The 54,706-nt window shown below is 66.2% G+C and carries 60 protein-coding genes, 4 tRNA genes and 1 pseudogene (2 of these 65 running past the window's edge); 25 read left to right on the top strand and 40 right to left on the bottom strand.

Annotated elements, in window-relative coordinates; genetic code table 11:
• The 3 genes from KF796_10640 to KF796_10630 all read right to left on the bottom strand — a co-directional run.
• Positions 1-40, bottom strand: the 5' end (the start) of a protein-coding gene (locus tag KF796_10640) for a hypothetical protein (GenBank protein MBX3587091.1). The gene continues 308 nt to the left of window position 1, outside the view; only the first 40 of its 348 coding nucleotides appear in the window; its start codon is at positions 38-40; its stop codon lies off the left edge, out of view.
• Positions 41-120: 80 nt separating this feature from the next.
• On the bottom strand, positions 121-2,670 hold the full coding sequence (locus tag KF796_10635) for a DUF1631 family protein (GenBank protein MBX3587090.1): 2,550 nt from the start codon (positions 2,668-2,670) through the stop codon (positions 121-123).
• A 182-nt stretch (positions 2,671-2,852) separates the two neighbouring features.
• Complete coding sequence (locus KF796_10630; GenBank protein MBX3587089.1) at positions 2,853-3,410, bottom strand: polymer-forming cytoskeletal protein; 558 nt, start codon at positions 3,408-3,410, stop codon at positions 2,853-2,855.
• 176 nt (positions 3,411-3,586) lie between these two features.
• Here KF796_10630 and KF796_10625 point away from each other — a divergent pair, with 176 nt between their 5' ends.
• A complete protein-coding gene (locus KF796_10625) occupies positions 3,587-3,865 on the top strand; it encodes a hypothetical protein (protein MBX3587088.1) in 279 nt (92 codons plus the stop codon).
• Between the two features lie 28 nt (positions 3,866-3,893).
• Here the strand turns inward: KF796_10625 and KF796_10620 are convergent, their stop codons facing one another.
• Positions 3,894-5,147, bottom strand: coding sequence for an MFS transporter (locus KF796_10620; GenBank protein ID MBX3587087.1), 1,254 nt, complete (start codon positions 5,145-5,147; stop codon positions 3,894-3,896).
• 112 nt (positions 5,148-5,259) lie between these two features.
• Between KF796_10620 and KF796_10615 the strand changes: the two genes are divergently transcribed.
• The 3 genes from KF796_10615 to KF796_10605 all read left to right on the top strand — a co-directional run bounded on the left by KF796_10615 (position 5,260) and on the right by KF796_10605 (position 7,853).
• Entirely contained in the window at positions 5,260-6,072 is an 813-nt protein-coding gene (locus KF796_10615) for a helix-turn-helix transcriptional regulator (GenBank protein ID MBX3587086.1), read from the top strand.
• 147 nt (positions 6,073-6,219) lie between these two features.
• Entirely contained in the window at positions 6,220-7,326 is a 1,107-nt protein-coding gene (locus KF796_10610) for a hypothetical protein (GenBank protein ID MBX3587085.1), read from the top strand.
• A gap of 110 nt (positions 7,327-7,436) precedes the next feature.
• Positions 7,437-7,853 carry a lactoylglutathione lyase gene (locus KF796_10605; protein ID MBX3587084.1) on the top strand — a complete coding sequence of 139 codons (417 nt, stop codon included), beginning with the start codon at positions 7,437-7,439 and terminating at the stop codon, positions 7,851-7,853.
• A 151-nt stretch (positions 7,854-8,004) separates the two neighbouring features.
• Here KF796_10605 and KF796_10600 read toward each other — a convergent pair whose 3' ends face one another.
• The 10 genes and pseudogenes from KF796_10600 to KF796_10555 all read right to left on the bottom strand — a co-directional run bounded on the left by KF796_10600 (position 8,005) and on the right by KF796_10555 (position 12,955).
• Positions 8,005-8,268, bottom strand: coding sequence for a hypothetical protein (locus KF796_10600; GenBank protein ID MBX3587083.1), 264 nt, complete (start codon positions 8,266-8,268; stop codon positions 8,005-8,007).
• Positions 8,269-8,318: 50 nt separating this feature from the next.
• On the bottom strand, positions 8,319-8,597 hold the full coding sequence (locus tag KF796_10595) for a hypothetical protein (protein MBX3587082.1): 279 nt from the start codon (positions 8,595-8,597) through the stop codon (positions 8,319-8,321).
• Between the two features lie 40 nt (positions 8,598-8,637).
• The gene (locus KF796_10590) at positions 8,638-9,285 is read right to left on the bottom strand and encodes a dihydrofolate reductase family protein (GenBank protein MBX3587081.1); all 648 of its coding nucleotides are present in this window, start codon (positions 9,283-9,285) and stop codon (positions 8,638-8,640) included.
• A 291-nt stretch (positions 9,286-9,576) separates the two neighbouring features.
• A pseudogene (locus tag KF796_10585) lies at positions 9,577-9,660 on the bottom strand (pilin).
• Between the two features lie 376 nt (positions 9,661-10,036).
• Positions 10,037-10,324: a hypothetical protein gene (locus KF796_10580; protein MBX3587080.1), complete on the bottom strand. Its 288-nt coding sequence runs from the start codon at positions 10,322-10,324 to the stop codon at positions 10,037-10,039.
• 54 nt (positions 10,325-10,378) lie between these two features.
• On the bottom strand, positions 10,379-10,786 hold the full coding sequence (locus KF796_10575; protein MBX3587079.1) for a hypothetical protein: 408 nt from the start codon (positions 10,784-10,786) through the stop codon (positions 10,379-10,381).
• A 135-nt stretch (positions 10,787-10,921) separates the two neighbouring features.
• Positions 10,922-11,740 carry a sulfite exporter TauE/SafE family protein gene (locus KF796_10570; GenBank protein MBX3587078.1) on the bottom strand — a complete coding sequence of 273 codons (819 nt, stop codon included), beginning with the start codon at positions 11,738-11,740 and terminating at the stop codon, positions 10,922-10,924.
• Positions 11,741-11,742: 2 nt separating this feature from the next.
• Positions 11,743-12,177: a hypothetical protein gene (locus KF796_10565; protein MBX3587077.1), complete on the bottom strand. Its 435-nt coding sequence runs from the start codon at positions 12,175-12,177 to the stop codon at positions 11,743-11,745.
• An 11-nt stretch (positions 12,178-12,188) separates the two neighbouring features.
• Positions 12,189-12,620, bottom strand: coding sequence for a YeeE/YedE family protein (locus tag KF796_10560; protein ID MBX3587076.1), 432 nt, complete (start codon positions 12,618-12,620; stop codon positions 12,189-12,191).
• Positions 12,617-12,955 carry a helix-turn-helix transcriptional regulator gene (locus tag KF796_10555; GenBank protein MBX3587075.1) on the bottom strand — a complete coding sequence of 113 codons (339 nt, stop codon included), beginning with the start codon at positions 12,953-12,955 and terminating at the stop codon, positions 12,617-12,619. The genes KF796_10560 and KF796_10555 overlap by 4 nt, the downstream gene beginning before the upstream one ends.
• A 103-nt stretch (positions 12,956-13,058) precedes the next feature.
• Here KF796_10555 and KF796_10550 point away from each other — a divergent pair, with 103 nt between their 5' ends.
• Positions 13,059-13,919: an MBL fold metallo-hydrolase gene (locus KF796_10550; GenBank protein MBX3587074.1), complete on the top strand. Its 861-nt coding sequence runs from the start codon at positions 13,059-13,061 to the stop codon at positions 13,917-13,919.
• A gap of 33 nt (positions 13,920-13,952) precedes the next feature.
• Here KF796_10550 and KF796_10545 read toward each other — a convergent pair whose 3' ends face one another.
• The 6 genes from KF796_10545 to hutC are packed head-to-tail and all read right to left on the bottom strand — an operon-like array spanning position 13,953 to position 19,320.
• The gene (locus KF796_10545; GenBank protein ID MBX3587073.1) at positions 13,953-14,642 is read right to left on the bottom strand and encodes an amino acid racemase; all 690 of its coding nucleotides are present in this window, start codon (positions 14,640-14,642) and stop codon (positions 13,953-13,955) included.
• Between the two features lie 39 nt (positions 14,643-14,681).
• Positions 14,682-16,061: a formimidoylglutamate deiminase gene (locus tag KF796_10540; GenBank protein ID MBX3587072.1), complete on the bottom strand. Its 1,380-nt coding sequence runs from the start codon at positions 16,059-16,061 to the stop codon at positions 14,682-14,684.
• Positions 16,051-16,851: an N-formylglutamate deformylase gene (hutG, locus tag KF796_10535; protein ID MBX3587071.1), complete on the bottom strand. Its 801-nt coding sequence runs from the start codon at positions 16,849-16,851 to the stop codon at positions 16,051-16,053. Before hutG ends, KF796_10540 begins: the two co-directional genes overlap by 11 nt.
• Entirely contained in the window at positions 16,848-18,062 is a 1,215-nt protein-coding gene (gene hutI / locus KF796_10530; protein MBX3587070.1) for an imidazolonepropionase, read from the bottom strand. The genes hutG and hutI overlap by 4 nt, the downstream gene beginning before the upstream one ends.
• Entirely contained in the window at positions 18,059-18,613 is a 555-nt protein-coding gene (locus tag KF796_10525; GenBank protein MBX3587069.1) for a HutD family protein, read from the bottom strand. Before KF796_10525 ends, hutI begins: the two co-directional genes overlap by 4 nt.
• Entirely contained in the window at positions 18,610-19,320 is a 711-nt protein-coding gene (gene hutC, locus KF796_10520; GenBank protein MBX3587068.1) for a histidine utilization repressor, read from the bottom strand. The genes KF796_10525 and hutC overlap by 4 nt, the downstream gene beginning before the upstream one ends.
• A 120-nt stretch (positions 19,321-19,440) precedes the next feature.
• Here hutC and KF796_10515 point away from each other — a divergent pair, with 120 nt between their 5' ends.
• The 6 genes from KF796_10515 (at position 19,441) to KF796_10490 (ending at position 25,779) form a co-directional block, all read left to right on the top strand.
• Positions 19,441-21,159, top strand: a complete 1,719-nt coding sequence (locus tag KF796_10515) for a urocanate hydratase (protein ID MBX3587067.1) — start codon at positions 19,441-19,443, stop codon at positions 21,157-21,159.
• 112 nt (positions 21,160-21,271) lie between these two features.
• Complete coding sequence (hutH, locus tag KF796_10510; GenBank protein ID MBX3587066.1) at positions 21,272-22,819, top strand: histidine ammonia-lyase; 1,548 nt, start codon at positions 21,272-21,274, stop codon at positions 22,817-22,819.
• A gap of 42 nt (positions 22,820-22,861) precedes the next feature.
• On the top strand, positions 22,862-23,806 hold the full coding sequence (locus KF796_10505; protein MBX3587065.1) for an ABC transporter substrate-binding protein: 945 nt from the start codon (positions 22,862-22,864) through the stop codon (positions 23,804-23,806).
• A gap of 6 nt (positions 23,807-23,812) precedes the next feature.
• Positions 23,813-24,586 carry an ABC transporter permease gene (locus KF796_10500; GenBank protein ID MBX3587064.1) on the top strand — a complete coding sequence of 258 codons (774 nt, stop codon included), beginning with the start codon at positions 23,813-23,815 and terminating at the stop codon, positions 24,584-24,586.
• Entirely contained in the window at positions 24,571-25,383 is an 813-nt protein-coding gene (locus KF796_10495) for an ABC transporter ATP-binding protein (protein MBX3587063.1), read from the top strand. The genes KF796_10500 and KF796_10495 overlap by 16 nt, the downstream gene beginning before the upstream one ends.
• Before the next feature lie 177 nt (positions 25,384-25,560).
• Positions 25,561-25,779: a hypothetical protein gene (locus KF796_10490; GenBank protein ID MBX3587062.1), complete on the top strand. Its 219-nt coding sequence runs from the start codon at positions 25,561-25,563 to the stop codon at positions 25,777-25,779.
• A 119-nt stretch (positions 25,780-25,898) separates the two neighbouring features.
• Here the strand turns inward: KF796_10490 and KF796_10485 are convergent, their stop codons facing one another.
• Both KF796_10485 and KF796_10480 read right to left on the bottom strand, forming a co-directional pair.
• The gene (locus KF796_10485; protein ID MBX3587061.1) at positions 25,899-26,195 is read right to left on the bottom strand and encodes a type II toxin-antitoxin system RelE/ParE family toxin; all 297 of its coding nucleotides are present in this window, start codon (positions 26,193-26,195) and stop codon (positions 25,899-25,901) included.
• On the bottom strand, positions 26,192-26,416 hold the full coding sequence (locus KF796_10480) for an addiction module protein (GenBank protein ID MBX3587060.1): 225 nt from the start codon (positions 26,414-26,416) through the stop codon (positions 26,192-26,194). The genes KF796_10485 and KF796_10480 overlap by 4 nt, the downstream gene beginning before the upstream one ends.
• A 144-nt stretch (positions 26,417-26,560) precedes the next feature.
• Here KF796_10480 and KF796_10475 point away from each other — a divergent pair, with 144 nt between their 5' ends.
• The 6 genes from KF796_10475 to KF796_10450 all read left to right on the top strand — a co-directional run bounded on the left by KF796_10475 (position 26,561) and on the right by KF796_10450 (position 32,637).
• Positions 26,561-26,974 (top strand): DUF1801 domain-containing protein, encoded by a 414-nt coding sequence (locus tag KF796_10475; GenBank protein ID MBX3587059.1) that lies wholly within the window; start codon positions 26,561-26,563, stop codon positions 26,972-26,974.
• Positions 26,975-27,121: 147 nt separating this feature from the next.
• Positions 27,122-28,135: a hypothetical protein gene (locus KF796_10470; GenBank protein MBX3587058.1), complete on the top strand. Its 1,014-nt coding sequence runs from the start codon at positions 27,122-27,124 to the stop codon at positions 28,133-28,135.
• Positions 28,136-28,634: 499 nt separating this feature from the next.
• On the top strand, positions 28,635-30,896 hold the full coding sequence (locus KF796_10465) for an integrin (protein ID MBX3587057.1): 2,262 nt from the start codon (positions 28,635-28,637) through the stop codon (positions 30,894-30,896).
• A gap of 117 nt (positions 30,897-31,013) precedes the next feature.
• Positions 31,014-31,520 carry a tryptophan-rich sensory protein gene (locus tag KF796_10460; GenBank protein MBX3587056.1) on the top strand — a complete coding sequence of 169 codons (507 nt, stop codon included), beginning with the start codon at positions 31,014-31,016 and terminating at the stop codon, positions 31,518-31,520.
• Positions 31,521-31,548: 28 nt separating this feature from the next.
• Positions 31,549-32,007 carry a hypothetical protein gene (locus tag KF796_10455; protein ID MBX3587055.1) on the top strand — a complete coding sequence of 153 codons (459 nt, stop codon included), beginning with the start codon at positions 31,549-31,551 and terminating at the stop codon, positions 32,005-32,007.
• A gap of 255 nt (positions 32,008-32,262) precedes the next feature.
• Positions 32,263-32,637, top strand: coding sequence for a cupin domain-containing protein (locus tag KF796_10450; protein MBX3587054.1), 375 nt, complete (start codon positions 32,263-32,265; stop codon positions 32,635-32,637).
• A gap of 130 nt (positions 32,638-32,767) precedes the next feature.
• On the opposite strand, the gene KF796_10445 is transcribed toward KF796_10450, so the two are convergent.
• The 9 genes from KF796_10445 to KF796_10405 form a co-directional block, all read right to left on the bottom strand.
• Positions 32,768-33,988, bottom strand: coding sequence for an RtcB family protein (locus tag KF796_10445; GenBank protein MBX3587053.1), 1,221 nt, complete (start codon positions 33,986-33,988; stop codon positions 32,768-32,770).
• 32 nt (positions 33,989-34,020) lie between these two features.
• Positions 34,021-35,031, bottom strand: coding sequence for a hypothetical protein (locus tag KF796_10440; GenBank protein ID MBX3587052.1), 1,011 nt, complete (start codon positions 35,029-35,031; stop codon positions 34,021-34,023).
• Between the two features lie 51 nt (positions 35,032-35,082).
• On the bottom strand, positions 35,083-36,222 hold the full coding sequence (locus KF796_10435; protein MBX3587051.1) for a slipin family protein: 1,140 nt from the start codon (positions 36,220-36,222) through the stop codon (positions 35,083-35,085).
• Positions 36,223-36,500: 278 nt separating this feature from the next.
• Positions 36,501-36,573: transfer RNA gene (locus tag KF796_10430), tRNA-Met, on the bottom strand.
• A gap of 211 nt (positions 36,574-36,784) precedes the next feature.
• A complete protein-coding gene (locus tag KF796_10425; GenBank protein ID MBX3587050.1) occupies positions 36,785-37,348 on the bottom strand; it encodes an HNH endonuclease in 564 nt (187 codons plus the stop codon).
• Between the two features lie 55 nt (positions 37,349-37,403).
• Positions 37,404-37,577, bottom strand: coding sequence for a hypothetical protein (locus KF796_10420; protein ID MBX3587049.1), 174 nt, complete (start codon positions 37,575-37,577; stop codon positions 37,404-37,406).
• Between the two features lie 45 nt (positions 37,578-37,622).
• Positions 37,623-37,698, bottom strand: a tRNA-Asp gene (locus KF796_10415).
• Positions 37,699-37,789: 91 nt separating this feature from the next.
• Positions 37,790-37,867, bottom strand: a tRNA-Glu gene (locus tag KF796_10410).
• A 7-nt stretch (positions 37,868-37,874) separates the two neighbouring features.
• A tRNA-Arg gene (locus KF796_10405) sits at positions 37,875-37,952 on the bottom strand.
• Positions 37,953-38,587: 635 nt separating this feature from the next.
• On the opposite strand from KF796_10405, the gene KF796_10400 reads away from it, so the two are divergent.
• Positions 38,588-38,968 carry a hypothetical protein gene (locus KF796_10400; GenBank protein ID MBX3587048.1) on the top strand — a complete coding sequence of 127 codons (381 nt, stop codon included), beginning with the start codon at positions 38,588-38,590 and terminating at the stop codon, positions 38,966-38,968.
• 59 nt (positions 38,969-39,027) lie between these two features.
• On the opposite strand, the gene KF796_10395 is transcribed toward KF796_10400, so the two are convergent.
• The 3 genes from KF796_10395 to KF796_10385 all read right to left on the bottom strand — a co-directional run bounded on the left by KF796_10395 (position 39,028) and on the right by KF796_10385 (position 43,189).
• Positions 39,028-40,926, bottom strand: coding sequence for a potassium transporter Kup (locus KF796_10395; GenBank protein MBX3587047.1), 1,899 nt, complete (start codon positions 40,924-40,926; stop codon positions 39,028-39,030).
• Between the two features lie 80 nt (positions 40,927-41,006).
• Positions 41,007-41,693 carry a response regulator gene (locus tag KF796_10390; GenBank protein ID MBX3587046.1) on the bottom strand — a complete coding sequence of 229 codons (687 nt, stop codon included), beginning with the start codon at positions 41,691-41,693 and terminating at the stop codon, positions 41,007-41,009.
• On the bottom strand, positions 41,690-43,189 hold the full coding sequence (locus tag KF796_10385; GenBank protein MBX3587045.1) for a DUF4118 domain-containing protein: 1,500 nt from the start codon (positions 43,187-43,189) through the stop codon (positions 41,690-41,692). Before KF796_10385 ends, KF796_10390 begins: the two co-directional genes overlap by 4 nt.
• 187 nt (positions 43,190-43,376) lie before the next feature.
• On the opposite strand from KF796_10385, the gene KF796_10380 reads away from it, so the two are divergent.
• The 7 genes from KF796_10380 to KF796_10350 all read left to right on the top strand — a co-directional run bounded on the left by KF796_10380 (position 43,377) and on the right by KF796_10350 (position 48,421).
• Entirely contained in the window at positions 43,377-43,571 is a 195-nt protein-coding gene (locus KF796_10380; GenBank protein ID MBX3587044.1) for a hypothetical protein, read from the top strand.
• A 58-nt stretch (positions 43,572-43,629) separates the two neighbouring features.
• Entirely contained in the window at positions 43,630-44,106 is a 477-nt protein-coding gene (locus KF796_10375; GenBank protein ID MBX3587043.1) for a CreA family protein, read from the top strand.
• A gap of 4 nt (positions 44,107-44,110) precedes the next feature.
• The gene (locus KF796_10370) at positions 44,111-45,643 is read left to right on the top strand and encodes an MFS transporter (protein MBX3587042.1); all 1,533 of its coding nucleotides are present in this window, start codon (positions 44,111-44,113) and stop codon (positions 45,641-45,643) included.
• Between the two features lie 102 nt (positions 45,644-45,745).
• Positions 45,746-46,105 (top strand): DUF1428 domain-containing protein, encoded by a 360-nt coding sequence (locus tag KF796_10365; protein MBX3587041.1) that lies wholly within the window; start codon positions 45,746-45,748, stop codon positions 46,103-46,105.
• 18 nt (positions 46,106-46,123) lie between these two features.
• Positions 46,124-47,560, top strand: a complete 1,437-nt coding sequence (locus KF796_10360) for a DHA2 family efflux MFS transporter permease subunit (protein MBX3587040.1) — start codon at positions 46,124-46,126, stop codon at positions 47,558-47,560.
• A gap of 59 nt (positions 47,561-47,619) precedes the next feature.
• The gene (locus KF796_10355; GenBank protein MBX3587039.1) at positions 47,620-48,150 is read left to right on the top strand and encodes an SRPBCC family protein; all 531 of its coding nucleotides are present in this window, start codon (positions 47,620-47,622) and stop codon (positions 48,148-48,150) included.
• A gap of 7 nt (positions 48,151-48,157) precedes the next feature.
• Positions 48,158-48,421, top strand: a complete 264-nt coding sequence (locus KF796_10350) for a hypothetical protein (protein MBX3587038.1) — start codon at positions 48,158-48,160, stop codon at positions 48,419-48,421.
• A 41-nt stretch (positions 48,422-48,462) separates the two neighbouring features.
• On the opposite strand, the gene KF796_10345 is transcribed toward KF796_10350, so the two are convergent.
• From KF796_10345 to clpB, 6 genes are all read right to left on the bottom strand, one after another.
• Positions 48,463-48,936, bottom strand: a complete 474-nt coding sequence (locus KF796_10345; GenBank protein ID MBX3587037.1) for a PaaI family thioesterase — start codon at positions 48,934-48,936, stop codon at positions 48,463-48,465.
• Between the two features lie 64 nt (positions 48,937-49,000).
• On the bottom strand, positions 49,001-50,368 hold the full coding sequence (locus KF796_10340) for a cytochrome c (protein MBX3587036.1): 1,368 nt from the start codon (positions 50,366-50,368) through the stop codon (positions 49,001-49,003).
• A gap of 11 nt (positions 50,369-50,379) precedes the next feature.
• On the bottom strand, positions 50,380-52,152 hold the full coding sequence (locus KF796_10335; protein ID MBX3587035.1) for a GMC family oxidoreductase: 1,773 nt from the start codon (positions 52,150-52,152) through the stop codon (positions 50,380-50,382).
• Between the two features lie 11 nt (positions 52,153-52,163).
• Entirely contained in the window at positions 52,164-52,886 is a 723-nt protein-coding gene (locus tag KF796_10330; GenBank protein MBX3587034.1) for a gluconate 2-dehydrogenase subunit 3 family protein, read from the bottom strand.
• 132 nt (positions 52,887-53,018) lie between these two features.
• Positions 53,019-53,336, bottom strand: coding sequence for a hypothetical protein (locus tag KF796_10325; GenBank protein MBX3587033.1), 318 nt, complete (start codon positions 53,334-53,336; stop codon positions 53,019-53,021).
• Between the two features lie 31 nt (positions 53,337-53,367).
• A protein-coding gene (gene clpB / locus KF796_10320; GenBank protein MBX3587032.1) for an ATP-dependent chaperone ClpB crosses the window boundary here: on the bottom strand, positions 53,368-54,706 show its 3' portion. It continues 1,307 nt past the right edge of the window; 1,339 of the gene's 2,646 nt are visible here — the last part of the coding sequence; its start codon lies beyond the right edge, outside the window; the stop codon is at positions 53,368-53,370.

Raw genomic sequence — 54,706 nt, 5'->3', positions numbered from 1 at the left:
CGATCAAAGCGGCGGCCAGTGCGGTGTGCAAGGGGTTCATGAGCGTTCTCCTGTGCGCAGGACCACCCCGCGCCAAGGCCCGATGATCCCGCACGATTGAGGAGAAACTATGGACCGCCGTCAGGCAGCCAGCGGCTCGGCCACCGGCCTGGGCACCGTGCGCGCGCTCTCGGCAATGGCGGCCATGGCCTTGTCCACCACGGCCCCGGTTTTGACCGGACGCAACAGGCGGTCGCGAATGAGCTTTTCGCAGCTGCGCTTGGTCATGGAGTGCGGCCGCCCGCCCCGGCTCACAAACATGAACAGCGTGCCCTTGGTGCTGGCCCAGATGAGCTGGGCGCGCAGCCACTGCCGCTTGGAGTACAGGTCGACCCACGAGCCCTCGTGCAGGCTGTCGAGGATGTAGGAAGGGTCCTGGCTGTCGCCGGCCTCATCGGCAGCCATCACCATGTCGTGCGCGGCGGGCTCATCGCCCTCCTGCGCATCGGCCGGGTCCGCGCCCGCCGGGCGGGTGGACGCGGTGAGCTCGGCGTAATCGGTGGGCAGGGTTTCTTCAAAGCCCGCGGCGTCCAGCTCGTGGCGGCCCAGCCAGGGCTGCGCGGCCTTGCGCGGCCTGCGCTGCTCCTCGGTGGCGGCCAGGGTTTCGTCGATGTCCATGGACATGGACGTCACGCCGCCCAGCAGCGCCATCGACGAGGTCAGCGGCGCGGAGGCCGACTCGGCCGCCTCGCGGCGCGAGCGCGCCCGCCGCAGCTTGAGCACGGGGTTGTGCAGCCGCATCAGCGCGTCAAAGAACGGCTTGGTCTCTTCGCGCTCCTTGCCCAGCAGGTCAAGCCCCGCGTGCAGCGTGGACACCAGGCCGGGCACCATCTCGATCAGCTTGACCGGGCGCTTGAGCGTCACGTCCTTCTTGACGCTCCACAGCAGGTCGGACACCGCGGTGCGAAAGCCCCCCGGGTCCAGCTGGTTGCGCTTGTCGACGAGCTTGGCGTGGGCGATGACCAGGGCCCAGTCGCTGTAGAGAAAGTCCAGGATCATGCCCGGCACGTTGTCCAGGTCCGAGCGCTGGCTCAGGTCCCAGGCGATCTGGTCGGCAATGGCCTGGCGCTCTTCGGCAAAGCGGATCGATTGCAGGCCGTTGTCGTGCGACTCCAGTTCCTGCTGGTCATGCGTGTCCCAGGTCTTCTGCAGCTTGACCAGCGCACTGCCAAAGGCCTGGGGGTCGTCGGTGCCGGCGGCGCTGAGGTCCCTGAAGGCTTTTTGCACCGGCTCGAAGAACTCGCCAAACTCGCTCGAATACTCGTCGTTGTAGCGGAAGCTGCGCTGGGCCACGGCCTCGATCAGGCGGCGGGCGGGATGGTCGTCCTCGGCAAAAAAGCGCGGGTGGTCCAGCGACAGCTGCAGCAGCGCCGGCTCGAGCGCCACCACGGCCTCGCGCACCGGCGCCAGCAGCAGCGGGTCGTGCGCCACCTGGTTGACCAGGGTGCGCACCACGTCCAGCCCCACCACCTGGTTGACCTGCTGCGCCTTTTTCTTGAGCTGCATGAGCGCACGGTCGCGCTCGTGGGCCGCGGCAAAACTGCCCCAGCCATCGCCGTTGAGGTGGCTGCCAACATCCACTGGCCGCACCGGCCGGTCCACCGCGGGCATGCTGCGGTACTGCGCATGAAGCTGCTGCTGGGCGGCCACGTCAACCCGCGCCGTGGCTGCCACGCGGTCAATGGCGGCCAGCTCCTCGTCCACCGCCTGGTAATAGCCCGGTGCCAGCGGCGCGTCAAAACGCGGCCCGCCGCCCCCCAGAAACTGGTGAAACACCTGGTGGCCGATGGCCGACTGGGCCCGGCCAAGCTGCGGCATCGCGGGCAGGTCACCCAGGCCGCCGGAGCCGCTCGCACCGCCCGGGCCGCCACCATAGCCCTGGCCGGTGCCAGAACCACCCCCCGAACCTGAACCGCCGCCGCCGCTCCCGCCGCCCCCCATGCCCGCTGCCGCCGGCATGGCACGCGCCGGTACCTGCACATTGGCCATCAAACGCAGCCGGTAGCCGGCCTCGCGCACATGGGCGCGTTGCAGCAGGTCCACCATGGCGGGGTAGAGCAGCTTGAGTTCGGCGCCCAGGGGTTTGGCCAGATAACGCAGCCAGATGGATCGGATCTCGGCCTCGGGCTCCGAAGGCGCCAGCAGTTCGCGCAGCGCCTGAGCAAAAATCTCGGGCCGCAGCGGGTTGAGTTCGGGGCGGATCACGTCCTGGCCCACCACCGAGCTCATGAGCACATCAAGCGCCGCGAGCTCATGCTCCACGGCGGGCAGCAGGTCCTGCAGCAGCCGCGCCGATTCGAGCGACTCCACCACCTTGCCATCGTCCACCAGGGACAGCTCGCCCAGCCCTGACGCCCGGGCCAGACCGGGGGCGGCGTCGCCCCCCTGGGCGCCAGCAGCGATCAGGCGCTTCTTGAGAACCCCGGGGAAGGCGCGCATCCACGCCGCCTTGTGCTGGAGCAGGCCGCGCCAGGCCAGCCCCAGGCGGTCACGCTGGGCGACCTCGCGGCTCTTGTTTTCCGCCGCCTGCAGTTCGGGCAGGGCCGCCTCGATCACGCGGTCAAGAACATCGGGCGCGCGTGCGGTCACGTCGTCGATGCATTGCCGCAACAGAGGTGAGGTTTCCGCCATGTTTTGACTGCAGGTCAATGTCAGTTGAAAAACTGATTATGCAAGCCAATACGGCCACTGATAAGCCGGGCCGCGCAATTGCGTCGTGCCCGCAACACAAACCAGCACGCCTCACACAATGTCACACCGGCGCGGCCTTTTTCTCATGCGGCTTCCACGGGAAAAGGCCCTGGCCAGCCCCCTCAGGCGGCGATGATCGAACTCGTCGAGATGGGTTTCAGGGGCACGGCCGGCCGGGCCGCAGGCTGCGTACCAAAGCTGATCTCGCCCGAAAGCTGGCCACCCTCTTCGATCACCACCTTGCCGTAGCGGATCTTGCCCGTGACCTTGCCCGTGGAATAGATCATGAGCTTCTGGCGCACCGTGAGGCTGCCGTCGAACTCGCCGCGGATTTCGGCGATGTCGATTTCAGCGGAGCCCTTGAATGCCCCGCGCTCCGAAATCTGGATCACGCGTGAATCCATGGTGGCTTCGACCGAACCCTCCACCACCAGCGTGTCGCAGTCGGTGATTTCCACGCCGCGCAGCTTGATGTTGGGGCCCACCGTGAGTTTGCTTTCACCCTCTTTTCCCGCGGCCGTGCCAGCCTGCACGCCGGTGGCGCCGGACGCCGCGTGCGATGCCGTTGCCCCACCCTGCAGGCTGCTGGCGCCACTGGCGGCGCCGGCATTCGGGCTGACGTGGCGGGGGTTGAAAGGATCGGTCTCGCGCTTGTTGAAAAAAGGGCTCTGCATTGCCATCTATGAATCTCCTGTGTAAGGTGCATTGATGGTACGGGCCCCCCTGCTTACATGGGGCGATGGGCACGCAAGTTCGGTAACCAAATAAGTTGAGTCGCCCGCAGCGTGTTACCTTGCACCCACCCGCGGGCGCTGCCTATGATTGATACTCGAGCGAGACACCCCCACATCCCAACATGGAACGCATCACCGGCCCGGTCAAGGGTTACTTCATCGCCGCCTACACCGTGGAGAGCGGAACCGAGTTTGTCGGCTTCGCCAAGATCTGCATTGCCAAGCCCGACTCGGTGCACAACATCAACGCACAGCACAAGGTGCGCAGCTACCACCTGTATTCCACCGAGAGCCAGGCACTTGAGAGCGCCGAGTTCCGGGCCCGCGAGACCATCGCCGGCCTGCCGGACAACTGGCACCCGTTCAACCTCGACAGCATGATGGACTCGCTGAAGAAGTAGCGCTGCAGTGGCGCTGCGGCCCGGCGCGTCAGGCCGGCACCAGCGCGGTGCGCCGCACCTTGCGCACGTTGAAGGCACTGGCAATCAGCACCCCCTGCACCACGGCCAGCCCGACCAGCACGGCGCTGTAGCGATGCTGGTCCATCAGGGCGCCGAACATCAGCGGCGCCGCAGCCTGGCCAATGTCCAGCCCCGCGTACACCACGCCGTAGACCCGTCCCGTGGCGTTGTCAGGCGTGGACTTCTTGACCAGCAGGTCGCGCGAGGGCCCCGCGATGCCCGAGGCAAACCCCATCACGCCAAACAGCACCGGCACCATGAGCGCGGGCAGGTCGGCCAGGCCCAGGGTCAGGGCAAACATGGCCGCCACGCCAAACGCCATGCCCACGATGCGCTCGCAGCGCGACGGGTCGGCGGCCAGAAAGCCCCCCAGCACCATGCCGCCTGCGCTGCACACCATGTAGACCGTGAGGCACATGGCCGCCAGCGCCAGCGGCACGCCGTGCAACTGGCGCGCGGCCTCGGGCGCAAAGGCCTGCACCACGCTGATCACGATGGCGTAGAAAAAGAAGAACGCAAAACACATCCACACCGCCGGGATGCGCAGGAAATCAAAGCTGCCCTCGCCCGCAGGCTGGCCGGCGGCCCGGCTGGCAGTGGCTGGCGCGGCGGCGGGCAGGCTGAGCTTGTCGCGGTGAAACCAGAGCACGGCCAGCACCCCATAGGCCAGCATGCCCGCGCCCACCAGCGCCACCCGCCAGGAGAACGCCAGCGCCAGCGGCACCAGCATGGCCGGCGCCAGCGCCCAGCCCAGGCTGCCCGTGATCCCGTGGAAGCTGTAGGCATGGCCCAGCCGCGGCGCGCTGACCTTGCGGTTGAGCAAGGTGTAGTCCACCGGGTGGAACACCCCGTTGCCAATGCCCGCCACGATAGAGAAGAACGCCATCATCCAGTAACCGGTGCTGGCCGCGTAGCCAAACGCGGCCCCGCCCAGCAGCGCCAGGCCCGCGAACAGGATGGGCCGCGGGCCATAGCGGTCCACCAGAAAGCCCGAGGCCGCCTGCACCGCGCACGACACCACAAAAAACACCGTCATCAGGAAGCCCAGCTCGGTGTAGCTCGCATGCAGGGCGTCCTTGAGCCAGGGGAACAGGGGCGCCAGCAGCAGCTGGCTGTAGTGGCTGATCATGTGGGCCAGGCCCACAAGGCCGATCACGCCCGCGTCCTGGCGCAGGCTGATGGCGCCGCCAGGCGGCACATTCAGGGTGGTGGAAGGGTTCATGGCGGCTATCGTAGACTCGGGGTGCGATTTCCGGAACACGACGGAACGCCATGTTTCATCGAATTCCAGCCATCCCGCCATGACCCGCGCCAGCCATGCCCCGCCCCGCCTGATGCCGGTGGGCGACACCGACCCCTTCCGGCCCGACCCGAGGCGCCCGGTGCGGGTGCGCGCGCGCACCATGACCGCCGACACCCACTTCGAGCCGCACCATCACGCCTGGGCCCAGCTGGCCTACAGCGCCAGCGGCATGCTGCAAGTGATTGCCTCCAGCACGCCGGGATCGGGCGACGAGGTGACCTACATCGTGCCGCCATCACGCGCCGTGTGGATCGCCCCGGGGGCCCGCCACGCCATCCATGTGCTCGAGTCGGCCGAATTCCGCACGCTCTACATGGACCCGGTGGTCACGCCCGCCGGCTGGGACGCCTGCCGCATGATCGGCGTGACCCCGCTGCTGCGCGAGCTGATCCAGGCCCTGGACGCGCCCGCGGGCAGCCCCCTCACGCCGGCCCGCGAGCAGGCCCTGACCCAGCTGGTGATGGAGGAAATCGGCCACGCCGATGCGCTGCCGCTGGGCGTGCCCATGCCGCACCCGCAGTCGGGCGACAAGCGCCTGCGCGCGCTGTGCGACGCCATCGTGCACGCGCCGGCCGAGCGCGCCACCCTGGCCGAATGGGCCAGCGACTTTGGCGCTAGCGAGCGCACCGTGGCCCGGTTGTTCCGCGAGGAGCTGGGCACCAGCTACCAGCAGTGGCGCCAGCAGGTGATCCTGGCGCACGCCCTGCCCATGCTCGCGCGCGGCGCACCGGTGAGCCAGGTGGCCGCCGCCAGCGGCTACGCCAGTGACAGCGCCTTCAGCGCCATGTTCAAGAGCGCCATGGGGCAGTCGCCCAGCCATTTTCAGAACAAGATCGGGCTGTAGTCCAGGACTGGCGGGCATTGGGCGCTATACAAAATATAGCGTCCAGCGTGCTTTTCCGGCCCCCACCTGTCAAGGTTGACAGGATTGACCCCGGCGCAGACGGCTTTTACCCTGCGGCGCACCCAGTGACACCGCCAGGCCGCCGCCATGATGACCCTTGCCACCCTCCAGAATTACTGCACCACGCAACTGGCGCTGATCCGCAACCACACGAGGCCCGTGAACATCGCCATCAATACTGTCTGCGCGACCCTCGCCGATCCGGGGTACGTCACACCCACACAACCAGAACTGGTGAACTTCCTGACCACCTGGAAAGCCATCCTTCAGGAAATCAATCCGCCGCGGCCGGGCCTGATCGATGCCATCGAATTGCTGGAGTTCCGCAACGAGTTTCCGTGGAACTCGTTTTTCACCAACGTCAACCCGCTGCAGTTTGCACTGCAGCTTGCGATCCGCGTTGCGCGCCCCCAGGACATCAACCAGGCCGAGGTGGATTTTTGCGGGCAGGCCAGCCTGCTGTTCCTGTACGCGCAGAGGAGCCCGGAACACTATGTGTCGTTCTGCATTGACCTCGTCACCACCGGCGTGGGCCACCTGCGGGATTCGCTGATCGAACCGATCCCGCAGATCAAGGCAGCGCCCATTCCGGACGGCATGAAGGAGGTGGACTACGTGGCGCTGGCCAGCATCCGCAACGCGCTGGACGTGTCCCACGTGCCCGGCGTCCTGTCGGCCGCCGTTCAGGGCACCCAACCCACCCTGCTGGCGGGCACGCTGCGCAAGATGGGCTTCACCAACGTTGTCGACCGCATCAGCTTCCGCAACATACAAAGCCACATGCGCCCGCGGTCCTACGAGCATGACGATGCCATCAGCCTGTCGCGCCTGGTCCAGAAGATCGACACCCATGGTTCGATCAAGCCTTCGACCAAGACCGCCTTCGAGGCCGAGGACGCGCATGGCTACCTGGTCAAGTTGAAAACCCTGCAGGAAGCCTGCAACAAGCTGGGCCAGCACCATTTTGTGATCATCGCCATCGACCCGGGCATCCTCAACGCGCTCAACGGCGGCCGGATGAGGACCAGCCTCTCCGAAGACCAGTACCTGCACTACGTTGCAGTGCAGATCCTCGTCATCCATGGCCGCCAGGTGCAGATGCGGGTATTCAGCTGGGGCCGCTACTACCAGGGCACCCTGCACATCCACGACTTCCTGTCCCGCTTTGCCGGCTACATCTCCGCCCAACCCTGAGGCGGTGCCGGTCCGGCCATTTGTCGATTCCGGCGTGGGTCGATCGTCGTAGGGGTGAGGCTCTGCCCGTGCGGAGGCTCCAGCCCCCAGACACACACCAAGGAAACCCCATGACAAAGATGATCTTCATCAGCCTGCCGGTCACCGACCTCAAGGCCTCCATCGCCTTCTACACGGCGCTGGGCTTCAGCCAGAACCCGCAATTCAGCGACGACGCCTCCGCCTGCATGGTGTGGAGCGAGGCCATCCAGGTGATGCTGGTCAGCCACGCCAAGTGGCGCACGTTCACGCAGCGGCCGTTCCCGCCGGCCGGGAGCAGCGCGATGATGCTCTCGCTCGCGCTGGAAAGCCGCGGCGCCGTGGACGCGATGAACCTTGCCGCGGCGGCCCATGGAGGTCAGGCGGATGCGAACCCGGCCGAGGACCTGGGCTTCATGTACACCCGCGACCTTGCCGACCCCGACGGCCACCTGTGGGCCGCGCTCTGGATGGACCCGGCGTCCATGCCGAGCGAAGCTCAGACCTGAAGCGAGCCTCGGAAGCCTCTTGCGGCGTAGGACGACTGCGCCGAGCCGCGACGGGAGCAAGCGTTCCAAGTGCCTGCAGCTTCCGGTATTGGCCCCCGTCAACGGGTCGAGGCCCTGCTCCGCTTGTGACTGGCCGAAGATCTTGCTCGGATCATCTGGCCCAAGCGAGGAGAAAAAGGACAAGCGCAGCGTAGAAAAGGATTCCGGCAAATAGCATGCCGCTGGCGGTCACGATTCGACGGCCTTCCCGCACGAACGAAAGTGCGCCCGCCGGCCCGTGGATGCGCCCCTCGTTTTCGGTGATGCGCTCCCCGCGCCAGCGGCCAAGTGTGGCAAACCACACCGCGACCCTCCCCGTTTGAATGAGCACGACTTCCACGACGAGCCACGCAGCGAGCGCAAGAAAATCGTCCATGGGTCAACACTCGCATCCAGCCGACTCGGCAAGCCGCCGCAGGGAACCAGCTACCAGGTTTGTAAAAGCAACCATATTGCACCGATGACTGACGCCAGGCCCGCAACAATGAACAACCATGCAATCAACGTCGCGAGGGAAGAGTCCTGCACGATCAGGCGTCTGCGAGCATAGTGCTCACCGCGTTCCGACATCTGTGGCGCACCATCGCCATACACCGCCTCCGCAATTTCCCGCTTGGTCAAGTATTGCGGCGCCCCCAGGTGCAACAAGGCATCAATGCCTGCCCACACAAGAGCGCCTCCGAGAAAAATGGTCAGCCAAAGCATCTTGAAACTTGAGGTTGGGGTGTGTCAGACAGCGCTCAGGTCATTGCCGGGCGATGACCAGATGGGTCGCCAGTGAAGTGCTTAGGTGCCGCGTGCAGGCATACCCCAAAGCAGGAAGGTTGACTCCTTCAAAAAGTCTTTCCCCAGAGCCGAGCAGGACCGGCGCAATGGCGATGTGCATCTCGTCGATCAGGCGTTGGCGAAGGTACTGTTGAATGACATCGACCCCGCCACCCACGCGAACATCCTTGCCCCCAGCCGCTTCGCGCGCCTGCGCCAGCGCGGCGGCAATCCCTTCGGTCACAAAGTGGAAGGTGGTGCCGCCTTCCATGACCAGCGGCGCGCGTGCGTGGTGGGTCAGCACAAACACCGGGACGTGATAGACCGGGTTTTCGCCCCACCAGCCGCGCCAGGTCTCGTCGGGCCAGGGGCCGCGAACCGGTCCGAACATGTTCCGGCCCAGAATCCAGGCCCCAATGTTCTGAAAGCCCCGGGCGGCAAAGTCGTCATCCACGCCCGTTTCTCCGCCGTCCTTGCCGAACAAGGTCTTCTGGAACGTCCGGGTGGGAATGGCCCAGCCATGAAGCAACGTGCCGCCCACGCCCAGAGGGTTGTTGATGTCCTGGTCCGGGCCAGCGCCGAAACCGTCGAGGGAGATGGTGAAACTTTCTACGCGAAGTCTGGACATGGTGACGGTTGAGGGTGAGGATGGCGAGGTCTGGTCTCACTTATCTGCTCGGCAGAACACTGGAACGATCTTGTTGGGGTAGCCGCGACACTCCCACTTTACCGCGCCGTCAACAAGTTGCGGAGCAAGAACGATCACTACAGGCGGGTCCTCGCCGATTGCGACGATCTCGCCGTTTTCTGTGACATAACCAGCCACCGTGCGCCCTGAAGGCTTGAACTGAAGGTCCTTTCCTGCGCCCGAGAGCGTGCCTTGTCTGCGCGCCTTTTCATCTATTTCACGTCGCAGTATCGATGCCGCCAGCACGACTTCACTCGCCTTTGCTCGCGGCGTGTAGCACTGATAGGCAGGAACAGCAATCGCCAATGGAATGCCCGCAAAAATGAACCACAGGAAAAGCGAGATCGCGTCCTTGCCGCAGCTGACTATCAGGACACCCAGTTGTCGCAGACCTTGCACCGGAGCAGCGGCAAGGTGATTCGACCAGAGCACGATGCAACTTGTCAGCAGCAACCAACAGACTTCGGCATACAGCGGCCCTTCTCTGCAGGGCTGCGCGAACACGATGAACAGGGCGGATCCAACGATGATCAGAGGCAATGACCAGTGAGCCGCGCGTAGAGGCCTCAGGAAGGAGATCACCCGGTTCATTAAGACCTACCGTTGGCCGTGAATGGGCAGCAGCGGCACACTCAGTCTGAACAAGTGGCAGTCGCGCCAGCCGCCGTTATGGGTCCATCCGACGAACCAGTTAATAAGGCATGACAAGGTTGCTTGCTCCAATTGAGAACGCCGTTCCGACGATCACGGCGCTGCCGAAAAGAAGTACCAATGCCACCGGTACTCGCGCGGCCGCCGCCAAAGTAACCACCACCGACGCCAACACAATTCCCCCTGCCCCCAAATAGTTGCCAGAACCAACAAAGTGCATGGCCCAGTTGAACGCAACGAAGGCAAGGCAGACTGCGCCAACAAGCACGGAAAGCAATAGCGAGATTGCGTCCCACGAACTTATTGCGTTGGCGATGCGACTGATCATGTAGCGCTATAGCGTCGAAGTTTTGAGGCGGCGCGATCGTCCCAGAACGCCCTGTCAAGTCTGAACTTCATCCTCAGTCCACCATCTGAGCTCAGAGACTTGGTCATTAGCAAGCAATATGCGGTTCATGGTCACCGCAAGGCTTTCGACTTTCTGGGTAGTGTCGATTTTCGAAAACCACTTACGCACAAATGGCTTCGACGGCTCTATGAAGCACAGAAATGCATTCGGCTTTTCGTCGTAGCTACCGCATCCCACCCAAAGCGGGAATTCAGGGTTTACCAATTCAACCATCCATCCCCAATCTTCGGCTCTGATCGAAGCAACGACAAAGCCATGGCTCGGCAGCTGTGCTGCAAGGTACTCAGCAAGCCGCTTGCCAAAGCGACCGGGGTTGACTTTCTCATCTTCTCCTGGATACGCAGGGAACTTTGTGGAGACAAATTCGACGTGCGTGCGCATAAGACCTGGTGCGATATAAAAGTCAGATCCGCCGTATTACTTGCATGCACTCTGGCGTTCGGGCTGTGGGCGTGCAGTTCATACAGAGATTTATATCCCAATTCCCCACTTCAGCTCACTCCGCAGCGCCCATCCTCAAACCCACCCCACCGCCCGCGCCAGCAAACTCACCGCAATCGCACCCGACAGCACTGCAAAGCCCTGCTGCAGCCGCGGCCCCGACAGGCGGCTGGCAAAGCTGCGGCCCAGCACCAGGCCGCCGAGCGCGCCGGCGGCAAAGGGCCAGCCCACGTCCCAGCGCACCAGCCCGGCCACGCTGGCGTTGAACACGCCGCCGGCCGACACCAAGGCCAGCACGCCCACGGAGGTGGCCACCACGGCTTTCATGGGCAGGTCGGTCACCGCCAGCAGGGTGGGCACCAGCACAAAGCCGCCGCCCACGCCCAGCAGCCCCGACAGAAAGCCCGCCGCCCCGCCCGCCAGCCCCAGCGAGCGTGCGCAGGACGCATTCCAATGCAGCTTGCCCGTCGCGGCATCCAGCCTGCACGGCGGCTCGCTGGCCGCCACGCGCGGCTCACCCCGCAAGTCACGCCCGGCCTGGCGGAACATGCGCCACGCCACCCCCACCAACACGGCACCAAACAGCGCCGTCAAAGGCCGGTTGGGAATGCGCTGCGCCAGCCAGAGGCCCAGCGGGCTCACCACCAGCCCGGCAGCGGCCATGAGCGCAGCGGCCTTGTAGCGCAGCACGCCGGCCCGCCAGCCCAGCACCGCGCCCACCGTGGCCGCCAGGGCCACGGCCAGCAGCCCCACCGGCCCGGCCTGCGCCATGCTCAGGTGCAGGCCGAACACCAGCAAGGGCACGGCAATGATGGCGCCGCCCGCGCCCGTGAGCGCCAGCACCAGCCCCACCAGCGCGCCCAGGCCCGGCGCCACCAGTTCAGCGCCAGTCATGCTCAGGCCTGCCCCGCGGCAGGATTAGCCGGCCGGGCCGACAGTTCATGCAAGCCCATGCCCGCCAGCATGGCCAGCACGAACACCACAGCCTGCCAGTGTCCAGCACCCGCCGCCACCAGCGCCGGGCCCGGGCAGAACCCCGCGAGGCCCCAGCCCGCGCCAAACACCAGGCTGCCGATCACCAGCCGGCGGTCGATGTCGCGCCCTGTGGGCAGGCGCATGGCGTCACCCAGGAACGCGGCGGTGCGCTTGCGGGCCAACGCAAACGCAAAGAACCCCACCCCGATGGCCCCGCCCATCACCAGGGCCAGCGACGGGTCCCAGGCACCCGCCAGGTCCAGAAAGCCCAGCACCTTGCCCGGGTCGGTCATGCCCGCCAGGATCAGGCCCAGGCCAAACAGCAGGCCCACCAGGAATTCGGTCAGTCGTTTCATGTGTTTTCTCCTCAAGCCAACAGGTGGCGCGCCACAAACACCACGGCAAAACCCGCCCCCATGAAGGCCAGCGTGGCCACCAGGGAGCGTGGTGACAGGCGCGACAGCCCGCACACCCCGTGGCCACTGGTGCAGCCCGATCCATAACGGGTACCCCAGCCCACGAGCAGGCCGGCCACCACCAGCACCGCGCCGCCGGCGTCAATGCGCGGCACCACGGGCGCGGCAAACAAGGTCCACACCCAGGGCGCGGCCAGCAGCCCGGCCACAAAGGCCACGCGCCACAGCGCGTCGCCCGCCAGCGGCTTGATCAGCCCGCCCACAATGCCGCTAATGCCCAGCACGCGCCCGTTGAGCAAAATGAAGGCGGCCGAGGCCAGGCCCAGCAGCAGGCCCCCGGCCAGCGAGACCCAGGGGGTGAAGTGATTCCAGTCAATGGTCATTTGCGGCTCCTTTTGGGTTTGACGGGTTGGCAGAACTGCGTGTACAGCACCTGCATCACGGCCAGCGCCTGGGGGCTGGCCATTTCGTAATAGATGTTCTTGCCGTCGCGGCGGGTGCTCACCAGCGCTTCGTTGCGCAGCACCGTGAGCTGCTGCGACAGCGTGGGCTGCACGATGCCCAGCGCCTCTTCCAGTTCGCCCACATTGCGTTCGCCCCCGGCCAGCTCGCACAGCAGCAGCAGGCGGTCGGGGTTGGACAGCACCTTCATCAGCGCGCAGGCCGACTGCGCGGCGGTGCGCATGGCGTCCAGCTCGATCACGGCGTCTTCATTCATTGCTTTTGCTCCACAAGTTGATCCAGAACAAATTCAGTTTGCCAGATTACATTATATTTGTCAATAGATTATAATTCTCGCAAGTCAACCCAAGGAGCCCGCCATGAACCCCCTCGTCCAGACGTTTTTTGACCCCGCCACCTGGACCGCGACCCACGTGGTCCACGCGGGGCCCGGCTCGGCCTGCGCCATCATTGACCCGGTGCTGGACTACGACCCCAAGTCGGGCCGCACGCGCACCACCTCGGCTGAAAAGGTCGCGGCCTGGGTGCGCGAACAGGGCCTGCAGGTGCAGTGGATCCTTGAAACCCACGCCCATGCCGACCACCTCACGGCCGCGCCCTGGCTGCGCCAGGAGCTGGGCGGGCAGATCGCCATTGGCCGCGCCATCACGACCGTGCAGGGCGTGTTCAACAAGGTGTTCCATCTGGAGCCCGGCTTCCGCCAGGATGGCAGCCAGTTCGACCGCCTGCTTGAAGACGGCGACAGCTTCGCGCTCGGCGAGCTGCAGGTGCGCGCCATGGCCACGCCGGGCCACACCCCGGCCTGCATGGCCTACCAGATCGGCGACGCCGTGTTCGTGGGCGATACGCTGTTCATGCCCGACGTGGGCACGGCGCGCTGCGACTTTCCGGGTGGCGATGCGCACCAGCTGTATGCCTCCATCCGCAAGCTGCTCGCCCTGCCCCCACAAACCCGCCTGTTCATGTGCCACGACTACCCGCCCGCCGGGCGTGAGGCGCTGTGGGAATGCACCGTGGCCGACCAGCGCGCGCGCAACGTGCACGTGCATGACGGGGTGAGCGAGGCTGAGTTCGTGGCCATGCGCACCGCGCGGGACGCCACGCTGGAGATGCCCACGCTGATCCTGCCGTCGATCCAGGTCAACATCCGCGCCGGTGAGCTGCCGCCGCCGGACGACAACGGCGTGAGCTACCTGCGGATTCCGCTGAACGCGCTCTAGGCTGGCCGCGCCCGCACAGGCAGAGGTGCAGGCTCAGGCCACGGCGCGCTGCAGGGCAGCCCGGGCCAGCAGGCGCGTGGAGTCGAGCGTGGGCAAGGCCGAGTTGGCGTCGCTGATGATCAGCGGGATCTCGGTGCAGCCCAGCACCACGGCGTCGCAGCCGTCGCCCTTCATGCGCTCGATCACCTGCTGGAAATACGCCACAGCCCCGGGCGTGAACACGCCGCAGACCAGTTCGTCCATGATGATGCGGTTGATCTCGTTGCGCTCGGCCGCCTCGGGCCGCACATAGGCCAGGCCGCGCGCCGCGAGCTTCTCGGGGTAGACCTCGCTGTCCACCAGCCAGCCCGTGCCGGTGATGCCCACGCGCCGGTAGCCGCGGTGCAATGCTTCGGCCGCCACCACCTCGGCAATGTGCAGCCAGGGCAGCGGGGAGCGCGGCGCCACATGCTCAAAAGCCTGGTGGATGGTGTTGTCGGGGCAGATCAGGAAGTCGGCGCCCGCGCGCGCGAGCTTGTGCGCCGAGGCCAGCATCAGCTCACCCACGCCATGCAGGTCATGGCGGTCCAGGCAGGCCACATAGTCGGCCAGCGACGGCGTGTGCATGGACACCTCGGGGTGCGCATGCGGCCCGAGCAGGGCCGCGCCCTCCACGCAAATGGTCTGGTAGCAAAGCGCGGCACCGGCCGCGGAGCAGCCAACGATTCCAATGTGTTGGGTCATGGCCGCGATATTAAATCGCCGCGGCAACGCCGCCCGCGGCTAGTCCCACAGCGCGCGCATGACCTCGCCAAACGCTGTCTGGCCGACCTCATGACCGACCCCTGCCGCCGCCCCGGCCACCCAGGTGCCAGCCAGCGCCGCATCGGGGCTGGAGAACACGCAGGCATCCAGCAGGTGCGCCATGGGGATGCCGGCCAGCGCGGGCGCCCCGGCGTGCAGCACACAGAAATCGGCCCGCTGCCCCACGGCGAGGCCGCCCAATGCCAGCCCGGCCGCGACCGAGCCCCCGGCCATGGCCGCCTGCAGCAGGGCACCCGCTGTGCTGGGCGTGCCAGCCACGCGCGCGGCCAGGTTGCGCTGGCGCCGCACCAGCCGCTGCGAGTATTCGAGCAGGCGCAGCTCTTCGGTGGCGCGGCGCGTGACGTGGCTGTCGGAGCCAACAGACCAGGTCCCGCCCTGCCCGGCCCAGCCTTCGTAGTCAAACACGCCGTCGCCCAGGTTGGCCTCGGTGCTCGGGCAGATCACGATGGCCGCGCCCGCAGCCCGCAGGCCCTGCAGTTCCGCCGCCGTGGTGTGGGTGGCGTGCACCAGGTTCCAGCGCGCGTCCAGCGGCGCATGGTCCAGCAGCCACTCGATGGGGCGCTGGCCATGGTGGGCCAGGCAGTCGCCCACCTCCTGGGTCTGTTCGGCAATGTGGATGTGCACCGGCCAGCCCTGGCGCTGCGCGGCCTGGGCCACCTCGTTCAGCGCCGCTTCGTCCACCGCGCGCAGCGAGTGCAGCGCCACGCCCGCCCGCACGTTCGGCAGGCCCAGCGCGTTCACGCCTTCTGCCAGGCGCAGCACGCTTGCGGGTGTGCTGGCAAAGCGGCGCTGGTCGCCGCGCAAGCCCGGCGCGCCAAAGCCCGAGCGCATGTACAGCGTGGGCAGCAGCGTCAGGCCCATGCCCGTGGCCTGGGCCGCGCGCACCAGCGCCAGCGAGAGTTCCAGCGGATCGGCATAGGGCCGGCCATCCAGGTCGTTGTGCAGGTAGTGAAACTCGCAGACCTGGGTGTAGCCGCCTTGCAGCAGCTCGTTGTAAAGCTGGGTGGCAATGGCCTCGAGCTGGGCAGGCGTGATGCGCAGTGCCGCGCGGTACATGCGGTCGCGCCAGCTCCAGAAATCGTCACCCTGCGCACTGCCCTGCTCCGTCAGGCCGGCGATGGCGCGCTGGAACGCATGGCTGTGTGCATTCACCACGCCAGGCAGCACCGGCCCTGGCAAGCGTGTGGCGCCCTGTGCCTGGGCCGGTATGGCGCCAGGTTCAATCGCCTGCCAATGGCCGTCAGGCCCCACCGTGAGCAACACCTCACTGGCCCACACCCCACCGCCCGCGGCGGACAGCCAGGCCTGTGGTGCGAGAAAGCGCGCTTCAGCGCCCATACAGGCCTTGCGCGGCGGCCAGCGCGGCGCTCACCATGCGCTGCAGCACGGGCTGAATGCCCGCGGCCAGCGTTTCGTCATAGGCAAACGGCATCTGCTCCTGCATGTACAGGCTCTGGCACTTCTCCAGTTGCACCGCATGGACCTGTTGCGCGGGCTGGCCGTAGTGGCGCGTGATGTAGCCGCCTTTGAAGCGGCCATTGACCACGCTGGTGAGCCCCGGCATGCCGGCGCAGGCGGCGGCTACGGCGTCGGTGATGGCCGCGTGCGCCGCCGCGCCACTGGCCGTGCCGATGTTGAGGTCTGGCAGGCGGCCTTCAAACAGCCAGGGGATCTGGCTGCGGATGCTGTGCGCGTCCCACAGCAGCGCAAAGCCGTGTTCGGCGCGCAGGCGGTTGAGCTCGCCCTGCAGCGCCTCGTGGTAGGGCTGCCACCAGGCCTCGCGGCGGCGCGCGCGCTGCGCGGCGTCGGGCGCGGCGCCGTCGCGGTACAGCGGGTCGCCAGTGAAAAACCGCGTGGGGCACAGCTCGGTGTTGGACGCGCCGGGGTACATGGGCGCGTCGTCGGGCGGGCGGTTCAGGTCGATCACATAGCGCGAGATCTGCGGCACCAGCACGCTGGCGCCCAGCGCGGGCAAGAAGTCATAGAGCCGCTCCAGGTGCCAGTCGGTGTCTTCAACGGCCAGCGCGCGCGGCAGGTAGCGGTCTTTCAGTTCGTCGGGAATCTGCGTGCCCACGTGCGGCATGCTGACCAGCAGCGGCACCGTGCCGCGATGCAGTTGGAAACTCATACAGGTTGACCCTTGAAGACGGTTTGCAGACGCGGGTTGGCGCCCATGGCATAAGCCAGCTGCGCGGGGTGGTCCACCCCCCACAGCACAAAGTCGGCGCGCAGGCCCGGCGCAAGCGCGCCGCGGTCGGCCAGGCCCAGCGCCCGCGCGGCATGGCGCGTGGCCCCGGCCAGTGCCTCTTCGGGCGTGAGGCGGAACAGCGTGCAGGCCATGTTGAGCATGAGCAGCAGCGAGGTGCAGGGCGAGCTGCCCGGGTTGCAGTCGGTGGACACCGCCATGGGCACACCATGCTCGCGCAGCAGCGCCACCGGCGGCAGCCGCGTCTCGCGCAAGAAATAAAACGCGCCGGGCAGCAGCACGGCCACGCTGCCGGCGCGGGCCATGGCGGCCGCGCCGTCGGCGCTGAGCCACTCCAGATGGTCGCAGCTGAGCGCGCCAAATTCTGCGGCCAGTTGGGCGCCGCCGCTGTCACTGAGCTGCTCGGCATGCAGCTTCACGGGCAGGCCCACCGCCCTGGCCGCCTCAAACACCTGGCGGGTCTGCGCCGCGCTGAAGGCAATGCGTTCGCAGAACGCGTCCACCGCATCCACCAGGCCCTCGGCATGCAGCACGGGCAGCATGCGCAGCACCTCGGCCAGATAGTCGTCGGTGCGGCCGGCAAACTCGGGCGGGACGGCGTGCGCGCCCAGAAAGGTGGTGCGCACATCCACCGGCAGGTCGCGGCCCAGCGCACGGGCCACGCCCAGCGTTTTGCGCTCGTGCTCCAGCGCCAGGCCATAGCCCGACTTGATTTCCACCGTGGTCACGCCTTCGGCCAGCAGGGCCCACAGGCGCTCGGCGCTCTGGGCCTCCAGCTGCGTTGCGCTGGCGGCTCGCGTGGCCTGGACGGTGGAGGCAATGCCACCGCCGGCGCGGGCAATGTCTTCATAGCTGGCGCCCTGCAACCGCTGCTCGAACTCCTGCGCGCGGTCACCGCCATACACCAGGTGGGTGTGGCAGTCGATCAGGCCCGGCGTGATCAGCGCGCCGCCCGCATCGCGGCCGCGGGTGCAGCGCGACAGCCACTCGGCCGGCACGTCGGCCTGCGAGCCCACCCAGGCGATCCGGTCGCCCTGCACCACCAGCGCCGCGTTGTTCACCAGGCCATAGGGCACGGCGGCACCGGCGGCCAGCGTGGCCACGTGGCAGTTGGTCCAGATTTCAACGCTCATGGCATCACCTCCATCCAGAGTGCGTCGCTGCTGTGCACGGCCACCGGCGCGGCCAGGTCTGCCACGCGCCAGGCCAGCGTGGCTGGGGGTATTGTCACGGTTTCATGGTCAAAAGTGGCTGTAGTCCAGGACTGGTGGGCATAGAGTGCTACAAAACCTGTAGCACCCGCCAGGCCCTGCCAGGCCCCCCGCACGCGGCGCAGCGTGGGTGAGCCGCCCCGTGCCATGAGGTTGAAGTCCTGTGTGGCGCCATCAATCAGGGTGCAGCCCACGGCCACCGCGCCGTCAAACGCCAGTGGCTCGCTGGCTGCCGTGAGCGTGTGCAGCGTGCCGCCCATGTCGAGGCGCACGCCCGCGCCGCTGAGCACGGCAAAGCAGCGCTGCACGCCCTCAAAGCACGAGAAAGGGCCATCGCTCGCCACCTCGGCCACCGAGAGGCGCACCCGCCAGTCAGCGGGCGAGGGCCAGGCCAGCAGCTCGCGGGTGGTGCCACCGCCGTTTTTCCAGGGCTGCGGGCGCACGTCGGCCAATGAAACCATCTGCCAGTTCATGCCTGGAACTGCCCCGCAAAGCTGTAGCGCGTGCCGGGGTACACCAGCCGGGCAATGCTGGCCACATGGGCGCCGCTCACGGTGCGCCGCATCATGGCCAGGCAGGGCTCACTGCGCTTGATGCCCAGCTCGCGCGCCTCCTCGGCCGTGGGCAGGCAGGCCTCGATGGCGTAGCTGGCCTCGGTCAGCGGCGCGTGCAGCAGCAAATGGTGGGTGGGCGTGGTCTGGGTGAAATCGGTCAGCAGGTAGTCGGGCGCGGCTGCGGGGTTGACGTAGCGGTCTTCATACTGGATGGGCACGCCGTTTTCCAGGTGGATCAGCACCGTGTGGAACACCGGCGCACCGGCGGCCAGGCCCAGCGCGGGCGCCACGTCGGCGCTGGCGGCCTCGCGGGCCACGGTGAGCACCCGCGTGGTGTGGATGTGGCCGCGCTCCACCACTTCTTCATGGATGTCGCGAATGGTCAGGCGCGACGAGATGCGGTGCAGCTGCGCCACCCGCGTGCCCGAGCCCTGCACCCGCGTGACCATGCCCTCGGCGGCCAGCTCGCGCAGCGCTCGGTTGACGGTCATGCGCGACACACCAAACTGCGTCATCAGCGCCGACTCGCTGGGCACCGGGTCGCCCGGCTTCCAGTGGCCACTGCTGATGTGCCCCTTGATGAAGGCCTTGACCTGTTCGTAGGCCGGCAATTCGCGCTTGCTCATGGCCCGTAGATTACCCCAGTTGACACAAGTTGTATAGACAACTAAACTTCATTTCAATCGCTCAAGTTGTATAGACAACTTACCGCAAAGCCTCATCGCCGTCCTGCCCAGGAGCCCGCCATGTCTGACCTTTCGCAAACCCCTTTTCTTGACAGCAAGGCCCGCCCGGTGCGAGCGCCGCGCGGCAGCGCCATCAGCTGCGCCAACTGGCAGATCGAGGCCGCCTACCGCATGCTCCAGAACAACCTGGACCCCGAGGTGGCCGAGAACCCCGACGAGCTGGTGGTCTACGGCGGCATTGGCAAGGCCGCGCGCAACTGGCCCTGCTTTGACGCCATCCTGCACAGCCTGCGCCAGCTCCAGCCTGACGAGACGCTGCTGATCCAGTCGGGCAAGCCCGTGGGCGTGTTCCGCACCCACACCGGCGCGCCGCGCGTGCTGCTGGCCAACTCCAACCTGGTGCCCCAATGGGCCAACTGGGAGCACTTCAACCAGCTCGACCGCGCGGGTTTGATGATGTATGGCCAGATGACCGCCGGCAGCTGGATCTACATCGGCAGCCAGGGCATCGTGCAGGGCACGTATGAAACCTTTGTGGAGGCGGGCCGCCAGCACTACAACGGCGACCTGAGCGGCCGCTGGATCCTCACCGCCGGCCTGGGCGGCATGGGCGGCGCGCAGCCGCTGGCCGCCACCTTTGCCGGCGCCTGCTCGCTGAACATCGAGTGCCAGCAAAGCAGCATCGACTTCCGGCTGCGCACCAAATACCTGGACAAGCAGGCCAAAGACCTGGACGAGGCCCTGGCCCTGATCGCCCGGCACACGGCGGCCAAAGAGGCGGTGTCGATTGGCCTGTGCGGCAACGCGGCCGAGATCCTGCCCGAACTGGTGCGGCGTGCAGAAGCAGGGGGCGAACAGGGCAAGTTGGCACGCCCCGACATCGTCACCGACCAGACCTCGGCCCACGACATCATCAACGGCTACCTGCCTGCGGGCTGGACCGTAGCGCAATGGCAGGCGGCCCGCAAGGACCCGGCGCAGCACGCGGCGCTGAAACAGGCCGCGGGCGAGTCGTGTGCCACGCACATCAAGGCCATGCTGGCCTTCCACGCCATGGGCATCCCCACCGTGGACTACGGCAACAACCTGCGCCAGGTGGCCAAGGACTTTGGCGTGGCCAATGCGTTTGACTTCCCCGGCTTTGTGCCCGCCTATGTGCGCCCGCTGTTCTGCAAGGGCATCGGCCCTTTCCGCTGGGTAGCGCTGAGCGGCGACCCCGAAGACATCCGCAAGACCGACGCGAAGATGAAGGAACTCTTCCCGGACAACAAGCACCTGCACCGCTGGCTGGACATGGCCGAAGAACGCATCGCCTTCCAGGGCCTGCCCGCGCGCATCTGCTGGATCGGCCTGGGCGAGCGGCATCTGGCCGGCCTGGCCTTCAACGAGATGGTGAAAAGCGGCGAGCTCAAGGGCCCCATCGTGATTGGCCGTGACCATCTGGACAGCGGCTCCGTTGCCTCGCCCAACCGCGAGACCGAAGCCATGATGGACGGCAGCGACGCCGTGAGCGACTGGCCGCTGCTCAACGCCCTGCTCAACACCGCCAGCGGCGCCACCTGGGTCAGCCTGCACCACGGTGGCGGCGTGGGCATGGGCTACTCGCAGCACAGCGGCGTGGTGATCTGCGCCGACGGCACGCCCGAGGCCGCCGAGAAGCTGGGCCGCGTGCTGTTCAACGACCCGGCCACGGGCGTGATGCGCCATGCCGATGCGGGCTATGACATGGCCAAAGAGTCGGCCAAGGCGAACAACCTGAACCTCCCGATGATTGGATAAAAAAATCCGTTCGGGCTGAGCCTGTCGAAGCCCCGCGCGGGGCCCTTCGCCCTTCGACGGGCTCAGGACAGGCCAAGCTCAGGACGAACGGAATCTCCCAACAACCTCCTGTATGCCCCTCACTGAAACCATCGTCCCCGGCCAGCTCACGCTGGCGCAGCTGCGCCGGCTGTGCAGCGACACGCCGCCAGCCGTGGCACTGGACCCAGCCTGCCGCGACGGCATTCGCGCCAGCGCGGCGCTGGTCAAAAAGGCCACGGAGGGTGATGCGCCCGTCTATGGCGTCAACACCGGCTTTGGCAAGCTCGCCAGCACGCGCATTGCGCGCAGCGACCTCGCCACGCTGCAGCTCAAGCTGCTGCGCTCGCACGCCGTGGGCGTGGGCGAACCGATGAGCGAGCGCGTGGTGCGGCTCATCCTCGTGCTCAAGGCCGCCAGCCTGGCACGCGGCTACTCGGGTGTGCGCGAGGAAGTGGTCGACGGCCTGATCAACCTGCACAACGCGGGCGTGGTACCGGTGATTCCCTGCCAGGGCTCGGTCGGTGCCTCGGGCGACCTCGCGCCGCTGGCCCACCTGTGCCTGCCGCTCATTGGCGAGGGCGAGGCTTTCTACCAAGGCGAGCGGCTGGGCGGGGCCGAGGCCCTGGCCCGCGCCGGCCTGGCGCCGCTGGCCCTGGGCGCCAAGGAGGGGCTGGCGCTGATCAACGGCACCCAGGTGTCTGCGGGCCTGGCCATTGACGCCCTGCTCACCACCGACCGCGTGTTTGAAGCCGCCGTGATTTCGGGCGCGCTCACGCTGGACGCCGCGCGCGGCAGCGATGGCCCGTTTGACCCGCGCATCCACGCTGTGCGCGGCCAGCCCGGGCAGATCGACTGCGCCGCGGCCTACCGTGCACTGATGGTGGGCAGCGCCATCCGCGCCTCGCACCTTGAAGGGGACGACCGCGTGCAGGACCCGTATTGCCTGCGCTGCCAACCCCAGGTGATGGGCGCCTGCCTGGACCAGATGCGCCATGCCACCGAAGTGCTGGTGCGCGAAGCCAACGCCGTGACCGACAACCCGCTGGTCTTCGAAGGCCTGATGGTGTCGGGTGGCAATTTCCACGCTGAACCCGTGGCGCTGGCCGCCGATGCGCTGGCCGTGGCGATTGCCGAGATCGGCGCCATCACCGAGCGGCGCATTGCGATGCTGGTGGACACGGTGGTGTCGCGCCTGCCGCCCTTCCTCACGCCCGAGCCGGGCCTGAACAGCGGCTTCATGATCGTGCACGTGACGGCGGCCGCGCTGGCCAGCGAGAACAAGTCGCTGGCCCACCCCGCCAGCGTGGACAGCCTGCCCACCTCGGCCAACCAGGAAGACCATGTGAGCATGGCCACGTTTGCCGCGCGCCGGCTCACGCCCATGCTGCGCAACACCGCGCACATCGTGGGCATCGAGCTGCTGGCCGCGGCCCAGGGCATTGAGTTTTTGCGGCCACTCACGAGTGCGCCGGCGCTTGAAGGCGTGATGCGCGCGGTGCGCCAGGTCTCGCCCGCGATGATGCAGGACCGCAGCCTGGCCCCCGACATGTCGGCCATGCACGACCTCGTGGTCAGCGGCGCCATCGGTGATGCGCTGGAAGCGCAAATACCGGAATTACACGCATTGCGATTGGCATGAAGCCTGCATAGAGTCCCACCACACCCAACCAGGAGAACCCCCATGAAAAAGCTGTTTGCCCTCTCGCTCATTGCCTTTGCTTGCGTGACCAGCCAGGCCGAGGAAACCAAAGTCGCCATCGGCATGTCGGGGTGGACCGGCTTTGCCCCGCTCACGCTGGCCAAGGAGGCCGGCCTGTTCAAGAAACACGGGCTGGATGTGACCATCAAGAAGATCCCGCAGAAAGACCGCCACCTGGCCATTGCCTCGGGCGACATCCAGTGCGCGGCCACCACGGTCGAGACCTGGATCGTGTGGAACGCCAACGGCGTGGCCACCACGCAGATCTTCCAGCTCGACAAGAGCTACGGCGCCGACGGCATGGTGGTCAAGCCCGGCATCACCAAGATCAGCGACTTGAAGGGCAAGACCGTGGCCGCCAGCGCACCCGGGACCGCGCCCTACTTCGGCCTGGCCTGGATGCTCAAGAAGAACGGCCTGAGCACCAAGGACGTGAAGATCGTCAACCTCGAACCGCAAGCCGCCGCCAACGCCATGATTGCGGGCACCAGTGGCCTGGACGCCGCCATGACCTACGAGCCCTACCTGAGCGCCGTGCGCGAGAAGCCCGAGGCCGGCAAGATCATTGCCACCACGCTCGACTACCCGATGGTGATGGACACCTTTGGCTGCACGCCCAAGTTCCTGGCCGAGAACCCCAAGGCCGCCAAGGCCCTGGCCGACGGCTACTTTGACGCGCTGGAGATGATCAAGAAAGACCCGGCCAAGAGCTTCGAGATCATGGGCGCCGACGTGAAGCAACCCGCCGACAAGTTTGAAGCCAGCCAGAAGTACTTGCGCTGGCAGGACCGCGCCGCCAACCAGAAGTTCTTTGCCAGCGAGCACGCCGAGTTCAGCAAGGAAGCCGCCAGCCTGCTGATGGAAGCCGGCATCATCAAGACCCTGCCCGACATGGGCAAGCTGGCCGACACGCAGTTCTTGAGATAAACCGGCATGCGACCGTTGCAACCGGTGAACCCCGGCACCCGTGTGGTGCTGGGCGTGAGCTTCTTCATCCTGTTCTTTGCGCTGTGGTCGGCCGTGACTTTCAGCGGCTATGTGTCCAAGACCTTTCTGGCCGACCCGCTGACCATGGTGCGCTCGGGCTGGGACCTGCTGGTGAACCAGGGCTTTGCCAAGGACATTGGCATGACGGTGTGGCGGGTGCTGGGCGGCTTTGCGCTGGCGGCCGTGCTGGCCATCCCTATGGGCGTGCTGATGGGCGCGTACAAACCCATCGAGGCGTTCTTTGAGCCCTTTGTGAGCTTTGCGCGCTACCTGCCCGCCTCGGCCTTCATCCCGCTGCTGATTTTGTGGGCCGGCATTGGCGAGGCGCAGAAGCTCAGCGTCATCTTCATTGGCAGCTTCTTCCAGCTGGTGCTGATGATTGCCGTGAGCGTGGGCAACACGCGGCGCGACCTGGTGGAAGCCGCCTACACCCTGGGCGCGGGCGACCGCGGCATCGTCACCCGCGTGCTGCTGCCCAGCAGCGCGCCCGAAATTGCCGAAACGCTGCGCATGGTGCTGGGCTGGGCCTGGACCTATGTGATCGTGGCCGAGCTGATTGGCGCGAGCAGCGGCATCGGCCACATGATCACCGACAGCCAGGCGCTGCTGGCCACCGACCAGATCATCTTCGGCATCATCGTCATTGGCGTGATCGGCCTGGTGACGGACTTTGCCTTCAAGGCCTTCAACCGCAAGCTATACCCGTGGGCCCGGCTGTGACCAACATCCTCAACATCTCCAAGCTGTCCAAAACCTTCCCCGGGCGAGACGGCAAAAAAGAGGGCGGCACCGTGGCGCTGGACGCCACCGACCTGACGGTGGCCGAGAACGACTTCATCACCATCCTCGGCCCCTCGGGCTGCGGCAAGAGCACCCTGCTGCGCATGGTGGCCGGGCTGGACACGCCCACCACGGGCCGCATCGAGCTGGACTGCAAAGCCGTGAGCGGCCCGGGCGCCGACCGCGGCATGGTGTTCCAGAGCTACACGCTGTTCCCCTGGCTCACGGTGTTGCAGAACGTGTGCTTTGGCCTGCGCGAAAAAGGCCTGCCCCTGGCCGAACAGCAAGACAAGGCGCGGCAGTTTCTGGCCAAGGTGGGGTTGAAGGGGTTTGAGAACCACTTTCCCAAGCAGCTCTCGGGCGGCATGCAGCAGCGCACCGCGCTGGCCCGCGCCCTGGCCAACGACCCGCGCATCCTGCTCATGGACGAGCCCTTTGGCGCGCTCGACCACCAGACCCGCGAGCTGATGCAGGAACTGCTGCAAGGCATCTGGGAAGCCGAGCAGAAGACCGTGCTGTTTGTGACGCACGACATCGACGAAGCCATCTTCATGGGCAGCCGCGTGGTGGTGATGAGCGCCCGCCCCGGCCGCATCAAGTGCGACCTGAGCGTGCCCATTGCGCACCCGCGCCACTACTCGGTCAAGACCACGCCGGTGTTCACCGAGCTCAAGGCGAAGTTGACGGAGGAGATACGCATTGAGGTGCAGCGGGCTGCGGGGTTGGTGGGGGTTTGAGTTTCAGAGGTAGCATGACCCACGTGTCTGCATCCTCAAGATTCACCCCGAGAGCTGATTGCAAGCGGCATCGCGCCACATCGTGCCGCGTCGATCTGACTCGCCGGACCAGCTTATTTCGTCGCCTGTCCTGGAAGTGCCAGGATAGGCGCTGGGCTGCATCACGTTAAACCGCAAATGACGCTCCTCCAAGTCTTCGAAGTCCTGTGCGGGAGCATCCTCATTTTTGTTGGATGGCGTTTCATCCTTATTCGCGAGATTCCCGTCACAAGCGAAGGTAGCAATACCCCGTTTTGGCGGATTCGGGGAAGAGATTCTGTGTTTGCAGGCGTGGTTGTGATTGGCTTGGGCTTCGTCTTCTTTGCTGGTGCTGTTGGCATATTTCAGTTGCCGTGATGGTTAGGAAATCTTTCTGCCAGCATTCATATACAGCGGTTTAGCAGGCCGCTGCATCGGCCGCCTTCGGCGTCGGCTGAGCGGCTACCTTATCCGTCGAGTGCTGTCCTGGCGGGTATTCAGCGATCTCGCCAATATCCTGGGCGCCTACGTTGATGCGCTATCGCGAAGACCGTCACAGTCCGGCCGAGCACCTCATACCTCACCGTATACGGGAAGTGCTTGAGGTGGTAGTGCCGGATGTCGTCTTCGTCCTCGGGCCAGTCCTCGGCCGTCTCGGCCAATCCATCGATGGCTTCGAACAGCTCCACCCGGAAGGCATCGGCGGCAATTGGGCTTCTCTCGAAATACCAGAGGAAAGCCTCGCGTGCCTCTGCCTCCGCTTCGGGCAGCACTTCAATGTCGAAGGAACTCACAGGGAGCTAAGGCGCTGCCGTACTTCAGCCCAGGGGCTGGCTTGCACTCGCCCTGCACGCAATTCCGCGCGGCGCCGGTTCACTTCGGCACGCCACAGATCGGAGACTGTCGCTTCGTCAGCAGTCTCGAGGCTGTCGAGGAGAGCGACCGCCAATGCCGAGCGTTCATCGGCGGGTAGGCCGAGAACCTCATCCAGTAGCTGGTCTACGCGGGCATTCATGGAATTCAGTCTAGCACTGGGAGTGCGGCGCGGGAAGGGCTCGGCGGATAACATCTCAATCGACACGGATCAGGAGCTTGCCTCCCGATCTCGGCACAGCAAAAGGCAAGACCACGAATGTGATCTGAATACACTCCACGCACCATGAAGCCCTTCGCCAGCCCTAGGGTCGCCAGCGCATTCCAGACCTACCCCGCCCCCATGCGCCGCAAACTCATGGCGCTGCGCGACCTCATCTTTCGCACTGCCGCGTCAACCGAAGGTGTAGGTGCGCTTGAAGAAACGCTCAAGTGGGGCGAGCCCGCGTACCTCACACCACACACAGGCAGCGGAAGCACCATCCGGCTTGGTTGGAAGAAGTCAAAACCCACCGAGTACGCGATGTACTTCAACTGCCAGACGACGCTGGTGGAGACTTTCAAGACCATCTTCCCTCGCACATTCAGGTACGAAGGCAACCGGGCCATTGTGTTTACCGAACATGAGCCTGTGGACCAGGACGCGCTGGCATTCTGTGTGGCGGCGGCGTTGACGTATCACCGCAGGAAGAGTCAGTAACCGGCCCCTCACGACAGACGCGATGTACCGGGAGCAGCCTATTCCTGTGCGCTCTCAGGATCGCGTTGCGCGTGGTGACCCCTTTTCGTTGCCCTCAGAATCTACGGGCGCATTAAACTCCCGGAACAAAAATTCAGTGGAGGTTTCATGGAATTCGACAACGCTTCTCCCCTCAAATCCGGGCATCCCTTTGCCGGTTTTTGTCGCGCTGCGGGCAGATGCCTGGTCGGCGTGATCGCCTCGATAGGCGCTGTCGCCTGTGGCGGCGGAGGTGGCGGCACCGTCGATCCCCCCGTGGCATTGCCAGCTATCTCGGCGTTCACCGCCACGCCGGCCACGATCGCACCCGGCCAGTCCAGCGTACTGAACTGGACCACGACCTTCGCCACGTCAGTCACGCTCGATCAGGTGACCGTCACTGGGCAACAGTCCACAGTGGTGCCTGCGGCAACCCGAACCTACGTGCTGGTTGCGTCCAACTCCGCCGGCACCGTCAGCGCCACGGCGACGGTTATGGTGAGCAGGCCTGTGGGTCTGGTCGCGGACCTGGCCAAAGTGGCCTCCGGGACCATCGTGTCTGACCTTCAAACACTGCAAGCGCCGCCAGTGCGCTTGTACTTTCCGCGCGACAACGATGGCCGGGGAGCGAACAATACCTTCCAGATCCAGTTCATCCTGAGCGACGGGGCTTGGGTGCTGGGCAGCAACCCCGAGCGTGCTTTGCGTCTGGAAGATGGCGTGACGGGCGTCGTGGGGAGCCAAGTCACCAACTTTCGCTCGTTCAAAGGGTACGAATACCGGGTAATTCAAGCGGCGTTGAGCACCGACAAGCGCACCCTGTTCTTCACCGTTCTGGGCGAACAATCTGCCGAGGCACTCTTGCTTAAGCCGCTGATTACCCTGAACGCAAGCACCAACACCTTCAATGGCGTTTCGGGCATTGACGTGACGGCAAATGCAGTTCAGATCACCGGGCTCAAAAATCTGGCGGCCTCTGCCGGATCAGGCGCCAAAACCCTCAAAGTTTCCTATCAGCACTTCACCGCTTTGACCAACCCAGCCTTCTTGGCCACCAATGTCAACGCTGTGCCAGATCAACACACCTACCCAGGGCAGGTGTTGTCCGGCGATCTGGTGACGTTCGTCGGCAACGGTCAATAGCCCACTTTTCTCCCCCGTCCAGGGTTGCGCCAGTCGGGTCAGTGAAATCTTGCGAAGGCTCGCCAACGCGCCGCAAGCGCTGCACGCCGCGCAACTGGCTTCACAAGCTGAGTCAAGAGGCAAATAGGCCTGGAGTCCAGACGGGGCGGCCACTTCTTGCTACGGAATTGGTAGCAACTATTGCCCGGACGCTGACGCGTTGGCGTCGCTGCGTTTGTCAACCCTACTGAAGTTTGGATGGGTTTGCACCACTGCAACCACGCCCCACGCCATTGCATCATTCGGGCCCGATTCAGGCTTGGCACACAGGCCCATCGGATCCCTGCATGACCGGCCGTTGTTGGGCCACGGGTGCAGACGAGGACCCATCACCATGCAATGTTTTGTTGGCCGGCTTTCACGCGGGCACGTTTCCCTGTTGGCCTTGAAGGGCCGGGTCACCGTCAACTTCAACCACCTGAGGCGTTGGGCCGCAGCGTGTCTGGCGTTCCCTTTGCTCATGACGCTGGCGGCTTGCGGCGGGGGCAGCGACGCCCCCGTGGGCCCTCCGGACACGCCAAGCGCCGAAACGACCATTGGCGGCACCCTGGTCGGCCTGAAGGGCAAGGTGGTTCTGCAGAACAACGGCACTCTTGAAGTGGAGCTGACGTCTTCAGGCCACTATTCCGTGACGGTGGCGGTCGGCACCGCCTACCACCTGGTGGTCAAAACGCAGCCCACGGGGCAGACCTGTGTGGTGGCCAACGGCACGGGGACGGCTGTGGGGCCCGTCAACGATATTCTGGTGTCATGCTCCGACAACACCTACCCCATCACCGTCGAGGTGACGGGCCTGGTAGGCACCGTGGTGCTTCAGATCAACGGGGCAGAAAACCTGTCCGTGCCTGCCAACGGGTCCTTCAGCTTCGCCACCCCGCTGGCGCACGGCACGCCCTACACCGTCACGGTGGCTGTGCAACCGGCCGGGATGCTGTGCAGTGTGTTGCAGGGCACGGGCAGCGCAGGGCAGCAGAGCCAAGCCTTGGTCCACTGCAGCGCAGTGGTGCCGCCGCCCCCGCCGGAGCCCCCGCCTCCGCCGCCACCCCCGCCGCCGCCACCCGCTCCCACCGCCGCGCCGGGCCTGACCATCACTTACGCGGCCAAGGCCTTGAACTTTTCATGGAACGTTGTGGCAGATGCCCAGAGCTACCTGGTGTACGAAGACCCGGACGGCGCCGGACCCCTGCCCCGGGTGCAGATCGGGCAAAGCAGTTTCACAACCAGCCTGGCGTATGCGGTCCCGGTGCTGCTGCACACGCGCCTGAGCGCCACCTACACCGTGCAGGCCTGCAACGTGAGCGGGTGTGGGCCGAGCTCGGCGGCGGTGGCGCCCGACATGAAGCAGGCCATCGGTTACTTCAAGGCGGCCTCGCCGGCGGTGGAGGCCCGCTTCGGCAACCGGGTGGCGTTGTCGGCCGACGGTTCGACGATGGCCGTTGGAGCCTACGGTGAGGGCGGCAACACGGGCGCTGTGTATGTCTTCACCAAAACCGGGGCCACGTGGACCCAGCAGGCCCGAATTGCAGCGCCCAACCCGGATGCCAACGACTACTTTGGCAACGCGCTGGCCCTGTCGGGCGACGGCAGCACGCTGGCCATCGGGGCCGACGGGGAGTCGGGCAACCAGACCGGCACCTTCACCGTGATGCCGGCCACCAACAATCTGGCAGCCAGCGCTGGCGCCGTGTATGTCTACACCCGCAGTGGCGCGGTGTGGTCGCGCCAGGCCTTCATCAAGGCACCCAACGCGTACGCTGGCGACCTGTTCGGGACCACCGTGAGGCTGTCCACCAACGGCGACACGCTGGCGGTGGCCGCCTATTACGAGAGCGCGGACCAGACGGGCGCGCACGGCAACGGCGCTTACTTCGGCTCAGGGGCCGTCCATGTGTTCACGCGCACAGGGGGCGTCTGGTCGGCCCAGGGCTACCTCAAGGCATCCAACGCGGGCGCGGGCGATTTCTTCGGCATATCACTGGCGCTCTCGGGCAGTGGTGACACCGTCGCGGTGGGCGCGTTTTTTGAGCAAAGCGCCGACGCGGCGGCCCCGGGCGACAACTCCTTGTCCAACGCGGGAGCCGCCTACGTCTTTCAGCGCACGGGCAACCTGTGGGCGCAGCAGAGCTACCTGAAGGCGCCGCTGCCCGAAGCCAATGACCGGTTCGGAGTGGCAGTTGTCCTGTCGGCCGACGGCAACACCCTGGGCGTGGGGATGGACGGCGAGAGCAGCAACAACACCGGCGTGTTCGCAGTCAACCCCGTCGACAATGCGCTGGCCTTGAATTCGGGCGCCGCATTTGTGTTCACCCGTGCGGGCGCAACCTGGTCACAGCAGGCGTACCTGAAGCCCTCCAACACGCGAACACCACATCGCTTTGGCAATGCGATGTTCATGTCGGCGGACGGCCATACGCTGGCCGTGTCGTCTTACCGTGAAGACAGCAACGCCACGGGTTTCAACGGGGACCAGGCCAACACCGCCGCGGCGGATGCCGGCGCCGTCTTCATGTTCAAGCGCAGCGGCGCGGCGTGGTCGCAGTCGGCCTACCTGAAGGCACCCAATACCGGCGCGGGCGACCGGTTTGGCGGTGCGGTGGCGCTGTCGGCCGATGGCAATACCCTCGCCGTGGGTGCGGCCTCAGAAGACGGTGGCTCGGGCGGCATTGGTGGCAACCAGGCCGATGCAAGCCAGAGCAATTCGGGGGCGGTGTACCTCTATTAGGCAAATGTCAAAAGAGGCCGCTCAACCACCCGCGACAAGTTGACTGAATCCGGAGGGCGCACACCCAGTTGAACAACTGCCGGAGAATGCAGGGCATCCCTATCGTCAGCACCTCCAATGACTCAACGCCCTGCCAGGTCACCCGCACGCCAAACCCTGGGCCTGATCGGCTGGCTGGCCGTCGCTTTTGCCGCGGCCGCGGTGGGCGGTCTGGCATCGGCCAACGCGGGTGATTTCTACCGCGACCTGATTCGCCCCGCCTGGGCGCCCCCGGGCTGGCTGTTTGCGCCGGTCTGGTCGGCTCTGTATGCGTTGATGGGCATCTCGGCCTGGCTGGTCTGGCGCGCGCGCGGTTTTGCGGGCGCACGCAACGCGCTGCTGGTGTTCATGCTCCAGCTGGCGGCCAATGCGCTGTGGACCTGGCTCTTTTTCGTCTGGCGGCAAGGCGGGCTGGCGTTGGCAGAGATTGTTCTGCTGTGGGTGCTGATCGCCCTCACCATCGGCCTGTTCTGGCGCGTCAGCAGGCTGGCGGCCATGCTGCTGCTGCCCTACCTGGCATGGGTGTCGTTCGCGTCGGCACTCACGCTCGCCACCTGGCAGCTCAACCCTGCGCTGCTGGGTTGAGCCCCGCTTGATTGAGGACGGTACTGCCATGCAACTTCCTTCGGCCGCTTTTCGCCTGTCGCCTGAAAGGCGCGCACAGCAACTGCTGCAGTTCAACGCGCGCAAAGAGGTCTTGTGGTTCGGCTTCAAGGGTGCGTTCGAGGAACCCGGCACCGCGGTTGTCACCCTGTCAGGGCTGGCCCCTGGCCCGCTGGGCGGTGGCGGCACGACGGCGCTCAATGGGGGAGTCATCTCCGCGGGTTTTGACGCGGCCTTCGTGCTCGCCGGCTTGGGGCACTACGACAGTGAGGTGGTCGTCACGCTGGAACTCTCCGTCAAGTTCCTGTCGCTGGCGAGCGCCAGCGATTCACTCGCCTTCCGGGCCCATGTGGTCCGCCCGGCCAGAAATTTCAGCTTTGCAGAAGGCGTTCTGGTGGACACGGCCCACCCCACGGCGCCCGGCCTGGCGCTGGCCACGGCCATGGTGGCGCCGGGGCGCGCGCCTTGATGCGTCAGATCTGAACCCGGGTCCCCCGCTCGACCAGGCAACTGCCCGCGTTGTGGAGCAGCAGCCTGGAGACGTTATGCGGCAGAATTTGAACCACTATTCAAACAGCGGAGGATGCATGTATTCCAAAAACATTTGTGCGCTCACGGCACAGCCGAACCAGTCCGGGTACTTTCCGCAAGTGCCCGTCATTCTGTCTGCCGATCTGATGGAGTTTGTAACTGGTAGCGCCCAACCATGACCGCGTTCAATACCATGCCTCTCCCCGCCGTCGCGACAGTGGTGGCACCCGATGGCTCGGATGTGCGCATCCTGCTGGGCTTGCAGGGAGGCGGCATGGCGCATTTCACGCTGCGCGCCGGCCAGGTGGCCCAGGCCGTGACGCACCGCACGGTGGAAGAGATCTGGTTTGTGGTGGCCGGGCGTGGCGAGATGTGGCGCAAGCAGGGCGAGCGTGAAGAAACTGTGGTGCTCGAACCGGGTGTTTGCCTGACCATTCCACTGGGTACGCACTTCCAGTTTCGGGCCGCGGCTACGGAGGGGGTATCTGCGGTGGCCATCACCATGCCGCCCTGGCCTGGCCCTGACGAAGCCGTGACCGTCCCGGGGCCGTGGCCCCCTGCACCATGACGATGGCCGACGATCTGGCTGACTCGCGCATGACGATTGCGATTGATCTGACGGCGTTGAAGCAAGGGTAGACCACCCTGCGACCAAAAAAAAGCCGACCCTTTCGGGTCGGCTCGATGGGCGATGCGTTTCACCCTTTCACGCACACCACCTGCTTGAGCGTGTGCACCACGTCCACCAGGTCTTGCTGCGCCGCCATCACGGCGTCAATGTCCTTGTAGGCCGCGGGCGTTTCGTCAATCACGTCCTTGTCCTTGCGGCATTCAACGCCTTCGGTGGCGGCGCGGTGGTCGGCCAGCGTGAACCGGCGCTTGGCTTCGCCACGGCTCATGGTGCGCCCTGCCCCGTGCGAACACGAGGCGAAGCTTTCGGGGTTGCCCTTGCCACGCACGATGTAGCTGCGCGCGCCCATGCTGCCGGGGATGATGCCCAGTTCACCCGCCTGGGCGCTCACGGCGCCCTTGCGGGTCACGTAAACATCTTCCCCAAAGTGGCGTTCCCGTTGCACATAGTTGTGGTGGCAGTTGACCGCCTCGATGTGGCTCTGGAAGTTCTTGCGGATCACGGTCTTGGCCGCCTCGATCACGCGGCGCATCATCACCTCACGGTTCAGGCGCGCAAACTTCTGGCCCCAGCCCACGGCCCGCACGTAGTCGCCAAAGTAGCGCGAGCCTTCTTCAAAGTACGCCAGGTCACGGTCAGGCAGGTTCACGTTGTTGCGCATGGCGTCCTGCCTGGCCAGTTCGATGAACATGGTGCCAATGGCATTGCCCACGCCGCGTGAGCCCGAGTGCAGCATGAACCAAACCGCGCCCTGCTCGTCCAGGCAGACCTCAATGAAGTGGTTACCCGTGCCCAGGGTGCCCAGGTGGTTGTGGTTGTTGGTCTTGCGCAGCTTGGGGTAGTCACGGCAAAGCTCGGTGAACTCGGGCTCCAGTTGGGCCCAGGCGGTGTCCACCGACCCTGGCACCTTGTGCCAGGCGCCGGGGTCGCGCGCACCGGGTGCGCGGCCATGCGGCACGGCTCGCTCGATGGCCGAGCGCAGCGGCCCCAGGTTGTCGGGCAGGTCTTCAGCCGTCAGCGTGGTTTTGCTGGCGATCATGCCGCAGCCAATGTCCACCCCCACCGCCGCGGGGATGATGGCGCGGAAGGTGGGAATGACCGAGCCCACAGTGGCCCCGATGCCAAAGTGCACATCAGGCATGGCGGCCACGTGCCTGAACACAATGGGCAGCCGCGCCGCGTTGCTGAGCTGGCGTCGGGCCTCGTCTTCCACCGGCACGCCGCGCGTCCACATCTTGATGGGCACGCCGCCGGGGGTTTGCTCTTCGATGTAGTTGGTTTCTTTCATGTTTTTCCTTTTGGCCCGCCATGGCAGGCCGCTCAGGCCACGTGCAGCAAGGTGCGCTTGATGCGTGAGCCGTTTCGTTCAATGCGGCGCCATCCGCTGTTGTCGTTCATGGTGATCCAGCGCCGTTCTTCGGCGCGGTAGAACCAGTCCTTGTCCTGTTGGTAGAACACCTGCGTGCCCGACGCCTCCCAGATGTTGACGATCTCATTGCCATGGGCCCTGATCTCGTCAAAGTCGGTCGTCGCCTTCTGCCCCATTTCACTGTAGTAGCCGTTCAGTTGCAGCAACAGGGTGTTGACCTCTTGCGGCATGCGCTCGGCTTTCAGGCCGATCTTGACGGCCTCATCCAGCAGGATGGGGTAGCTGTGCGACGGGTATTTGGCATTCAGCGTCGCCGCTATCTGCTCGGCCACTGCCTCATCGGCGATGTGGTTGGCCAGCAACTCGCGGCACAGCATGATGGACAGCGATTCGGCGCGATCAACGGCGCCGATCACCAGCGGGTGCACGTATTGGAACAGCGACTTGTAGGCGTTCTCGGCCTGCTCGCCCTGCTGGTCGCGCCACAGCCGGATTACCCGGTTGAGTTCATCCAGGCTGACGTTCACACGGTCGTTGTCACGGTCCACAGGCGACAGCGCATGGTTCAGCGAGGTGTCCACCGCCGTCAGATAGGCGGTAGGCCCCATCAGGATGCGGTCCGCGCCCAGCGCAATCATCGTCGCGGCCGATGCGCACTCCAGCGGCACCAGCGCCACGAGCTGGCGGCAGTGTTGGCGCAGCAGGTTGACCAGGCGCAGCGACACCTGGCCGCTGCCCCCGTCGGACTTGATGAACAGGTACATGGTGTCGTGCCGGCCCAGACGTGCCAGCACGTCATACAGCGCCACCACGTCTGACTGGCACACCGAGCCTCGCGGGTTGTTCCAGTAGCTCACCACAGGGCCGCCCAGACAATCTCCAAGCTGGGCCATCACGGCCTGCGTCCTGGCAAACAGCACGGGCGGCTGTTTGACTTTCTTTTTCTTCTCTTGTGTTTCCATGATGTTGTTTCCAAAGAACGGGGGCGACCAAAGGCCGCCCCCGGAGGGTTGCTAGGGCTTGAGCTTCACTAGCCCGTTGAGCACCTGGTCCAGACCGCCGAAGACGGAGATCTTGTCGATGCGCTCGGCCACACGCTCCAGCGTTTCCAGCTCCTTCAGGCGCAGGGCCACGGGGTTGTCCTCCATGACCTTGGCCGTGTTGAGCAGGGAACGCGTGGCGGCGGTTTCTTCGCGCCGGCGGATCACGTTGGCTTCCGCCGACTTGCCCGCCTCGACCACCTGGGCCAGGATGGTTTTCATCTCGCCGGGCAGCACGATGTCTTTCACACCCACGCCGTCCAGCGCCAGCCCCCACGCGGACAGGCGGCCACGCACATAGGTGGTCACCACTTCGTCGATGACCGTCTTGTTCTCCAGCAGCTCATCCAGCGTGCGGGTGCCCACAGCGGCGCGCAGCCCGAACTGCAGCTCGCGGTACAGGTGTTCCGCGGGCTTTTGCAGCTGGGTGAAGGCCTTGAGCACATCGGTGTAGCGCCAGGTGGCCGCCAGGTTCAGCCGCAGGCTGACTTTGTCGCGGGTCAGGATTTCCTGGCCCGTGACTTCCAGCGACTGCAGGCGCATGTCCACTAGATCCACCGCCACATTGCGGTTGAACTTCCAGAACGCGTACGCACCGGGCACCAGCAGGCGTTCCACCTTGCCGTCAACGGTCAGCACGCCCACCGAGTGTTCGGGCACCTGCACCTGCAGCACACCGGCCAGGCCGGTCACGCCACGTTGGCGCAGCTGGGTCTGCGTCAGGCGGGCCACCGTGCCAGGGGCGAGCTCGGGCGAGGCGACCAGGTCGATCACCTCCACCTGCACGTCCACCAGCCCCTTCCAGTACAGGCGCCGCGTGGTGGGAGCAAGCACTTCCACCAACACGCCGTTCTCGGAACGCAGGCCGGCTTGGGTCTCGCCCAGCTCGACGCGCACGAACTCGGCCGCGACCACCCCGGCTTCCCTGGCCATGAGGTAGTCCGCCAGACTGTGGGCGAATGCGGGTTGGTCGAGCGCGAAGTTTTCCACGCGCAGCGTGTCCAGACCGCTGAACAGCAGGTGACGGCCGGGCCGCAGCACGCGGTCAAAGTCACCATTGCGCAGCAGGATGCCGCGCTCGTTTTTCTTGATGCTGACACGCTTGAATTCCATGGTGTTCTCCTTGTGTTGGATGCGTGTGAATGAAGGGGTGCGCCGCGGCAACGGGGGCTGCAAACGCTGAAGGCACAGGGCCGGGCGTCACGGTGCGCTCAGGCCACCCGGCAAGGCAGCCTGTGCTGGCCGTGGGCGCGGACCGGGCGGTTTCAGCGCCGGCCGCCACCGAGGGCAGTTGCAGGGCTCGTCCGGTCCTGCGTTGCCGCTCGGGGCGGCAACGTCGGATCAGGCTTGCCCCGCGACTGCAGCGGCGCGGGTCTTTCGACCCTGGTTTGCTTTGGAACGGGAGTCGAACCCGTGACCGGTCTTTTATGCAAAGACTGCTCTACCCGACTGAGCTATCCAATGGGGTGGGTGATCCGGGAGTCGAACCCGGCTCGTCGAGGAGGTATCCCCACATCACCCGTATCAACCGTTTCCGGCGGTGCGGCATGTCACCCGCCCACGGGCCAGGCCCGGGCAATGACACCGGCGGGGCGGGCCTTTGCCCCAACCCCGCTCCTGTGAGCGTTCGCCTTCTGCGGAAGATGTGTGGGCTGAACTCTGACTGTGGACAGCCTCAGTTCAGTCGCGATCCTTTGGGCAGGCGAGAGGCCAGCCACAGGTGCACGTCGGCCCGGATGTTGCGGCCCACCAGAAGAAAATCCTCAAAGCGGGTCGGCACATAGGGCAGGTACACCAGGGGCATGCCCGCCTCCTCGGGCGTGCGGTCGGCCTTGCGGCCATTGCACGCGGCGCAGGCCGTGACCAGGTTCATCCACGACCACGCACCCCCCCGCGATGCGGGCAGGATGTGCTCGCACTGCAGGTCGCGCTCGGCAAACACCCGCGCGCAGTACGCGCAGGTGAAACGGTCGCGCCGCAGCAGCTTGGACTTGCTGAAGCCAGGCACCACATCAAACAGGTTGCGTCGGGGCGAGCCGCGCAGGGCGATGATGGGGTGCACCGCCAGCGTGGACTGCACACCCCGCGCCACGCTCCAGCCGCCACGCAGGGTGGCCAGAGGGCCTGCTCCGTCTTCCCACGCCACGCCGTCGGTGGCGTAATGCAGCGCGGCCTGTTCCAGCGAAATCCAGGCCTGAGGGGTTCCCTGGATATCGAGTTGCAGGACATGCGCTTGCATGATGCTTTCCTTTCGTTGCTAAAATTTTTTTTCGTCAAACGGTGGACCATTGCTCTCACCATTCGCCACTCAGGCGAACGCGCTGTGCCAGGTCGGCATCGTCCGCTTCGACCATGCGGCGGCGCCACTGCTTCGTGGCGCGCCAGAGCCTGGCCCAAGCCATTCGGTTCCTCGCCAAGGCGACGACCGGTTGGCGTTGCGGCTGTTCGCCGGTGTGTTGCCGTTTCATGTCGTCCTCCTTGGAAGTTAACGGGTTGGTTGATGTTCTCGGAATTGGCGGTCCGTGCGGGAGTCGAACCCGCGACTTGTTCCTCGACAGGGAACCACTCTGGCCACTGAGCTAACGGACCTCTGAATTTCCGGTGACGGGTTCCGGTGCCGCCCAATCTTTGCGACCGGTTTCCGCAAGCTCTCATTACTGAGGGCTCGCTCTGGTCTTGATGGCGTCGTGTGCGGGAGTCGAACCCGCGATCTCCTGATTGAAATTCAGGTGTCCTTGGCCATCTAGACGAACACGACTTTGATCTGGTGCCCCATGCACGATTCGAACGTGCGACCCCTGGGTTCGTAGGCCAGTGCTCTGATTCCACTGGGCTAACGGGGCGAATGCTTCTCCATTTCGGCTGTGTCTACGCGCGAGCAGACGGCATGACGCCGCCTGTGAGCCTCGCTGCACAACGGTGAGCGACACCCTGCACATCCCGTCGCACCCACTCCAGGGCAGCGCGGCGACGGTGGTGCATAGGCACACCCGAAATGGAGCAGATGACCGGCATGAGACCGGCATCCACTTCTTTCTGCGGAGCTCGCGTCCGGCCAGTACCGGCGCTGCCCCGCGGCAACTTGTTAAAGATCAATTCGCCGCGCCATGACGCAGCGACTTGCAGCGCGATCACTGCAAGCACCCCCAAAAGGAGCGAAAAAAAAGGCCCGGATCCTTGTGGAATCCGGGCCTCTCGAAAGAGCTGATGGAAGAAGCGTCTACACGTCTTCCATTCCCGGAAAAGGGCGATCCTCGCGGCCATTCATCCATGGCTGGATGAACGTGGCGCATACCAACGCACGCCGACCCAAATGGGTCAAGCTGGTTGTGAATGCGGGCTTGGTGATCACGATCGGTTCCTTGTGTTGATAAAAATGGTCATGCCGTTTCAGGCAGTGGGCGAACTGTAAAGAGTCTTTACGATCCGGTCAACACCGGAGACAATTAATTTTTCCGCTGTTGCAGCTTTTCCACACGTGCCCCCAACCACCGTTACCCGCCGCGCCAATGTGGTCGCGCTCTACCAGACCTTTTTGCAGGAGCGCATTGCGGCCGGCGACGCACCCAAGGGCCTGGACCAGACATTTGCCGCCCTGCTGGAAATCTCGCCCAGCATGTGGAGCCAGATCAAGAGTGCCCGCCCCATCAGCGACAAGCTGGCCAGGCAGATCGAACACCACGCCCGCCAACCGACGGGCTGGCTCGATCAGGACCGGGGCACAGCCCGCGCGCCTGATATTGCCGAGGATCGATTTGTGGAACTAGCCAGAAGCGCCTGGCGCGCAGCCAATGCGAAGCGCAAGCGGGACATGACGCGTTGCTTGAAAGAGGCCGCCAAACCACCGCTCGAAACTTGATATGCCGACCTGCCCTGTGGTTGACCTCCAGTGCTCACGCCAGATGTTGCGTAGTGCCGTCAGATCTGAACCCGGGTTCCCAACTCGATCACGCAATTGCCCGGCAAGCGGAAGAAGTCCGCCGCATTGCCCGCGTTGCGGGACATCAGGGCGAAGAGCGCCTCACGCCAGCCAGCCATGCCAGGCCCCCGGGTGGGCACGATGATTTCCCGGCTCAGGAAGTACGACGTTTCAAACAGGTTGATGTCCACGCCCTGGGCAGCACATAGCGAGAGGGCCTGGGGGATGTCCGGAATATTCTTGAAACCATAGTGCACCTCCACCCGCCAGAAGCCGGGCTCCAGTGGTGTGACCTTGACCCTCTCGCCAAAAGGAATCCACGGCACCTCATGGAACACCACATTCAGGATCAGGTTGCGCTCGTGAAGCACCTGGTTGTGCTTGAGGTTGTGCATGAGGGCCTGGGGGACGGTGTCTGGATTGGCCACGGCATAGACGGCGGTTCGCGGCACGCGTTGCGGAAAACTCCCTGCCAGTCCACGAACGAATTGCTGAAGGTCGGGATCATCGCGACGAATGGTGTCCAGAAGAATTTCGCGCCCGCGTCGCCAAGTCGTCATCACCAGGACGATGGCAATACCAGCGGCAATGGGGAACCAGCCCCCTTCCGGAAACTTGAGCGCGCAAGAGGCCACCAGCAGTGCGTCCAGTGCCAGGAAGGCGCCCGTCGCCCCCAGCGCCAGTGGCAGGGGATAGCCCCAGCCATGGCGCACCACAAAGAAGGTCAGCACGGTGGTGATGAACATGGTCAGTGTCACGGCAATGCCATAGGCAGAAGCCAGCGCGCTGGAACTGCCAAAGCCCAGCACGGCGGCCAGCACGGCCGCCAGCAGCACCCAGTTGACCTGGGGCATGTATATCTGCCCGGCATCTCTGGCGGATGTATAGATCACCTTCATGCGGGGCAGCAGGCCAAGCTGGACCGCCTGGCGGGTCATGGAATACGCGCCCGAGATCACGGCCTGCGACGCAATCACCGTGGCCAGCGTCGCCAGCGCCACCGCGGGCAGCAGCCACTCCTGGGGAAACATCCGGTAAAAGGGGTTCTCCAGCGCCGAGGCATCCCGCATGAGCAGTGCGCCCTGCCCCATGTACTGCAATGCCAGTGCAGGAAGCACGTAGCCCGACCAGGCCCACCGGACCGGCCGCTTGCCAAAGTGCCCCATGTCGGCGTAAAGCGTCTCGGCCCCGGTAAAGGCCAGGACGATGGCACCGACAGCCGCAAATACATGCCAGCCCTGTCCACGCAGGAAGGCCAGCGCCTCAAGCGGGTTGAGTGCCCACAATATCCCTGGCTGCCGCGCAACCTGCACCCCACCGGTGAACGCCAACACCGCAAACCACAACAGGATGACGGGACCAAACAGGCGCCCCACCCGCGCGGTCCCCCGGCGCTGCACGGCAAACAGCGCGATCAGCACGGCCATTGATACCGGCAGGACATAGGGCTTGAGCAACGGCGTCACAATTTCCAGGCCTTCCACTGCACTGAGCACCGAGATTGCCGGGGTGATCACGCTGTCGCCGTAAAACAGCGCGGCGCCCGCCATGCCCAACAGCAGCAATCCCGCCCGTCGCTGGCTCTTGCCACCCACCGACTGGGCAGCCAGGGCAGCCAGTGCCAGAACGCCGCCTTCGCCCCGGTTGTTGGCCCGCAGAACCAGCACGACGTACTTGAGCGTCACCACCATGAGCAGGCCCCAGACAATGGTGGAAACGGCCCCCACGATATGCGCCGCGTCCAGGGGGACCTTGGCCACGCCAAATATCTCCTTCATGGTGTAAAGCGGGCTGGTGCCAATGTCGCCATAGACGACGCCCAACGCGCCGAGCATCAGGATGCCCAGTGCCCGCCCCGAGGGTTGCCTGTCAGCTGGGGAAACGAGGGAGTCGCTCATGAATGCCCTGGAAGTTGCAAGACTTTCAATGTGACACCCCGGGTGTCAGGAAAGCATAAGGGCGGGCAGCAGCGGGCGGCTCAGGTGTCCGCCAGCCGGTAGCCCACGCCGGCCTCGGTCAGCAGGTGGCGCGGCTCGGCCGGATTGCGCTCCAGCTTGGCTCGAAGCTGGGCCATGTACAGCCGCAGGTAGTGTGTGTGCTCGGTGAACTCGGCGCCCCAGACGTCAGCCAGCAGTTGCCGGTGCGTGACCACGCGTCCGGCCTGGCGGACCAGGCGGGCCAGCAGCCGGTACTCGGTGGGCGTCAGGTGAACCGGGGCATCGTTGAGGCACACCACATGTCTTTGCAGATCCACGCGCAAATCATCAAGCGCGTGCAGCGTGACGGCTGGCAATAGCGCGGTGCCGCGGTGCCTCAGGCTCACCCGGATGCGAGCCAGCAATTCCCCCACGCTGAACGGCTTGGTCAGGAAATCATCAGCGCCTGCGTCGAGCAGTTGAATCTTCTGCGCTTCCTGGTCACGCGCCGAGACCACGATGACCGGCAGGTTGCCTTGCTGGCGCATCTCGCGCAACAGCACTTCGCCGTCGCCGTCAGGCAGCCCCAGGTCCAGCAGGATCAGGCCGACACCCCCGTGCCGGAACATGGCCTGCGCCTCGCTCAGCGAGGCCGCCGTCAGGACCTCGAACCCCTCCACCGACAGGGCTTCCTGCATGAACCCCCTGACATGCGGATCGTCCTCGACCAGCAACACACGCAGCTTCACGGCATGGCCTCTGACAGATCAGGTTGAGGCTCAAGTGTCAGCGTCAGACAGAATGCCGCGCCACCGCCCTTGCGATTGCGTGCACTCAGGCGTCCGCCATGGGCACTGGCAATGGCATGGCACACCGCCAGCCCCAACCCAGCCCCGCGCAGGCCTGTGTGGTCGCCACGGCTGAAGGGCAGGAACAATCTGGCCTTGAGCTCTTCGGTCAATCCGCGGCCCCTGTCCTTGACGCAGAGGCTGAGTTCCGCCGGCCCCGCCTGCGCGGTCACCTCCACCGGACCGTCGCTGTAGTGAAGCGCGTTGTCGAGCAGATTGGCCAGCAGCCGCCCCATCAGCACCGGTTCCGCGCGCACCAGCGGCAGGCCGGGCTGGACCCTTGTGCTGATGCGTCGATCGGGGTCACGCTGGCGAATGCGCGCCACCGCCGTGCCAACCAGCTCCTCCAGCGACTCCCACTGCAGGGGCAACATGGTCTGTTGCGAGGTCAGGCGCGTGAGGTGCAGCGTGTTTTCTGCCAGGGTATTGAGGTAGGTGGCCTCACTCACGATGCTGCCCATGAGCCGTTCCCGACTGGCATGCGACAAGCGCTCGCCCTGAGTCTGCAGGGAAGTGGCCGCCCCCGTGATCGCGGCCAGGGGGGTGCGAAGATCATGGGAAATCGCCGCCAAAAAGGTGTTGAGCAAATGCTGGCGCTGCGCTTCGCCCTGGGCCGCCAGCACCGCCCTGTTCAACCTCAGCCGCAGCAGGGCCTGGCCCAAAAGCGCGACCAGCGCGGCGGCATGCAGGCGGCCCTCGTTGTCGCCAGCCCGGGCGGGCTGAACCTGCACCACGCCCAGCGTCTCCTCGGCATTTCCCATGGGCAGGTACCAGGCATTCAGACCCGGCCAGCGACCCGTACCCGGCCCCAGAACGGCGTTCTCCTTGACGCATTGCTGCAGCCCCTGGCGCACCAGAGAAGGAACGGACGGTTCGGTCTGCATCGAGCCATCAGGATCCAGCCCGACCAGCAGCACCGGCCCGGCGAAGGCCTGCAGCAAGGCCCGCCGCCCCAACTCACACACCTCCTGAGGGGTTTGAGCGGCACCCAGCTCGGTTGCCAGCCACTGGAGTTGCTGCGCGCGCTGCTCGTTGAGCCGGGCCAGCGCCGCCTCGCGCCGCAGCCCACGCGCCAGATGGCTGATGACCAGAGACACCACCAACATCGCGGAGAGCGCAATCAGATGATCCCGGCTCTCCACTTCGAACGTCCAGCGCGGCGGAACAAAGAGGAAATTGAGTGCCGTGACAGCCGCCACCGCCGTGGCGGCCGAAGCCACCCAGTCCAGAAGATACGCCGCCACCACCACGGCCAGCAGGTACACCATGGCCAGGCTGGTGAGCGACACCTGCGAATCCAGGCAGAAAGCCAGCAAGGTCGCCAGCCCCAGAAGGCCCACCGCCGACAATGCGGCTGCGCTGCGCGTGGTCGGTCGCCCCGTGAATTCGGTGAACATGACCGAAGTGTGGCAGGGGAAGCGTCAGGAATCCATAAGGGCCGCCCACCCCGGCTAGCCGCCTGCAAAGTAAGCCAATCGCCTACAAGCCCACCCGACGAAGCTGACAGCCAAATACCCGCCCCGCCTACCAGAGCGCCCCGGCGCGCCTCGCATCATCAAGCCATTGATGATTTGAAAGCACGCCATGATTTTTCTGTACCCCACCCCCGAGCCGGCCCATGCCGACGCCAGCACCCAGACCCGGCCCACCCGGCCACCGCCGCCGCTGCGCCTGCCGCGCCACCTGCAGCAGGCGCTCAGCAAGCCGCTGGCCACGGCCGATGATGTGGACGAGTTGATGCAGGTCATCCGCGCCGCCGACGCACGCGGCCTGCTCTGACGCCCCGGCGGCAAAGCCGCTACAGTCCAAGGCTGTTTCCCCCAACCAGGACAGAGGGATGAAAAAATACAGCCTCATGATCGCGCTGCTGCTGGCCGCCTGCGGCAAGGCCGGCGGCGAATCGGTCGGCGAAGTCGACACGGTGTTCAAGTTCTTCGGGCCCGACCACAAGATCGTGGTCGACGCCTATGACGACCCCAAGGTCGGCGGCGTGACCTGCTATGTGTCGCGCGCCAAGACCGGCGGCATCAAGGGCGGGCTGGGCCTGGCCGAGGACAAGGCCGAGGCGTCGATTGCCTGCCGCCAGACCGGCCCCATCACCTTCCCCACGGGCAAGCCGCTGGACAAGCAGGAAGAGATGTTCAGCGAACGCATCTCGCTGGTGTTCAAGAAGCTGCGCGTGATCCGCATGGTCGACACCAGGCGCAACACGCTGGTTTACCTCACCTACTCCGACCGCGTGATTGAAGGCTCGCCGCAAAACGCGGTCACCGCCGTGGCGCTGCCGCCGGGCACGGTTATCCCCCTCAAGTAAGCGCATGGCCCCCCTGCCCGGCCCGCAGGCCAGCCGCCGCGAGTGGATCGGCCTGGCCGTGATCGCCCTGCCCTGCCTGCTGTACGCGATGGACCTGTCGGTGCTGAACCTGGCCATTCCGGCCATCACCGCCGACCTCAAACCCAGCGCCGCGCAGATGCTGTGGATCGTGGACATCTACGGCTTTCTGGTCGCGGGCTCGCTCATCACCATGGGCACGCTGGGCGACCGCATCGGCCGGCGCCGCCTGCTGATGATTGGCGCGGCGGCCTTTGGCGTGGCCTCGGTGCTGGCGGCGCTCTCGCACAGCGCCAACATGCTGATTGCCGCGCGCGCACTGCTGGGCGTGGCGGGCGCCACACTGGCGCCGTCCACGCTCTCGCTGATCCGCAACATGTTCCACGACCCGCATGAGCGGCGCATTGCGATTGGGGTGTGGATTGCCAGCTTTTCCACCGGCGGCGCCATCGGCCCGCTGCTCGGCGGCGTGGTGCTGGCGCACTTCAGCTGGCAGGCGGTGTTCCTGCTCGCGGTGCCCGTTATGGTGCTGCTGCTGGTGCTGGGGCCGCTGCTGCTGCCCGAGTTCCGCGACCCGCATGCTGGCCGGCTCGACATTGCCAGCGCCGCGCTGTCCATGGCCGCGGTGCTCAGCATCATTTTTGGCATGAAGCGCATGGCCGAGCACGGGGTCACGCCCCTGGGCCTGCTGGCCATGGCCACCGGGCTGCTGCTGGGCGCGCTGTTTGTGGTGCGCCAGCAGCGGCTGGCCGTGCCGCTGATTGACCTGGCCCTGCTGCGCCGGCCGGGCTTTGGCGCGGCGCTGCTGATCAACATCCTGAGCTTCTTTGCCATGTTTGCGGCATTTCTCTACGAGGCGCAGTACCTGCAACTGGTGCTGGGCATGGCGCCGCTGCAGGCCGGGCTGTGGACGCTGCCCTCGGCGCTGGGCTTCATTGCGGGGTCATTCGTGGTGCCGCTGCTGGTGCGCCGGCTGGGCACGCCGCGCGTGATGGTGGGCGGCCTGGTCATGGGCGCCCTGGGTTTTGCCATGATCAGCCAGGTGGACACCCAGGCACTGGCGCTGCTGGTGGCCGGCACGGTGGTGTTTGCACTGGGCCTGTCACCCGTGGTGGCCCTGACCACCGACGTGGTGATCAGCACCGCGCCGCCTGAGCGCACGGGGGCGGCCTCCGCCCTGTCAGAGACCAGCAGCGAGTTTGGCGGCGCGCTGGGCATTGCCGTGCTGGGCAGCGTCGCCGCGGCCATTTACCGCAACGCCATGGCCGACGCGCTGCCGCCGGGTCTGTCGGCCATGGCCATCGAAGCCGCGCGCAGCACCGTGGGCGGCGCGCTGGCGCTCGCGGCGCAGTGGCCCGAGCCCGCCGGTCCGGCCCTGCAGGGCGCGGCCCGGCTGGCCTTTGTGCAGGGCCTGCGGGCATGCGCGGCCCTGAGCGCCTTGATCATGGTGGCGGCGGCTTTCCTGGCGGCGGCCACCCTGCAACGCCAGGAAACAGCTTCCCCCATTTCCCCGGGTTAACCCTTAGGCAAATGCAGGCTGGGCGATGTCGAATCCTGCCCGGGCTCTTCGTCGTGCAGGCAGGACGCAGATTTTTTTAACCCCTTTTGCAAGGAGATGGACATGGCAAGCTACGTCGATGGCTTTCTGCTCGCGGTGCCCAAGGCCCAGAGCGAGGCCTACCGCCGCCTGGCCCGCAAGGCCGGCAAGATCTGGATGGAGCACGGTGCGCTGAGCTACACCGAATGCATGGCCGATGATGTGAAGCCCGGCAAGCTCACCTCGTTCCCGCAGGCGGTCAAGCTCAAGGCCGACGAGGTGGTGTGGTTCTCGTGGATCACCTACAAGTCGCGCAAGCAGCGCGACGCCGTCAACAAGAAGGTCATGGCCGACCCGCGCATCCAGGCCATGGACCCCAAGACCATGCCGTTTGATGGCAAGCGAATGATCTGGGGTGGCTTCAAGACCCAGGTGGTGTACTGACACGGGCGCCTTGCAACCATGAACTCGTCTTCCTCTTCCCGCCAGCGCTGGCTGGCCCTGATGGTGCTGTGCCTGGGCGTGCTGATGATCGTGCTGGACACGACCATCGTGAACGTGGCCCTGCCCTCGATCCGACAGGATCTGAAGTTCACCGAGACCTCGCTGGTCTGGGTGGTCAATGCCTACATGCTGACCTTTGGCGGCTTTCTGCTGCTGGGCGGGCGGCTGGGTGACCTGTTCGGCCACCGCCGCATGTTCCTGGCCGGCATCGTGCTGTTCACGCTGGCCTCGCTGGCCTGCGGCGTGGCCCATTCGCAGGGGCTGCTGGTGGCGGCCCGCGCGGTGCAGGGCCTGGGCGGCGCCGTGGTGTCGGCCGTGGCGCTGTCGCTGATCATGAACCTGTTCACCGAGCCTGGCGAGCGCGCCAGGGCCATGGGCGTGTACGGCTTTGTCTGCGCGGGTGGCGGCAGCATTGGCGTGCTGCTGGGCGGCCTGCTCACCAGCACGCTGAGCTGGCACTGGATCTTCCTGGTCAATCTGCCCATTGGCGTGGCCGTGTATGCGCTGTGCCTGCGGCTGATCGCCCCGGGCGCTGGCTCGGCGGGCCAGCGGCTGGACGTGGCCGGCGCGCTCACGGTCACGCTGTCGCTCATGCTCGCGGTGTACGGCGTGGTCAACGGCAACGAAGCAGGCTGGCGCTCCGGCCAGACGCTGGGGCTGCTGGGCGCGGCGGCGCTGCTGATGGCGGCGTTCATCGCCATCGAGTCGCGCGTGGCCGCGCCGCTGATGCCTCTGGCGCTGTTCCGGCTGCGCAATGTGTCCACCGCCAACGTGGTGGGCGTGCTGTGGGCGGCGGCCATGTTTGCGTGGTTCTTCATCTCGGCGCTGTACCTGCAGCTGGTGCTGGGCTACAGCGCCATGCAGGTGGGCCTGGCCTTCCTGCCCGCCAACCTGATCATGGCGGCGTTCTCGCTGGGGCTGTCGGCGCGCATCGTGATGCGCTTTGGCATCCGCGGGCCGCTGGCCACGGGCCTGGGCCTGGCCGCCGTGGGCCTGCTGCTGTTTGCCCAGGCGCCGGCCGGTGGCCAGTTTGCCGTGCATGTGCTGCCGGGCATGCTGCTGCTGGGCCTGGGCGCGGGCATTGCGTTCAACCCGCTGCTGCTGGCCGCCATGAGCGACGTGAGCCCGGCCGACTCCGGCCTGGCCTCGGGCGTGGTCAACACCGCCTTCATGATGGGCGGCGCGCTCGGCCTGGCCGTGCTGGCCAGCCTGGCGGCCGCGCGCACCACGGGCCTGCTGGCGCGCGGCGTGGCGCTGCCGCTCGCGCTCAACGGCGGCTACCAGACAGCCTTTGTGGTGGGCGCCGTGTTTGCCGGCGTGGCGGCGCTGCTCAGCGCGCTGCTGATCCGCACCGGTGCCGCCACCGGGATGGCGCAGGCCGCACCCGCGCACTGACGCGGCGCCCCGCCCACCTTCGTCATTTCAGTCATCCAGTTTTCACCCGGGAGTTCCTCATGCTCAAAACCATTGCCCTCGTCGTCGTCCTGCTCGTTGCCGGCGTGCTGATCTACGCCGCCACCAAGCCCGACAGCTTCCGCATCGAACGAAGCATCACCATCAAGGCGCCGCCCGAGAAGGTGCATGCGCTGATCAACAACTTCGACGCCTGGCCCCGGTGGTCGCCCTGGGAAAAGAAAGACCCGGCCATGAAGCGCACCCGCAGCGGCCCGGCCAGCGGCGTGGGCTCGGTCTATGCCTGGGACGGCAACAAGAACGTGGGCCAGGGGCGCATGGAGATCACCGAATCGGCCGTGCCCGCGCGGGTGCTGATCAAGCTCGACTTCATCAGCCCGTTCGAGGCCCACAACATGGCCGATTTCACGCTCAAGCCGCAGGGCGACGGCACGCTGGTGAACTGGGCCATGTTCGGCCCCAGCCCCTACATCAGCAGGCTCATGACCACGTTTTTCAGCATGGAGGCCATGGTCGGCCCCGACTTCGAGGCCGGCCTGGCCGACATGAAACGGGTGGCGGAGGCAAACTGAGGCCCGCATGCCGCCCTTCTTCAAAACCAGCCAGGTCTGGGTGATCGAGTTTCTTTTCGACGGGCGCGCACGGCGCTGGCTCAAGGCGTTCCCGCAAGGCACTGATGTCCCGGCCGAAATGGCCCGCCTGCTCGAGGACTACTACGGCAGGCGCCAGCAGCTGGAGCAGGTCCGGCTGGCCACGCCCGAGGAAGAGGAGCAATACATCCGCGGCGAGGTGCCCGTCAACCAGCTGTGCCCCACGGGTCGGGGGCCCACGGGACAAATTTAGGTCAAACAGGGCTGGAGTCCAGGACTGGCGGCCACTCTTTGCTATTTATTTCGGAGCAAAAGCGGGTCGCGGTCGGTGCCGTCGCCGATCAGCGGGCCCTGCTTGAAGATGCCGCTCACGCGCAGCGCGGGGGCGCCATCGGCGCTGACCAGGCCCTGGATGAACATCATGTTGCGCGTGCTGCGCAGCACGTCGGCCTGGCCCTGCACCCAGGCGCCCAGCAGCGCGGGCGCGAGGTAATCGATCTGCAGGCTGATGGTGGGCAGGAAGCGGCGCTCCCCTTCGGCCTGGTACATCGCGGCCATGGGCAGCAGCATGTCGGCAAAGGTGGCGAGCATGCCGCCGTGGCACATCTTCAGCGGGTTGGCGTGCCGCGGCTCGACCCGGAAGCCCAGCAGCAGGCGCTCACCGTCCAGCCGCGCGTACAGCGGGCCGTTGAAGCTGATGAACGGCCCGCCCATGCGGGCAGGGCGAAAGCCTTCGGGGACAGGCGTGTCGGCGGCGGGTTCGGTCATGCACGCATGCTAGCCGCGCCGCCACGGCGGGCGCGTCGAACTGGCGACACGCCCGCTGCCAGGGTCAGCGTGCGGCGCCCTTCGCGGCGGCCTGCACGTCGGCCCTGACCCGCGCCACCTGCTCGGGCGTGACGGGCGCCGCCCGGTTGCCCCAGCTGCTGCGCATGAAGCTCAGCACGTCAGCCACGTTGGCGTCGGTCAGGCGCCAGCCCAGGGCCGGCATGGCCAGTTGTGACGGCGCCTCGGCGGTGCGCGCCATGGCCGAGCCCTGCAACACGATGCGGATCAGCGAGGTCGGGTCCGACGCGGCCACCGCGCTGTTGTGCGCCAGCGAGGGGAAGGTGCGGCGCGCGCCCTCTCCGTCCGTGCGGTGGCAGGCGGCGCAGTTGTTGAGGAACACCAGCGAGCCGGGCTTGGTGGTCTCGCCCTGGCGCAGCGCCGCCGCTGTGGCGTCGGTCGCGGCCGGCGGCGCGATCACGGCCGCGTCACCCTCGCCGCCAATGGACTTGAGGTAGCCCGCAATGGCGCCCAGGTCCTCGCGGCTCAGGTGCTGGGTGCTGTTGCTCACCACCTGGGTCATGGGTCCGAACGCGGCGGTGCGGGCCGTGCGGCCGGTCTTGAGGTAGTCCACGATCTCGGTGGTTGACCAGGTGGCCAGCCCGGGCGTGACGCTGTTGCGCAGCGGCTGCGCGTACCAGCCATCGATCACCGCGCCCGACAGGAAAGCCTCGCCGCCCTGCTCCGAGCGGGCCTTCTCGGCCCCGGTGAAGCTGCGCGGCGTGTGGCAGGCGCCGCAGTGGCCCAGGCCCTGCACCAGGTAGGCACCGCGGTTCCACTGCGCGCTGCGGGCCGGGTCGGCCTCAAACGGCTTGTCGGGCAGGTAGCGCCAGTTCCACAGCGCCATCAGGCCGCGCATGCTGAACGGCCAGGCCAGGTCGGTCACGGGGTTGTCCTGGCGCGCGGGCGGCACCCCCTTCATGAAATAGGCGTACAGCGCCTGCAGGTCGGCGTCACTCAGCCGCGAGAAGCTGGTGTAGGGCATGGCCGGGTACAGGTGGTGGCCGTCGCGGGCCCGGCCTTCGCGCAGGGCGCGCGTGAAGTCTTCCTGCGTGTACTGGCCAATGCCCTGCTGCGGCTCGGGCGTGATATTGGTCGAGATGATGGTGCCAAACGGCGTCTTCATCGGCAGGCCACCGGCGAACGGGGCGCCGCCCGGGCGGGTGTGGCAGCTGATGCAGTCGCCCGCCCGCGCCAGGTATTCGCCGCGCACCACCGCCGCGTCGCGCGGGTCGGGCACGGAAGCGGACGCGGGCGTGGGCGCGGGATCAGCGGCTGGCACTGTCGCTGGCGGCTTCGACTGTGCCGTCGCGCCGGCACAGGCCAGCGCACACAGCGCGGTAGTGAAGAAGGCCCGAAGGCAGGTCCATGCCATGGTCTGCTCCTTCACGCCAGTGCGCCGGGTTGCTTGAGGTAGCGCTCGCGAATCGCGCGCGCCGACCAGTAGGCCAGCGCGCCCACCATGCCCGTAGGGTTGTAGCCAAAGTTCTGCGGAAAGGCGCTGGCGCCCATCACAAACACATTGGGCACGTCCCAGCTTTGCAGGTAGCGGTTGACGGCGCTGGTGGACGGGTCGGTGCCCATGGGCGCGCCGCCGGTGTTGTGGGTGGACTGGTAGGCGCGCAGGTCGTAGTGGTCGCCCGGCTTCTTCATGCCGATCCTGTACTCACGCGGGCCCATGGCGCGGGCGATGCCCTCGATCTTGCCCACGATGAATTTCGTCATGGCCAGGTCGTTGGCCTTCCAGTCAAAGGTCATGCGCAGCAGGGGCTGGCCGTGCACGTCCTTGTAGGTCGGGTCCAGGTCCAGGTAGTTGTCGCGGTAGGCCATGACCGAGCCCTGGCTGCCCACGCTGGCGGTGTACAGGTAGTTGTCCTTGAGCGCCTTCTTCCAGCCCGCGCCCCAGGCGGGCGCGCCGGCCGGCAGGCTGGTCTGCTGGATCGGCCGCCCGCCGGTGTTGATGCAGTTGATGCTGGCGCCGCCAACGAAACCCAGAGGGCCATGGTCGAAGTTGTCGCCGTCAAAGTCGTCGATCACGCTGCCGCTGGCGCCAGCGCCCACAAACGGGTTCATGGGCTGGGTCTTGTCAAAGAACAGCGCCGCACCGCCGCCCAGTTGGTAGGCGTAGTTGCGCCCCACCACGCCCTTGCCGGTGGCCGGGTCATAGCGCTGGCCAATGCTGGACAGCATGAGCAGCCGCACGTTGTGCAACTGGTAGGCGCACAGCACCACCAGGTCGGCCGGCTGCTCGACCTCGTTGCCCTGCGCGTCGATGTAGGTCACGCCGGTGGCGCGCTTGCCATCGGCCGCCATGTTCACGCGCAGCACATGCGAGCGCGTGCGCAGCTCGAAGTTGGACCGGTGCATCAGCGTGGGCAGCAGCGTGGTCTGGGGCGAGGCCTTGGCATAGTTGTAGCAGCCAAAGCGCTCGCAGAACCCGCAGAAGTTGCACGGCCCCAGCTGCGCCCCATGCGGATTGGTGTAGGGCCGCGAGGCATTGGCCGCGGCCTGCGGAAACGGGTGGTAGCCCAGCTCGCGCGCGGCCTTCTCGAACACCAGCGCGCTGTTGACCGAGGCCAGCGGCGGCAGCGGGTAGTCGCTGCTGCGCGCGCCTTCAAACGGGTTGCCGCCCTGCTGGATCTGGCCACGCAGGTTGCCGGCCTTGCCCGAGGTGCCGCAGACTTTCTCGAACTGGTCAAAGTGCGGCTCCAGCTCCTCATAGGTCACGCCCCAGTCCTGCAGGTGCATGCCCTCGGGAATGAATTTCGCGCCGTAGCGCTCGATGGTGCGGCTGCGGATGCGCAGGTCGTCGGGCAGCGGGCGCCACTGGTGACCGTTCCAGTGCACACCCGCGCCGCCCACGCCGTCGCCGGGCAGGAACGAGCCGAGCTGGCGGTAAGGCACGGCCACGTCGGCGGGCGTGTGGCGCACCGTCACGGTCTCGCGCGCCAGGTTCTGGAACAGCTTGCCGCGGATGCCGTAGCTCAGCTCGTCGGTGTTGCGGGGGTAGGCAAAGTCAGGGTTCGTGTCGCGGTTCTCGCCGCGCTCCAGCGCCAGCACCTTGAGGCCGGCCGCCGTGAGCTCCATGCCCATGATGGCGCCGGTCCAGCCAAAGCCCACGAGCACCGCGTCCACGGCCGGTTTTTTCTGTGTTGCCATGGGGTGCTCCTTCAGCCTTGCGGCCCGTTGATGGTGACGGGCGGCAACGGGTAGCGCACGCCGGGCCGGCCCACCCAGTCGGCAAAGTCGGCGCGCGCGCCCGGAAAGCCGATCATCTTCCACGCGCCAGCGTTCTTGTTGCCGCCATGGATCGGGTCACTGAGGTAACCCTCCTTGGTGTTTTGCAGCAGGAAGCCAAAGAAGGTCTTCGCCGGCAACGTGTCAAATTTCAGCGCGCCCGATTCCAGCGACTTGAGCACGGTGTCCTGCGCCGCGGCGTCCAGTTGCGCGAAGGCCTTGCCGCCCAGGTTGGCCTTGCAGTGCGCGTCCACGGCCGCCATGCCCGCGCGGTACAGCTCACGCGGCGTGAGCTGGCCCTGGTAGCCAAACTCGGGCGGCGACTCGACAAACGGCCCCTGCATGTAGCGCGTGGCCGCGTGGCCGAACGGCCCTTCCATCTGCCGGTCGATGAACTCGGGCACGCCGGCCTCCAGCGCGCCCGGACCGGTGTCGTCGGCCGGGATCAGCCGCGCCACCGCGGCCTGCAGCCAGGCCCATTCCACGGCGTTGAAGAAGCTGGGCTGGTAAGGCGCTGAAGGCGCCGGCACCGGGCCCTCGGACGCGGCCACGGGCCGCGGGGCCTGCTGGGTGTGGGCCGCGCCGGTGAGTGCCGCCGCGGGAACGATGGCGAATGATTTGCGCAGGAACCCGCGCCGGTCCGCGTTGTGGGGCATGGCCGCTCCTTGGTGTGAGGTTTTGCAAGAGAACCTCCAAATGGTGCGCGGCCGCGCGTCAGACGGGCGTAGGCCGTCTCTGACAATGGCTGTCAGCGTGCATCGCCCTGTGCCCGGCTCAGCCGGACGGGGTCAGTGGCGGGGTTCCTTGGGCTGGACGTCGGTCACATCGGCCACGCTGCGCGGGCCCGGGGGCTGCACCGGCGCGTCGGCGTGGCCTGGCGCGCGACCGCGCCCGCCGGGAAAGCCGCCATAGAAGCGGCCAAAGCCCGCGCGCGGGTCCACGCGCATCACGAACGGCGTGACCGGCCGGCCCGTGAGGCGGGCCCACAGCATGCGCAGGCCCCACAGGGCCAGCAGCACCATCACCGCCAGCGCGAGGCTGGCGGCAAACAGCAGGCCCGCGGCCAGCAGGACCAGCCGCAGGAGAAAGTTGAAGAGACCTTGCATGCGCCTATTGTCGGCCCTCTGGGTTGGGCATTCAGGCGGCCACGGCGTCGGCATCCGCCTCGGGGTTTTGAGCGGCCGCATCCACGGCGCGGCCAAACTCGAAGACGCCGGGCGCGCGCACCGGGTCCACGCTGACCGGGATCACGCTCTTGGGCGGGTAGCGCCCCTCGAGGATGAGCTTGCTCAGCGGGTTCTCGATGCGCTGCTGGATCGCGCGCTTCAGGGGCCGCGCGCCAAACACCGGGTCGAAGCCCACCTTGGCCAGCTCGGCCAGCGCGGCGTCGCTGACTTCCAGCGTGAGGTCCATCTTCTGCAGCCGTGCCTGGAGAATGCGCAGCTGGATGGCCGCGATCCTGCCGATGTGCTGGGCATCCAGCGCGTGGAACACCACGGTCTCGTCAATGCGGTTGAGGAACTCGGGGCGGAAGTGGTTCTTCAGTTCGTCCCACACCGCGTCCTTGATCTCCTCGGCGGGCTTGCCCACCATGGCCTGGATCATGTGCGAACCAATGTTGCTGGTCATCACGATCACCGTGTTCTTGAAGTCCACGGTGCGGCCCTGGCCATCGGTCAGGCGGCCATCGTCCAGCACCTGCAGCAGCACGTTGAACACATCGGGGTGGGCCTTTTCCACCTCGTCCAGCAGCAGCACGCTGTAGGGCTTGCGGCGCACGGCCTCGGTCAGGTAGCCACCTTCCTCATAGCCCACGTAGCCGGGGGGCGCGCCGATCAGCCGGGCCACCGAATGCTTCTCCATGAACTCGCTCATGTCGATGCGGATCAGGTGGTCTTCGCTGTCAAACAAAAAGCCCGCCAGCGCCTTGCACAGCTCGGTCTTGCCCACGCCCGTGGGCCCCAGGAACAGGAACGAGCCGGTGGGCCGGTTCGGATCCGACAGGCCCGAGCGCGAGCGCCGGATGGCGTTGGCCACCGCGGCAATGGCTTCGTCCTGGCCGACCACGCGCTCGTGCAGCCTGTCTTCCATGACCAGCAGCTTGTCGCGCTCGCCCTGCATCAGCTTGGCCACGGGAATGCCCGTGGCGCGGGCCACGACCTCGGCGATTTCCTCGGCGCCCACCTGGGTGCGCAGCAGCCGGGGGGCGGTGGTGGCGCCCCGTGCGGTTTCCTTTTCCTGCGCCTCTTTCAGGCGCTTCTCGAGTTCGGGCAGCTTGCCGTACTGCAGCTCGGCCACCTTGTTGAAGTCGCCCTTGCGGGTGAGCTCCTCGATCTGGAAGCGGATCTTGTCGATGTCCTCCATGACCGTGGCGGACCCCTGGGCCTGGGCCTTCTCGGCCTTCCAGATTTCGTCGTAGTCGGCGATCTCCTTCTGCAGCTTGCCGATCTCTTCCTCGATCAGCTCGAAGCGCTTC

The organism is Ramlibacter sp. (assembly GCA_019635435.1).
Classification (GTDB): Bacteria; Pseudomonadota; Gammaproteobacteria; order Burkholderiales; family Burkholderiaceae_C; genus JAHBZM01.
The sequence above is the reverse complement of the archived record's forward strand: the minus strand, read 5'-3'. Positions and strand labels throughout refer to the sequence as shown.

Bases quoted from the DNA above. Each gene is read 5' to 3' on its own strand.
- KF796_10615 (MBX3587086.1), top strand. From the start codon at position 5,260: ATGCCGGTGGGCGACACCGACCCCTTCCGGCCCGACCCGAGGCGCCCG.
- KF796_10555 (MBX3587075.1), bottom strand. From the start codon at position 12,955: ATGAATGAAGACGCCGTGATCGAGCTGGACGCCATGCGCACCGCCGCG.
- KF796_10635 (MBX3587090.1), bottom strand. From the start codon at position 2,670: ATGGCGGAAACCTCACCTCTGTTGCGGCAATGCATCGACGACGTGACC.
- KF796_10600 (MBX3587083.1), bottom strand. From the start codon at position 8,268: ATGGACGATTTTCTTGCGCTCGCTGCGTGGCTCGTCGTGGAAGTCGTG.
- hutG (MBX3587071.1), bottom strand. From the start codon at position 16,851: ATGAGTTTCCAACTGCATCGCGGCACGGTGCCGCTGCTGGTCAGCATG.
- KF796_10335 (MBX3587035.1), bottom strand. From the start codon at position 52,152: ATGGCAACACAGAAAAAACCGGCCGTGGACGCGGTGCTCGTGGGCTTT.
- KF796_10470 (MBX3587058.1), top strand. From the start codon at position 27,122: ATGGAATTCGACAACGCTTCTCCCCTCAAATCCGGGCATCCCTTTGCC.
- KF796_10630 (MBX3587089.1), bottom strand. From the start codon at position 3,410: ATGGCAATGCAGAGCCCTTTTTTCAACAAGCGCGAGACCGATCCTTTC.
- KF796_10425 (MBX3587050.1), bottom strand. From the start codon at position 37,348: ATGCAAGCGCATGTCCTGCAACTCGATATCCAGGGAACCCCTCAGGCC.
- KF796_10380 (MBX3587044.1), top strand. From the start codon at position 43,377: ATGATTTTTCTGTACCCCACCCCCGAGCCGGCCCATGCCGACGCCAGC.
- KF796_10480 (MBX3587060.1), bottom strand. From the start codon at position 26,416: ATGAATGCCCGCGTAGACCAGCTACTGGATGAGGTTCTCGGCCTACCC.
- KF796_10370 (MBX3587042.1), top strand. From the start codon at position 44,111: ATGGCCCCCCTGCCCGGCCCGCAGGCCAGCCGCCGCGAGTGGATCGGC.
- KF796_10340 (MBX3587036.1), bottom strand. From the start codon at position 50,368: ATGGCATGGACCTGCCTTCGGGCCTTCTTCACTACCGCGCTGTGTGCG.
- KF796_10540 (MBX3587072.1), bottom strand. From the start codon at position 16,061: ATGGGCGCTGAAGCGCGCTTTCTCGCACCACAGGCCTGGCTGTCCGCC.
- hutH (MBX3587066.1), top strand. From the start codon at position 21,272: ATGCCCCTCACTGAAACCATCGTCCCCGGCCAGCTCACGCTGGCGCAG.
- KF796_10460 (MBX3587056.1), top strand. From the start codon at position 31,014: ATGACTCAACGCCCTGCCAGGTCACCCGCACGCCAAACCCTGGGCCTG.
- KF796_10420 (MBX3587049.1), bottom strand. From the start codon at position 37,577: ATGAAACGGCAACACACCGGCGAACAGCCGCAACGCCAACCGGTCGTC.
- KF796_10330 (MBX3587034.1), bottom strand. From the start codon at position 52,886: ATGCCCCACAACGCGGACCGGCGCGGGTTCCTGCGCAAATCATTCGCC.
- KF796_10325 (MBX3587033.1), bottom strand. From the start codon at position 53,336: ATGCAAGGTCTCTTCAACTTTCTCCTGCGGCTGGTCCTGCTGGCCGCG.
- KF796_10625 (MBX3587088.1), top strand. From the start codon at position 3,587: ATGGAACGCATCACCGGCCCGGTCAAGGGTTACTTCATCGCCGCCTAC.
- KF796_10500 (MBX3587064.1), top strand. From the start codon at position 23,813: ATGCGACCGTTGCAACCGGTGAACCCCGGCACCCGTGTGGTGCTGGGC.
- KF796_10355 (MBX3587039.1), top strand. From the start codon at position 47,620: ATGCTCAAAACCATTGCCCTCGTCGTCGTCCTGCTCGTTGCCGGCGTG.
- KF796_10620 (MBX3587087.1), bottom strand. From the start codon at position 5,147: ATGAACCCTTCCACCACCCTGAATGTGCCGCCTGGCGGCGCCATCAGC.
- KF796_10505 (MBX3587065.1), top strand. From the start codon at position 22,862: ATGAAAAAGCTGTTTGCCCTCTCGCTCATTGCCTTTGCTTGCGTGACC.
- KF796_10565 (MBX3587077.1), bottom strand. From the start codon at position 12,177: ATGAAACGACTGACCGAATTCCTGGTGGGCCTGCTGTTTGGCCTGGGC.
- KF796_10490 (MBX3587062.1), top strand. From the start codon at position 25,561: ATGACGCTCCTCCAAGTCTTCGAAGTCCTGTGCGGGAGCATCCTCATT.
- KF796_10515 (MBX3587067.1), top strand. From the start codon at position 19,441: ATGTCTGACCTTTCGCAAACCCCTTTTCTTGACAGCAAGGCCCGCCCG.
- KF796_10575 (MBX3587079.1), bottom strand. From the start codon at position 10,786: ATGCGCACGCACGTCGAATTTGTCTCCACAAAGTTCCCTGCGTATCCA.
- KF796_10580 (MBX3587080.1), bottom strand. From the start codon at position 10,324: ATGATCAGTCGCATCGCCAACGCAATAAGTTCGTGGGACGCAATCTCG.
- hutI (MBX3587070.1), bottom strand. From the start codon at position 18,062: ATGAGCGTTGAAATCTGGACCAACTGCCACGTGGCCACGCTGGCCGCC.
- KF796_10550 (MBX3587074.1), top strand. From the start codon at position 13,059: ATGAACCCCCTCGTCCAGACGTTTTTTGACCCCGCCACCTGGACCGCG.
- KF796_10605 (MBX3587084.1), top strand. From the start codon at position 7,437: ATGACAAAGATGATCTTCATCAGCCTGCCGGTCACCGACCTCAAGGCC.
- KF796_10560 (MBX3587076.1), bottom strand. From the start codon at position 12,620: ATGACCATTGACTGGAATCACTTCACCCCCTGGGTCTCGCTGGCCGGG.
- KF796_10350 (MBX3587038.1), top strand. From the start codon at position 48,158: ATGCCGCCCTTCTTCAAAACCAGCCAGGTCTGGGTGATCGAGTTTCTT.
- KF796_10435 (MBX3587051.1), bottom strand. From the start codon at position 36,222: ATGGAATTCAAGCGTGTCAGCATCAAGAAAAACGAGCGCGGCATCCTG.
- KF796_10385 (MBX3587045.1), bottom strand. From the start codon at position 43,189: ATGTTCACCGAATTCACGGGGCGACCGACCACGCGCAGCGCAGCCGCA.
- KF796_10375 (MBX3587043.1), top strand. From the start codon at position 43,630: ATGAAAAAATACAGCCTCATGATCGCGCTGCTGCTGGCCGCCTGCGGC.
- KF796_10450 (MBX3587054.1), top strand. From the start codon at position 32,263: ATGCCTCTCCCCGCCGTCGCGACAGTGGTGGCACCCGATGGCTCGGAT.
- KF796_10455 (MBX3587055.1), top strand. From the start codon at position 31,549: ATGCAACTTCCTTCGGCCGCTTTTCGCCTGTCGCCTGAAAGGCGCGCA.
- KF796_10595 (MBX3587082.1), bottom strand. From the start codon at position 8,597: ATGCTTTGGCTGACCATTTTTCTCGGAGGCGCTCTTGTGTGGGCAGGC.
- KF796_10545 (MBX3587073.1), bottom strand. From the start codon at position 14,642: ATGACCCAACACATTGGAATCGTTGGCTGCTCCGCGGCCGGTGCCGCG.
- KF796_10570 (MBX3587078.1), bottom strand. From the start codon at position 11,740: ATGACTGGCGCTGAACTGGTGGCGCCGGGCCTGGGCGCGCTGGTGGGG.
- KF796_10360 (MBX3587040.1), top strand. From the start codon at position 46,124: ATGAACTCGTCTTCCTCTTCCCGCCAGCGCTGGCTGGCCCTGATGGTG.
- KF796_10440 (MBX3587052.1), bottom strand. From the start codon at position 35,031: ATGGAAACACAAGAGAAGAAAAAGAAAGTCAAACAGCCGCCCGTGCTG.
- KF796_10445 (MBX3587053.1), bottom strand. From the start codon at position 33,988: ATGAAAGAAACCAACTACATCGAAGAGCAAACCCCCGGCGGCGTGCCC.
- KF796_10465 (MBX3587057.1), top strand. From the start codon at position 28,635: ATGACGCTGGCGGCTTGCGGCGGGGGCAGCGACGCCCCCGTGGGCCCT.
- KF796_10395 (MBX3587047.1), bottom strand. From the start codon at position 40,926: ATGAGCGACTCCCTCGTTTCCCCAGCTGACAGGCAACCCTCGGGGCGG.
- KF796_10610 (MBX3587085.1), top strand. From the start codon at position 6,220: ATGATGACCCTTGCCACCCTCCAGAATTACTGCACCACGCAACTGGCG.
- KF796_10345 (MBX3587037.1), bottom strand. From the start codon at position 48,936: ATGACCGAACCCGCCGCCGACACGCCTGTCCCCGAAGGCTTTCGCCCT.
- hutC (MBX3587068.1), bottom strand. From the start codon at position 19,320: ATGAGCAAGCGCGAATTGCCGGCCTACGAACAGGTCAAGGCCTTCATC.
- KF796_10525 (MBX3587069.1), bottom strand. From the start codon at position 18,613: ATGAACTGGCAGATGGTTTCATTGGCCGACGTGCGCCCGCAGCCCTGG.
- KF796_10365 (MBX3587041.1), top strand. From the start codon at position 45,746: ATGGCAAGCTACGTCGATGGCTTTCTGCTCGCGGTGCCCAAGGCCCAG.
- KF796_10475 (MBX3587059.1), top strand. From the start codon at position 26,561: ATGAAGCCCTTCGCCAGCCCTAGGGTCGCCAGCGCATTCCAGACCTAC.
- KF796_10590 (MBX3587081.1), bottom strand. From the start codon at position 9,285: ATGTCCAGACTTCGCGTAGAAAGTTTCACCATCTCCCTCGACGGTTTC.